The sequence below is a fragment of the Paenibacillus sp. FSL R5-0490 genome, from assembly GCF_001956215.1.
Lineage (GTDB): Bacteria > Bacillota > Bacilli > Bacillales > Cytobacillaceae > Cytobacillus.
The window spans coordinates 1-57,671 of record NZ_MRTQ01000024.1 but is presented as its reverse complement, the minus strand read 5'-3'; the positions used below and the strand labels follow the sequence as shown (position 1 = coordinate 57,671).

Annotated in this window: 60 protein-coding genes and 1 riboswitch (1 of these 61 running past the window's edge); of the genes, 17 read left to right on the top strand and 43 right to left on the bottom strand. The window is 41.8% G+C overall.

Translation table 11 applies throughout. The annotated features are described in order from the left end of the window. The 3 genes from BK139_RS24610 to BK139_RS18600 form a co-directional block, all read right to left on the bottom strand. Positions 1-66, bottom strand: partial view of an endonuclease gene (locus tag BK139_RS24610; protein WP_076261771.1) — the 5' end (the start) only. 1,098 nt of this gene lie to the left of the window's left edge; the window shows 66 of its 1,164 coding nt (coding positions 1-66); the start codon lies at positions 64-66; its stop codon lies beyond the left edge, outside the window. A 150-nt stretch (positions 67-216) separates the two neighbouring features. Further along, a complete protein-coding gene (locus tag BK139_RS18605) occupies positions 217-741 on the bottom strand; it encodes a DinB family protein (RefSeq protein WP_076261769.1) in 525 nt (174 codons plus the stop codon). Positions 742-772: 31 nt separating this feature from the next. After that, positions 773-1,222 (bottom strand): GNAT family N-acetyltransferase, encoded by a 450-nt coding sequence (locus tag BK139_RS18600; protein WP_076261767.1) that lies wholly within the window; start codon positions 1,220-1,222, stop codon positions 773-775. 119 nt (positions 1,223-1,341) lie between these two features. Between BK139_RS18600 and BK139_RS18595 the strand changes: the two genes are divergently transcribed. From BK139_RS18595 to BK139_RS18570, 6 genes are all read left to right on the top strand, one after another. Further along, complete coding sequence (locus BK139_RS18595) at positions 1,342-1,866, top strand: GNAT family N-acetyltransferase (RefSeq protein ID WP_076261764.1); 525 nt, start codon at positions 1,342-1,344, stop codon at positions 1,864-1,866. A gap of 106 nt (positions 1,867-1,972) precedes the next feature. Further along, the gene (locus BK139_RS18590) at positions 1,973-2,158 is read left to right on the top strand and encodes a hypothetical protein (protein ID WP_076261762.1); all 186 of its coding nucleotides are present in this window, start codon (positions 1,973-1,975) and stop codon (positions 2,156-2,158) included. Positions 2,159-2,261: 103 nt separating this feature from the next. Continuing rightward, positions 2,262-2,402: riboswitch (cyclic di-AMP (ydaO/yuaA leader) on the top strand. A 151-nt stretch (positions 2,403-2,553) separates the two neighbouring features. Next, positions 2,554-3,777 (top strand): dicarboxylate/amino acid:cation symporter, encoded by a 1,224-nt coding sequence (locus BK139_RS18585; protein WP_076261759.1) that lies wholly within the window; start codon positions 2,554-2,556, stop codon positions 3,775-3,777. Between the two features lie 168 nt (positions 3,778-3,945). Continuing rightward, a complete protein-coding gene (locus BK139_RS18580; protein ID WP_048010004.1) occupies positions 3,946-4,317 on the top strand; it encodes a MerR family transcriptional regulator in 372 nt (123 codons plus the stop codon). 123 nt (positions 4,318-4,440) lie between these two features. Then, on the top strand, positions 4,441-5,751 hold the full coding sequence (locus BK139_RS18575) for a hemolysin family protein (RefSeq protein ID WP_076261756.1): 1,311 nt from the start codon (positions 4,441-4,443) through the stop codon (positions 5,749-5,751). Positions 5,752-5,945: 194 nt separating this feature from the next. After that, positions 5,946-6,548, top strand: a complete 603-nt coding sequence (locus BK139_RS18570) for a DedA family protein (protein ID WP_076261753.1) — start codon at positions 5,946-5,948, stop codon at positions 6,546-6,548. Between the two features lie 321 nt (positions 6,549-6,869). Here BK139_RS18570 and BK139_RS18565 read toward each other — a convergent pair whose 3' ends face one another. From BK139_RS18565 to BK139_RS18545, 5 genes are all read right to left on the bottom strand, one after another. Beyond that, a complete protein-coding gene (locus tag BK139_RS18565; RefSeq protein WP_076261751.1) occupies positions 6,870-7,361 on the bottom strand; it encodes a cysteine hydrolase family protein in 492 nt (163 codons plus the stop codon). A gap of 351 nt (positions 7,362-7,712) precedes the next feature. Further along, a complete protein-coding gene (locus BK139_RS18560; RefSeq protein ID WP_076261748.1) occupies positions 7,713-8,528 on the bottom strand; it encodes a lipid II flippase Amj family protein in 816 nt (271 codons plus the stop codon). A 193-nt stretch (positions 8,529-8,721) separates the two neighbouring features. Further along, positions 8,722-9,267 (bottom strand): nucleotidyltransferase domain-containing protein, encoded by a 546-nt coding sequence (locus BK139_RS18555; protein ID WP_076261745.1) that lies wholly within the window; start codon positions 9,265-9,267, stop codon positions 8,722-8,724. A gap of 41 nt (positions 9,268-9,308) precedes the next feature. After that, positions 9,309-10,208: a GNAT family N-acetyltransferase gene (locus tag BK139_RS18550; RefSeq protein ID WP_076261742.1), complete on the bottom strand. Its 900-nt coding sequence runs from the start codon at positions 10,206-10,208 to the stop codon at positions 9,309-9,311. Positions 10,209-10,250: 42 nt separating this feature from the next. Further along, positions 10,251-10,808, bottom strand: coding sequence for a general stress protein (locus BK139_RS18545; RefSeq protein WP_076261740.1), 558 nt, complete (start codon positions 10,806-10,808; stop codon positions 10,251-10,253). Positions 10,809-10,961: 153 nt separating this feature from the next. Between BK139_RS18545 and BK139_RS18540 the strand changes: the two genes are divergently transcribed. Continuing rightward, positions 10,962-11,513, top strand: coding sequence for a DUF3231 family protein (locus BK139_RS18540; RefSeq protein ID WP_076261737.1), 552 nt, complete (start codon positions 10,962-10,964; stop codon positions 11,511-11,513). Positions 11,514-11,746: 233 nt separating this feature from the next. Here BK139_RS18540 and BK139_RS18535 read toward each other — a convergent pair whose 3' ends face one another. Continuing rightward, positions 11,747-12,184, bottom strand: a complete 438-nt coding sequence (locus BK139_RS18535) for a hypothetical protein (protein ID WP_076261735.1) — start codon at positions 12,182-12,184, stop codon at positions 11,747-11,749. A gap of 268 nt (positions 12,185-12,452) precedes the next feature. Between BK139_RS18535 and BK139_RS18530 the strand changes: the two genes are divergently transcribed. Continuing rightward, the gene (locus tag BK139_RS18530) at positions 12,453-13,946 is read left to right on the top strand and encodes a nitrate/nitrite transporter (protein WP_076261732.1); all 1,494 of its coding nucleotides are present in this window, start codon (positions 12,453-12,455) and stop codon (positions 13,944-13,946) included. 220 nt (positions 13,947-14,166) lie between these two features. On the opposite strand, the gene BK139_RS18525 is transcribed toward BK139_RS18530, so the two are convergent. The 12 genes from BK139_RS18525 to BK139_RS18470 all read right to left on the bottom strand — a co-directional run bounded on the left by BK139_RS18525 (position 14,167) and on the right by BK139_RS18470 (position 28,522). Then, positions 14,167-14,937 carry an SDR family oxidoreductase gene (locus tag BK139_RS18525; RefSeq protein ID WP_286149056.1) on the bottom strand — a complete coding sequence of 257 codons (771 nt, stop codon included), beginning with the start codon at positions 14,935-14,937 and terminating at the stop codon, positions 14,167-14,169. 239 nt (positions 14,938-15,176) lie between these two features. Next, complete coding sequence (locus tag BK139_RS18520) at positions 15,177-15,653, bottom strand: hemerythrin domain-containing protein (RefSeq protein ID WP_076261727.1); 477 nt, start codon at positions 15,651-15,653, stop codon at positions 15,177-15,179. A gap of 70 nt (positions 15,654-15,723) precedes the next feature. Beyond that, positions 15,724-16,434: a respiratory nitrate reductase subunit gamma gene (narI, locus tag BK139_RS18515; protein WP_076261724.1), complete on the bottom strand. Its 711-nt coding sequence runs from the start codon at positions 16,432-16,434 to the stop codon at positions 15,724-15,726. Then, positions 16,431-16,988 carry a nitrate reductase molybdenum cofactor assembly chaperone gene (gene narJ, locus BK139_RS18510; RefSeq protein ID WP_076261722.1) on the bottom strand — a complete coding sequence of 186 codons (558 nt, stop codon included), beginning with the start codon at positions 16,986-16,988 and terminating at the stop codon, positions 16,431-16,433. The genes narI and narJ overlap by 4 nt, the downstream gene beginning before the upstream one ends. Further along, positions 16,963-18,510, bottom strand: a complete 1,548-nt coding sequence (gene narH, locus BK139_RS18505) for a nitrate reductase subunit beta (protein ID WP_076261719.1) — start codon at positions 18,508-18,510, stop codon at positions 16,963-16,965. Before narH ends, narJ begins: the two co-directional genes overlap by 26 nt. Next, positions 18,500-22,183 carry a nitrate reductase subunit alpha gene (locus tag BK139_RS18500; protein ID WP_076261716.1) on the bottom strand — a complete coding sequence of 1,228 codons (3,684 nt, stop codon included), beginning with the start codon at positions 22,181-22,183 and terminating at the stop codon, positions 18,500-18,502. The genes narH and BK139_RS18500 overlap by 11 nt, the downstream gene beginning before the upstream one ends. A gap of 211 nt (positions 22,184-22,394) precedes the next feature. Beyond that, positions 22,395-22,895: an RNA polymerase sigma factor gene (locus BK139_RS18495; RefSeq protein ID WP_076261714.1), complete on the bottom strand. Its 501-nt coding sequence runs from the start codon at positions 22,893-22,895 to the stop codon at positions 22,395-22,397. A gap of 15 nt (positions 22,896-22,910) precedes the next feature. Beyond that, positions 22,911-25,130 carry a sensor histidine kinase gene (locus BK139_RS18490; RefSeq protein ID WP_076261711.1) on the bottom strand — a complete coding sequence of 740 codons (2,220 nt, stop codon included), beginning with the start codon at positions 25,128-25,130 and terminating at the stop codon, positions 22,911-22,913. Then, positions 25,108-25,800 (bottom strand): response regulator transcription factor, encoded by a 693-nt coding sequence (locus BK139_RS18485; RefSeq protein WP_076261709.1) that lies wholly within the window; start codon positions 25,798-25,800, stop codon positions 25,108-25,110. The genes BK139_RS18490 and BK139_RS18485 overlap by 23 nt, the downstream gene beginning before the upstream one ends. 242 nt (positions 25,801-26,042) lie before the next feature. Next, a complete protein-coding gene (dnaN, locus tag BK139_RS18480) occupies positions 26,043-27,170 on the bottom strand; it encodes a DNA polymerase III subunit beta (RefSeq protein ID WP_076261706.1) in 1,128 nt (375 codons plus the stop codon). Between the two features lie 69 nt (positions 27,171-27,239). Further along, a complete protein-coding gene (locus BK139_RS18475; protein ID WP_076261704.1) occupies positions 27,240-27,695 on the bottom strand; it encodes an NUDIX hydrolase in 456 nt (151 codons plus the stop codon). Between the two features lie 20 nt (positions 27,696-27,715). Then, on the bottom strand, positions 27,716-28,522 hold the full coding sequence (locus BK139_RS18470) for a pentapeptide repeat-containing protein (RefSeq protein WP_076261812.1): 807 nt from the start codon (positions 28,520-28,522) through the stop codon (positions 27,716-27,718). Positions 28,523-28,675: 153 nt separating this feature from the next. Here BK139_RS18470 and BK139_RS18465 point away from each other — a divergent pair, with 153 nt between their 5' ends. Next, entirely contained in the window at positions 28,676-29,017 is a 342-nt protein-coding gene (locus BK139_RS18465) for a hypothetical protein (protein ID WP_076261701.1), read from the top strand. Positions 29,018-29,054: 37 nt separating this feature from the next. Here the strand turns inward: BK139_RS18465 and BK139_RS18460 are convergent, their stop codons facing one another. After that, positions 29,055-29,843 (bottom strand): aminoglycoside adenylyltransferase domain-containing protein, encoded by a 789-nt coding sequence (locus BK139_RS18460; protein WP_076261698.1) that lies wholly within the window; start codon positions 29,841-29,843, stop codon positions 29,055-29,057. 161 nt (positions 29,844-30,004) lie between these two features. On the opposite strand from BK139_RS18460, the gene BK139_RS18455 reads away from it, so the two are divergent. Then, positions 30,005-30,934 carry an ABC transporter ATP-binding protein gene (locus BK139_RS18455; RefSeq protein WP_076261695.1) on the top strand — a complete coding sequence of 310 codons (930 nt, stop codon included), beginning with the start codon at positions 30,005-30,007 and terminating at the stop codon, positions 30,932-30,934. Beyond that, positions 30,894-32,057: an ABC transporter permease gene (locus BK139_RS18450; protein ID WP_286149052.1), complete on the top strand. Its 1,164-nt coding sequence runs from the start codon at positions 30,894-30,896 to the stop codon at positions 32,055-32,057. The genes BK139_RS18455 and BK139_RS18450 overlap by 41 nt, the downstream gene beginning before the upstream one ends. Positions 32,058-32,105: 48 nt before the next feature. Here the strand turns inward: BK139_RS18450 and BK139_RS18445 are convergent, their stop codons facing one another. After that, the gene (locus BK139_RS18445; RefSeq protein WP_076261691.1) at positions 32,106-33,119 is read right to left on the bottom strand and encodes a DUF3231 family protein; all 1,014 of its coding nucleotides are present in this window, start codon (positions 33,117-33,119) and stop codon (positions 32,106-32,108) included. Positions 33,120-33,258: 139 nt separating this feature from the next. Further along, the gene (locus BK139_RS18440; protein WP_076261689.1) at positions 33,259-34,425 is read right to left on the bottom strand and encodes a TraB/GumN family protein; all 1,167 of its coding nucleotides are present in this window, start codon (positions 34,423-34,425) and stop codon (positions 33,259-33,261) included. 171 nt (positions 34,426-34,596) lie between these two features. Here BK139_RS18440 and BK139_RS18435 point away from each other — a divergent pair, with 171 nt between their 5' ends. Further along, positions 34,597-35,223 (top strand): metal-dependent hydrolase, encoded by a 627-nt coding sequence (locus BK139_RS18435; RefSeq protein ID WP_076261687.1) that lies wholly within the window; start codon positions 34,597-34,599, stop codon positions 35,221-35,223. 29 nt (positions 35,224-35,252) lie between these two features. Here the strand turns inward: BK139_RS18435 and BK139_RS18430 are convergent, their stop codons facing one another. The 3 genes from BK139_RS18430 to BK139_RS18420 form a co-directional block, all read right to left on the bottom strand. Then, complete coding sequence (locus BK139_RS18430; protein ID WP_076261685.1) at positions 35,253-35,696, bottom strand: GyrI-like domain-containing protein; 444 nt, start codon at positions 35,694-35,696, stop codon at positions 35,253-35,255. Positions 35,697-36,331: 635 nt separating this feature from the next. Further along, positions 36,332-39,544 (bottom strand): DEAD/DEAH box helicase, encoded by a 3,213-nt coding sequence (locus BK139_RS18425; protein WP_076261684.1) that lies wholly within the window; start codon positions 39,542-39,544, stop codon positions 36,332-36,334. A gap of 113 nt (positions 39,545-39,657) precedes the next feature. Further along, the gene (locus tag BK139_RS18420) at positions 39,658-40,122 is read right to left on the bottom strand and encodes a hypothetical protein (protein ID WP_076261682.1); all 465 of its coding nucleotides are present in this window, start codon (positions 40,120-40,122) and stop codon (positions 39,658-39,660) included. Positions 40,123-40,221: 99 nt separating this feature from the next. Between BK139_RS18420 and BK139_RS24120 the strand changes: the two genes are divergently transcribed. Then, positions 40,222-40,395 (top strand): hypothetical protein, encoded by a 174-nt coding sequence (locus BK139_RS24120; protein WP_175609157.1) that lies wholly within the window; start codon positions 40,222-40,224, stop codon positions 40,393-40,395. Positions 40,396-40,400: 5 nt separating this feature from the next. Here the strand turns inward: BK139_RS24120 and trhO are convergent, their stop codons facing one another. The 3 genes from trhO to BK139_RS18405 form a co-directional block, all read right to left on the bottom strand. Next, positions 40,401-41,351, bottom strand: coding sequence for an oxygen-dependent tRNA uridine(34) hydroxylase TrhO (gene trhO, locus BK139_RS18415; protein ID WP_076261680.1), 951 nt, complete (start codon positions 41,349-41,351; stop codon positions 40,401-40,403). Positions 41,352-41,485: 134 nt separating this feature from the next. Further along, a complete protein-coding gene (locus BK139_RS18410; RefSeq protein ID WP_076261678.1) occupies positions 41,486-42,511 on the bottom strand; it encodes a DUF2332 domain-containing protein in 1,026 nt (341 codons plus the stop codon). Continuing rightward, positions 42,498-43,088 (bottom strand): histidine phosphatase family protein, encoded by a 591-nt coding sequence (locus BK139_RS18405; protein WP_076261676.1) that lies wholly within the window; start codon positions 43,086-43,088, stop codon positions 42,498-42,500. Before BK139_RS18405 ends, BK139_RS18410 begins: the two co-directional genes overlap by 14 nt. Positions 43,089-43,155: 67 nt before the next feature. On the opposite strand from BK139_RS18405, the gene BK139_RS24115 reads away from it, so the two are divergent. Further along, the gene (locus tag BK139_RS24115; protein WP_175609156.1) at positions 43,156-43,296 is read left to right on the top strand and encodes a hypothetical protein; all 141 of its coding nucleotides are present in this window, start codon (positions 43,156-43,158) and stop codon (positions 43,294-43,296) included. A gap of 51 nt (positions 43,297-43,347) precedes the next feature. Here the strand turns inward: BK139_RS24115 and BK139_RS18400 are convergent, their stop codons facing one another. From BK139_RS18400 to BK139_RS18365, 10 genes are all read right to left on the bottom strand, one after another. Further along, positions 43,348-43,905: a GNAT family N-acetyltransferase gene (locus BK139_RS18400; RefSeq protein ID WP_076261674.1), complete on the bottom strand. Its 558-nt coding sequence runs from the start codon at positions 43,903-43,905 to the stop codon at positions 43,348-43,350. A 17-nt stretch (positions 43,906-43,922) separates the two neighbouring features. Then, a complete protein-coding gene (locus tag BK139_RS18395; RefSeq protein ID WP_076261672.1) occupies positions 43,923-44,669 on the bottom strand; it encodes a class I SAM-dependent methyltransferase in 747 nt (248 codons plus the stop codon). Between the two features lie 11 nt (positions 44,670-44,680). Next, positions 44,681-45,139 (bottom strand): GNAT family N-acetyltransferase, encoded by a 459-nt coding sequence (locus BK139_RS18390; RefSeq protein WP_076261670.1) that lies wholly within the window; start codon positions 45,137-45,139, stop codon positions 44,681-44,683. A gap of 15 nt (positions 45,140-45,154) precedes the next feature. Continuing rightward, positions 45,155-45,814, bottom strand: a complete 660-nt coding sequence (locus BK139_RS18385) for a hypothetical protein (protein ID WP_076261667.1) — start codon at positions 45,812-45,814, stop codon at positions 45,155-45,157. A gap of 13 nt (positions 45,815-45,827) precedes the next feature. Continuing rightward, complete coding sequence (locus tag BK139_RS24110; protein WP_175609155.1) at positions 45,828-45,980, bottom strand: glycine zipper domain-containing protein; 153 nt, start codon at positions 45,978-45,980, stop codon at positions 45,828-45,830. Between the two features lie 90 nt (positions 45,981-46,070). Continuing rightward, entirely contained in the window at positions 46,071-46,592 is a 522-nt protein-coding gene (locus BK139_RS18380; protein WP_076261664.1) for a DinB family protein, read from the bottom strand. A gap of 79 nt (positions 46,593-46,671) precedes the next feature. Then, positions 46,672-47,832, bottom strand: a complete 1,161-nt coding sequence (locus tag BK139_RS18375) for a pyridoxal-phosphate-dependent aminotransferase family protein (protein ID WP_076261662.1) — start codon at positions 47,830-47,832, stop codon at positions 46,672-46,674. Positions 47,833-47,906: 74 nt separating this feature from the next. Beyond that, a complete protein-coding gene (locus BK139_RS24445; protein WP_286149051.1) occupies positions 47,907-48,029 on the bottom strand; it encodes a hypothetical protein in 123 nt (40 codons plus the stop codon). Positions 48,030-48,124: 95 nt separating this feature from the next. Next, complete coding sequence (cysI, locus tag BK139_RS18370; protein ID WP_076261660.1) at positions 48,125-49,846, bottom strand: assimilatory sulfite reductase (NADPH) hemoprotein subunit; 1,722 nt, start codon at positions 49,844-49,846, stop codon at positions 48,125-48,127. A gap of 25 nt (positions 49,847-49,871) precedes the next feature. Further along, positions 49,872-51,680 (bottom strand): assimilatory sulfite reductase (NADPH) flavoprotein subunit, encoded by a 1,809-nt coding sequence (locus BK139_RS18365; RefSeq protein WP_076261657.1) that lies wholly within the window; start codon positions 51,678-51,680, stop codon positions 49,872-49,874. Between the two features lie 196 nt (positions 51,681-51,876). Between BK139_RS18365 and BK139_RS18360 the strand changes: the two genes are divergently transcribed. Then, positions 51,877-52,767, top strand: a complete 891-nt coding sequence (locus tag BK139_RS18360) for a LysR family transcriptional regulator (RefSeq protein ID WP_076261655.1) — start codon at positions 51,877-51,879, stop codon at positions 52,765-52,767. Positions 52,768-53,082: 315 nt separating this feature from the next. Then, positions 53,083-53,292 carry a methionine aminopeptidase gene (locus tag BK139_RS18355; protein ID WP_076261652.1) on the top strand — a complete coding sequence of 70 codons (210 nt, stop codon included), beginning with the start codon at positions 53,083-53,085 and terminating at the stop codon, positions 53,290-53,292. A 45-nt stretch (positions 53,293-53,337) separates the two neighbouring features. Here the strand turns inward: BK139_RS18355 and BK139_RS18350 are convergent, their stop codons facing one another. Then, a complete protein-coding gene (locus BK139_RS18350; protein WP_076261649.1) occupies positions 53,338-54,516 on the bottom strand; it encodes a M20 family metallopeptidase in 1,179 nt (392 codons plus the stop codon). A gap of 85 nt (positions 54,517-54,601) precedes the next feature. Then, positions 54,602-55,117, bottom strand: coding sequence for a YbaK/EbsC family protein (locus BK139_RS18345; protein ID WP_076261646.1), 516 nt, complete (start codon positions 55,115-55,117; stop codon positions 54,602-54,604). Positions 55,118-55,311: 194 nt separating this feature from the next. Between BK139_RS18345 and BK139_RS18340 the strand changes: the two genes are divergently transcribed. Continuing rightward, entirely contained in the window at positions 55,312-56,421 is a 1,110-nt protein-coding gene (locus tag BK139_RS18340; protein ID WP_076261644.1) for an aromatic acid exporter family protein, read from the top strand. 37 nt (positions 56,422-56,458) lie between these two features. Here the strand turns inward: BK139_RS18340 and BK139_RS18335 are convergent, their stop codons facing one another. Beyond that, positions 56,459-57,520, bottom strand: a complete 1,062-nt coding sequence (locus tag BK139_RS18335) for an SDR family oxidoreductase (RefSeq protein ID WP_076261642.1) — start codon at positions 57,518-57,520, stop codon at positions 56,459-56,461. Between the last annotated feature and the right edge of the window lie 151 nt (positions 57,521-57,671).

The window sequence follows — 57,671 nt, the reverse complement described above, 5'->3', positions numbered from 1 at the left end:
TACAATGAGAATGGCAGCAAATAGAATCAGCGATAACAGCAGACCTTTTCTCTTACGATTCAGCATTCATTCGCCTCCATAATGTTTTGAAAGGACTTCGAATAATCAGAAAAGTCACAATCAACACCTAGTATAAATGAACACCTTCGGCCAGGGCATGATGTATTGGTCCCAAAATTATACTGTTTTACAATACTTAACAATTTTTTAAAGTGCTTACTTTTTTAATATGCCCAAATATTCAATCCAAGGACCAACATCTGTCCTGTACCTATTTGCCAATACTCTTGAAATCTGTGAAATATGCGTAAGATCATGCACAGCCCAAGTGGAAATCAATTCCCTGACTCTTACTGGACCAAATGCCGGATGAAGGCCTTTCTTTTCGAAATGAGTTTCCAGATCAGGCATACCTCTCAGCGAAGCCAAATTTTTCATTCTAAGGGTCTTAAAGATTTTAAGCTTTTCTTCAAATGGCAGATCCCCTGACAAACTTAAATGAGCAAAACGGTCAAATGGAGGAAATGGCTTGCTTTTCCCTTCCTGCAAAATAAATGTCAGTCGCGGAATCCAATTTTTCTCCTCGCCATCAATCAAATGATCAACCACTTCGGCTGCATTCCACGTCCCTTCCCCTTCATTGCCATTGAGCCATTCTGAAGATAAACCTCTTAGTAAGGCATCCAGCGTATCAGGTGTACGTTCAAGAATCTCAATAGCTTCTCTTAAGTTAAAATTCATATTGCCGCTCCTTTCCACCTTCACGGGTTTCTTATAATAATTTCTCAAAAGCAGTAATTGTGAGTAAATCGTTTATTTTGATCATTTCTACCTCTTTAAATCCATTTTTCAGATAAAATGCGACAGCTGGAGTATTCCTGGAACCGGTTGTGACAATCATTTTTTTTATGATCGGCCTCCGCCCAATGTAATTCAGCAGCTTTTGTGCAATCCCCTTCCTAAAATGTTCAGGATGCACAATCAGTCTGTGAATATCTAAAACATCATTCTTCTCTTTAAAGGAAATCGCACCGCATAATTTTTCTCCAGTAAAGTACCCAAAGAAGGTCTCTCCGGTTGTTCGCAAATCGTCCGCCGAATCCTTCAAAGGCGGTAAATCAGGATAACCAATGATTTCAGCCTCAATTTTGTACGCGGAAAGCTGTACGCTTAGAACCTGCTCAGCCGCTTTTCGGTCCTTAATATTTATTTCCTTAATCATGATCGTGCCTCTTTTTATATTAGTTTTAAAAACTAATTCTCTATCGAAAAAAAATCCCCTCTTTTTTGGACGAATGAGTCCCTTCCAATATAAAATGTTAGCTAAAGGGGTGAATTGGTATGAATCTAAACTATGAAGTGGTAAAAGAAGACGAAATCAGCCTATGCCGGGATTTATGCAATGAGCTGATGGCTTTTCAGAAATCAAAGGCACATATAACACCTGAGCGATTTGACAGCATGAACTTTGAAACAAGAATGGTTCCATCCGTAAAATCTGCTATACATAATTATATTGTAATTGTTAAGGACGATGAAGAAGTCGTGGGCTATGTCTATTCCAATGTTTCTCCTAAGGAAGCCTACTCGAATGATTTCGCCACTTTTTTTGATTTATCTTCAGTTGAGAAAGACAATGTTGGCTGCTTATCACAATTCTTTATTAAAGATGGCTACCGGCAATACGGAATCGGGTCAGTGCTTTTTAACATGTCGATGGAATGGTTAGGTCAATTTAAAGATGTGGAAGACTATTTTATTTATGTATCAAATGGTAATACAGAGGCCCTTGAATTTTATGTAAGTAAAGGATTTACTAAGAGTCACGATATTCTGGACGGTTTTATTACAGTTTTGCGAAAATAGGTTTGTTTTCCCATAATGCATATATCTATTTTCTTTAAAAATATAGTGGACATTGCCAGATATCTTGTTATAATTCAAAAAGAAATTACTTTGAAAAGGGTGCATTATGGGAAATACATGCAGATATGTTGTGAGTGCCACTGGAAAAAACGGCGAGACTTATTATACGCAATGCAAGGATAAAGTGGAGTTGAAAAAGTGGCTTGCCGAACATGAAGACAAGCTGAATAAGAAGGGACTGAAAGTCAAGGACAAAAATAGACATCCTATTTTCAACTGGCTTAATTTCTAATACCTTAATATTATTGTTTGAATAATATATTATTGGAAATAACAAATAATTAAAAGGATGTTTACAAATTTCATACTATTTTGTTATTATATTAAAAAAACATAAATTATTTTCGCTTAATCTTTATTGAGCGGGGGAACCAATTGTACTTTTTATAAAGTACCTGGGGTGAATCCTTTTATAGGTAGGGTACTCTCAAAACCCGAACCCGACAGCTAACCTCGTAAGCGTGTTGAGAGGCAAACACTGCATAAATGCACAGTGGTTATACCTCTGTGTTTTTTTGTTGCCTTTTTTAAGTTAGATTTATGTTTTTTGGGGGTAATATAGGGAAGGACATTATTTTTTGTGTCTGTATTTTACATTTTTTTACATCATTCATTGGAGGAACGCGTATGAAATTATCTACTAAAATTATTATTGCTTTGATTGCAGGGGGAATTACAGGCCTGCTGATTAATTTGTTTGCGCCTGGAATATTCCCTGAGCTTGACAAGTTTTTGTTTACACCGCTTGGAAAAATCTTTTTAAATCTGATTAACATGCTGGTTGTCCCGATCGTATTCTTTTCCATCACCCTCGGTACTGCAGGACTTGGTGATCCAAAGAAATTAGGAAGAATCGGTGTAAAAACGATATCCTACTTTTTAGTTACTACAAGTATAGCGATTATTATCGGACTCGCTTTGGCATATGTCTTCCAGCCGGGAAATGTTGGGGAATTTGACGTAACAAACGTGGAGTATGAATCTGAAGAAGCTCCGCCTGTCTCTGACACCCTATTAAATATTATTCCGACCAATCCTGTAAAAGCCTTCACAGAAGGAAACATGCTTCAGATTATTACTTTTTCCATTTTCGTCGGATTTGCCTTAACGATGCTTGGCAATAAAACAAAAGGCATTTTAAACCTGATTGAACAGGGCAATGACATAATGATGTATCTTGTTAATCTGGTTATGAAATTTGCGCCATATGGAACATTCGGACTTATCGTTTCAGCTGTCGGCAGCCAAGGTCTAAGTGCCATTAAAGCCATGGGACTTTATATGATTGTTGTCCTTCTCGCGTTATTTATACACGCGATCTTAACCTATGGAGGTTCCATTGCTTTACTTGCAAAGAAAAACCCGATTTGGTTCTTTAAAGGCTTTGCACCGGCAATGGGAGTTGCGTTCAGTACTTCAAGCAGTAATGCAACGTTGCCGATTTCCATGAATACTGCTCAAAAGAATCTGAAAGTTCCTGAATCAATCAGCAGCTTTGTTCAGCCGCTTGGTGCAACGATCAACATGGATGGGACAGCCATCATGCAGGGTGTTGCCACTATATTTATCGCACAGGTATTCAATGTGGATTTATCACTCACCCAGCTTATCACCGTTGTTCTTACCGCGGTGCTTGCCAGCGTAGGTACTGCAGGTGTGCCGGGTGTCGGCCTTATTATGCTTGCCATGGTTCTTAACTCCGTTAACCTGCCGGTTGAAGGTATCGCCTTAATTATCGGTATTGACCGTTTGCTTGATATGACGAGAACAGCTGTCAATATTACAGGCGATGCTGCTTGTGCAGTTATTGTCACGGAAACAGAAGCAAAAAAAGAGGCTGTTAAAGCCTGATCACAAAATAACACCGGTTATCCGGTGTTATTTTTTTTTCGGAGCTGTTCCTCCCCTTTCATTCAATTTCATTGCTTTTCTATGATAGTTTAGTATAATTAAATTCATAACCATCACGTAACAGTTTGGAGGAAACCTCATGGGGCTGAGAAGTTAAGAATAGGAGAATTGGCTGAAAAAGCAAAGGTTACGAAGAGAACGATTGATTACTATACTTCCCTGGGTCTTTTAGAAGCAGAACGTTCACCTTCAAATTATCGCTATTATGACCACTCCTCCATCGAACGTATTGCTTTTATCGAGAAATGTAAAGCGGATGGTTTGTCATTGGAGGAAATCAAGAAAAAAGTCATCAGCCAATTTTCTGAAGAGGTAGATGTTCTTGAGCTAAGGCTAAAAATTCAGGATCTGGAGGAAGATGTGACGAAAGCACTTTCACAGCTGAAGAAATCAGATCCGGAAAAATATGAGTATGTTAAAAAAAATATTTCACATGAAAGCTTATCATTAATTCAGTCACTGCTCTTATTGCTGAACTGATATCGTTTTTTTGATTTTTGGAGCATTATGGATATTTGTTTGGGCACAATTTAAGTAGTGAACTTATTAAGTATTATTACCATTTTAGGAGGTGTATGTCTTACTTTTTAGTAAGACTGCTTGTTGACAACCATAAATTTATTATTGATTGCATTATTAATAGCATTAACCGCATTCTTCGTAGCAACCGAGTTTGCGATTGTAAAGGTCCGTGTTTCCCGAATTGATCAGCTGATTGCTGAAGGGAATAAAAGGGCTATAGCGGCTAAGAGAGTCGTCACGCACCTGGATGAATATTTATCGGCCTGCCAATTGGGTATTACCATCACTGCATTAGGTCTCGGGTGGCTTGGTGAGCCAACGGTTGAAAAGTTATTGCATCCGTTATTTGAGAGGTTTGAAATAGCAGAGTCCCTTACCCATATTTTATCATTTGGTATTGCCTTTGCTTTAGTCACCTTCCTGCATGTCGTTGTAGGAGAGCTTGCACCAAAAACAGTTGCCATTCAAAAAGCGGAAGCAGTTACAATGGCATTCGCAGCACCGATTATCTGGTTCTACCGAGTGATGTTTCCATTCATTTGGTTCTTAAATGGATCTGCCAGGGTACTCGTTGGCCTGTTTGGTTTAAAGCCGGCTTCTGAGCATGAAATGGCCCATTCAGAAGAAGAACTGCGAATTCTTTTATCTGAGAGTTATAAGAGCGGTGAAATCAATAAAAATGAATTAAAGTACGTGAACAATATCTTTGAATTTGATGAAAGAATTGCAAAAGAAATCATGGTCCCGCGTACTGAGATGGTTACGATTGCCTTCGATAATACACTGGCAGAAATTATGCAAACCATCCAGACAGAAAATTACACGCGATACCCCGTTGAAGATGGGGATAAAGACAATATCCGCGGGTTTATTAATGTAAAAGAATTTCTGACTGCCAGTCTAACAGACAGGATTACACCTGAGAACCTTGATTTAGACTCCTTTATTAATCCGGTCATCCATGTCATTGAAAGCATTCCCATTCATGACCTGCTTGTCAAAATGCAGAAGGAACGCATCCATATTGCCATTTTAATGGATGAATATGGCGGAACTTCCGGATTGGTGACGGTTGAAGACATTCTTGAAGAAATAGTCGGTGAGATCCGTGATGAATTTGATGAAGATGAAGTTCCGGAGATACGAAAGCTGAATGATGATCATTATATCCTGGATTCCAAGCTTCTTATAGAAGATGTCAATAATCTGCTTGGCACGGATTTTGAGCATGAAGACGTAGATACTATTGGCGGCTGGTTCCTTACACAGCATATGGAAGCAGAAATAGGAACAGAGATTGAAGCGGATGGATTTACATTTAAAGTCCACGAAAAAGATGGACACCAGCTTCATTATCTGGAGGTTTTTAAAAGCAAGCCCCAGTTAGCCTAAGAAAAAACGGCGGCTCCGATTAAGGCAGCCGCCATTTTTGTGTCTATATAAATACTTGATTGTTTTCTTATTACCCGTTAGACTGACTTATGTACATTTTATATCTATAAACTTTGTGAATTGTCTAGCTCTAGCGCCTACCCCCTCGATGGGTCGGCTTGCGCTTTTCTTATTAATCAACAGGATGTGTGACTATGTCAGAAATTGTTATCAGCTTAATTGAATTTTTAAAACAGTTTTCTTACTTTGGAATATTGCTTGCACTTTGCTTTGAATTCGTCCCGGCAGAAGTGGTTCTCCCTTTGGCCGGCTTTTGGGTCTTCCAAGGTGATTTTAATTATTATCTGGTTGTATTAGCAGGCACTGTGGGAGGAACGATCGGACCGCTGACATTATATGCGCTGGGCCGATATGGCGGCCGTCCCATGGTTTTAAAATACGGAAAATACTTTTTAGTTTCACAAAAACAGATCGATGCTTCGGACAAGTTCTTTGAGAAGTACGGTTCAGGGGTCGCTTTCTTTGCCCGCTTTCTGCCGGTTGTCCGTACAGCAATATCGATTCCATGCGGAATGGCCAAAATGAATGTGTGGAAGTTCTCAATCTATACATACCTGGCAATGCTTCCGATTACCGCGTTCTATGTTTATCTGGGGTTTAAACTTGGCCCTCATTATAAAGAAGCAGAGGAAATTTTCAATAGCTATGCCCTTCCTCTAGTCCTGATTATCCTTGCGGGACTCATTATTTTCTTTACTTACAAATTCATCAGCAAGCGCAAGAGCGAAAGTATCTAAATCGAAAAAGGCACTGGATGAGCATAATGGATTCGGTTATGAAGTGCAAAATTCGAATTTGCAATGCTTTTCGCAGTGTAATTAGCTGAACACTTTAGCAGTAAAATTAGCATGAAAAAAGCTCGGAGCCATTATGCTCTGAGCTTTCTTTATAGCAGCACGTTATTGAAGATAAGCATCCTTATGTTTAAGTAAATTAGTTCAGAAACTTATTCCAAAAATTATTCTTTAATTATTGAGTAATGCGTATAGATACTTTAAGCGGAGCAAAGCAGTATGCTAAAACAGCCTCTGGACGATTAAATGGTCCTAAAAAAATTCTTAAATCAATAAGTTATTCAAACAAATTATCTCGCATCCTTTACTTTCATAATAGTCTATCATACCATCAATTTTCTTTTTATCATAACTGGTAATGCAATCTGATAGTACACTAACCCCATAGTTTGATTTACGTAAGTTATAGCAAGTTGACTTAACACAAGCAACAGCATCCGCTCCAGTAATGTAGAAGTCGTCTATTTCATTTATACTAATAAAGTCTGTGAATTCTTCACTTGTTAATGCGCTTCCTTTATATTTTGTAAAAACATTTTCTGATACTATTTTCAAATCTGGAGCTAATTCCGCACCTAGTGTACCTGTTTTAAAAGTTCTCGTACCAGGTGACAAATTCTCATGTCTTATGTAAACAACATGAATATTATTTTCGACCGCCCAATCAATTGATTTGTTGATATTTTCAATGATATCTTTGTAATTCTTTGTTATGTCATTTTGAATATCAATTATTACTAAAGATTTTTTTTGCATAAAACTTCCTCCTAATATCTTGCGTTTTGCTATTGCAACAAGTTCCTCTTTTTCTTCTTAAACAATCCTGCTTCATTAGTTGAATTAGCCTCTACATCATTTTAACATAAATATCCAGAAACCTAATTGCTGTTTTCAACATACCAATTCGCACGCTGACAATAACTTCTTTCACTCTGCTAAAAGGGGTGCGAATTCGAGTGCTAAGACACCATAAAATATACAAAATTGCCCGCTATATCAACAAAAAGAGGCAGTCCAATTCAGTTGCGAATTGGACTGCTAATTAGTGCGCGAATTAAGTTTTTGTCCTCGAAAACCGAACCCGTTAGGATGAGCAGTGCCGTTTTTTTATACAAAAAACTTCGAAGCCCAGGCAATATAATAAGCCCCGGGTATAAACAAGATCTGTGCAAGGACGGTTCCGATCAATCGGGAGGTAACCATCATTATGGAAATCCCCTTTAGATTCGTATACTTTGCTTTCCCGCGCACCACATTATCTGACATGACAGAAATTTTCGGATCGACAAAAATCGATAGCAGGATTGTTGCTACACCGTTTATGAGACCAGATGCCATAATTGCTGTTCTTGAGCTATCATGAGTAAGCAGCGAAGCATATAGAGCTGACAGCACTCCAATTGTATAGATAGCGGTTACAAACATATTGAATAGAAATAGCCGTTTTGGTATTTCACTGAGTTTAAGTCCATTTAAATAAGAAATTCTCGGAAACTTAAAATGGCTGATTACTGTCTTTGCCGATTTCCAGCTAAAACCGACTTTTAGCAGCGAAGGCACTGATCCTCCTGCATCGGCAAGACGGATAATGGCTCTTGAGAAAATCGCTATAAATGTCGGCAGCAGCAGAATTCCAATGATGGTCCCTATTGTGGAAGCCCCAATTAGCACCCTGAATTGATTTTCAACAAAACTGAGAAAGTTTTGTTCTGGAGCAGTATCAATAATACTCCCAAGCAGCGGCTGCTGACCCATGTTCGCCATTCGTGAAACAATGACAATGGTACTGAACAAAGAAAGCCCTGATGCGATCAGCTTGACCCGGGCACCCGATAACCGGACAGCGTAGGCCAGTGTTTCAATACTATGTATAAGAATGATGAATAAGGAAGCAAACAGGATTTTCCCCGTAATTAGATCCAAAAGGAACACTTCTTTCGTTTTTTCCTGATTATACCATTATGTTTAGAATGAATGAAGTATGATGATGGCTAATCCGTCTGAATACCGACCATTCCTTTAAAAGCTTATCAGTTTCCGGACTTCACCATCAATATAGTCTCTTAAATCATAGAGCTTAGTAAAATCTATGTGAGAATGATCATTTGCAGCTGAACTATATTAAGACACTATAAACAGGATCTTCTTTAAGATTTTCAAGGCAATCACGGTAATCCCCCAGGATAGAAGACAGGTAGTCCTCTCTCGGCACATTAGGAAAAGTTGCTTTTATGGATTCGCCAGCAGCACAGATACCTCGATGATTAACGATCGTAATATGAGCAGCCAAATCAGGATCAAATCCGGAAACGCTATGCGGATCCACTTCTTCTTCAAATTTCTCCCGCCAAAATTCACTATAGTGAAAATCAAATGGACATGGATGCTGCCAATTGCAGAGATCTTTTTCATTCAAAAAGCTGACTTCAATGGGGAATGGTGCATTGGAGGTCTTTAAGAGTAACTTTGCCGGCTTACTTTTTATATCAGATGACAAGGAATGATACGTTACAATTAAAATATCAACATCACTTTTATCCGGGTTAAATCCGCCCATCGCCAATGAGCCGTGCAAATAAAAACCTTTAAAATTATCTTTTAATATCACTGTTACTTCTTCTAACAAATGATTAACAATTTCCATTACATCAGGCTTACTCATGCCAAAAGCTCCCCGCTTCATAATACAAATACGTGCGTCCCTCATTTATTTTGTTCATAAACACGCAATAGTTCTTCAACCGGAATACCATTGATCTTCATTCCACTCATGCTGCTTTCGGAAATTTCAACATTTTTCAAACAGCAGTTAGTTATTTTACTCCCTTCCAGGTTACATCTATTAAATGAAATGGGATTCTCTCCATCCCGAAGATTCGTATCAGCAAATAGCACTCCGCTTAAGGTAACATGCATGAACCTGCTTTGAGATAGATTCAAGTCGGCAAAAAGAGTTTTTTGGAGATTAATATTTTGAAACTTGGAATGACTTAAATTACAATTGCTGAAATGTGCTTTACACAGGCTGCTGTTGCTGAACGAACTTTCCGCCATATTCACTTTGTAAACTTCAGTGTTTCCCATATCGCAGTTCTCAAATTGAGGATCTGTAATATCTTGTTTCGAAGGTCCGGTTCTTTTCTCATAACAATACTCTTCATTCGTTTTAAAAGATATTTGAAAGCCCATTTTCTCGTAGAAGTGATGATTATTGATTTGTCTGGCCGATGTTTCGAGTTCCCATGCCTTTATATATGGATAATGATTTTCTATAAACTTTATGGCAGCTGAACCAATTCCGCAGCCCTGTAAATCAGGCCGGATAAAAATCCGATCAATCCGTCCATATGATTTTCCGGAAATCGTAACGATAATCCCGCCTGCTATTTCATTTTTATAAATTACTTTATAATAATCCAGTTCCAGAATCATATATTTCGTCATTTGCAGGGAATCATATTCGGGAGGCTGAATATTAAAATCTGCTATATATTGTTCATCACCTGTAAGCCATTTTTGAGCTTCCTCATCAAATGCAGCTTTCATAATGTCTGTTAACTGAACTGCATCTTTCATCATTGCTTTTTCAATCAATATTTCCATTTTAATGTTCTCCTTTTCAGTGACAGAAACAAGGCAGGCACCTTAATCCTTCTCCATTATCGCTTTCCTGCCATCGGCTTCTAAATTCCCCAGCCTCTTAAATTCCTTGCTCAAGCAAGCCTGTTTAAATCGTTTTGTCTGTTTAAGGCTGTTAATGTCAGCGCGATTGTCATAGGATAGCTGAATATGAAAATAGTTGATATATTCGAGAATGGCAAAAACATAGATAAAGCCGGCAATCGCAAATCCAAGAGGAACTGCCGGGTGCCATATTACGTAGTCTGCCACGAATGCAACTGGAATCACTATGATCATGCCAAGATTCCATTTCTTTGTAATCCATAACGGCTGTTCAAGCGTGATCGGGGCAACTGACGTATTCTCCCTTTTTAACCGTTTCCATTTTACAAACCAATAAATGGTGCCCTGAAGCAAGATGAACTCCAGCAGCAGAAATGATGACCAGAAGGAAAACAGTGAATATAAATGGAGATCCGAATAGGTATAGTTCACCAGGTAACTGATGAAGACAAACATGATTAAACTCATTGATTCTCCGGTAAAAAGATAGGAAAGTCTCTTCAGGACTCTATTTCTCAATCTGAAATTCCCCTTTTCCGAGTAAGGTCTGCTCCTAATGTATTACGAATATTCTCAAAAATAGTTTCAAAAAAAATTAGTCATTTCCTTAATATTGAATGAAATTGAAAATATCGGCAAAACTAAAAAAAATACATATGATGGGGTGAAATAATGCAAAACCCATTCGAGGCCATTAAGGAAACCATTAAGAATTTTGCTGATAACGAACCAAAGCCGCCGCTGCATGTCGGGGAGGTTATGGATTTATGGACTCTGTATACAGCATTCCATGAAGCCCACTCCCTTTACTATATTGCCTTAAATATGACCACAGATCCTGAACTATTGCATACTATACGCTCCTCCATTAAAGGAAGCAGGGCCGACACAAAAATGATTGAGAATTTTCTGCTTAAAGAAGGAGTGCCACTGCCTTTAACTAATGCCGAAAAACCACTTTCCAACCCGGATTCTGTTCCTGAAGGTGTCAAGTTAACGGAAGATGAAATCGCTAATTTAATATCAGTAAAAATCGCAGCAAGCATAACCTTTTGTGCACAGGCTATGAGTAAAACAGTCAGAACAGATGTGGGGTTAATGTTCTTTACCTTACAGGTGCACTTAATGGAAATTGCCTCCCCTCTTAAGAATTTAATGAAGGAAAGAGGCTGGCTGAGAATCCCGCCAAGCTATATGCCGCCTGGCACTCCTGAAAGAAATTAAAAATCGCTGAAAGACTTCTGCCCCTGACCAACGGAGCAGGAGTCTTTTGTTATTTCTCCCGATACACGGACTGGCACAGAATATTTTCATCTGCGTATTCCTATAGTGGTGATGAACATGAAAATATTAAGAACGATCAGAAATATGATAAAACACGAGGCCAGGAAGTTCTTCGATAACAGAATGGAAAGGAATAAAGAAAGGCTGTGAGCTTCCGGCAATAGCAGGAAGCTCTAATTTGACCTGATATAATGCAAATGCCAGCGGACAAATAAAAAAGCAGCAAAATAGTAGAAGAAAGAATACCACCATTTCCAGAAGAAATAATTAATAAAATCCATCTTAACCGTAACCATTTCATAAAGAACAGAGAAAATGACCCAGGCTGCTGTATAAATGAAAAAAGAACGCCTGCTTTCCGGCATGAAATTCAAAAAAATAATCCCGAATGACGCACCAAGAGTTAATTCAATAATATGTACCCCCAGCTGTACTCCCCCGCCGTTTAACTCATACAGCCGAAAATATAAACTTAGCATTACGTCTGTACTTAAGTTAATCAAAGCAATGACAGCCCAGCTTACGTATATTTCTTTATTCGTTAAACGCTTTGGCATAAACCAGATTACAATGAGATTAATGGCCAATGAAAGATAAGGAAACCAATACATACAAATGAACCGCCTTTTTTTATTTCTATACCTGCTATGTAAAGAACTTATCTCCTCCAACAGAAGCATATATTTATAATCAAAGTTTTAATATATAGTTCCTTATTCATCAATTTGCTATGCAGAGATAATGTTCCCGAATTTGTCAACTCAGGTTATGATCCCGTAAAAAGTATGGTTGACCTGTAAGTATTTGGGTATTTTAAAACTAAGAATGCCCTAATACATCACGTTCACACATGCATTTCCTACATGAAAGGAGAGCGTTATGCAAAAAGGAAGCTTTCAATTAGTTCTGCAGACAGGAAGTTTGGTTGTCGGCTTCATGGTGTGGGTCATTCTTTCCTCACTGATGCCCTATATCCAGTCCGATATTGCCCTCAATCCGGGAGAGGTGGCGTTAGTCACGGCCATACCTGTCATATTGGGGTCTTTATTAAGAGTCCCAATTGGCTACTGGACCAACCGGTATGGTGCAAGGCCTATTTTCACCGTAAGCTTCATTGTCCTGATTCTGCCTGTGTTTGTGATCAGTTCAGCAGGTACGATGATGACCCTCATCCTCGGAGGGCTTTTACTGGGGATTGGCGGAGCAGTATTCTCTGTTGGTGTTACCTCCTTGCCGAAATACTATCCAAAAGAACGGCACGGTTTTGTAAATGGCATTTACGGAGCCGGCAACATCGGTACTGCAGTAACCGCCTTCTTGGCGCCGGTACTGGCAAACAGCTTTGGCTGGCGAATTACGGTGCAGTTCTTTATCATTCTTTTAGCACTCATTGCGGTATTAAATTTCTTGCTTGGTGACCGTAAGGAAAAGAAAGTCCAGGTGTCTCTCGGGGAGCAGATTAGAAGTGTTTACCGCAATCCTAAATTATGGCTGTTAAGTTTGTTTTATTTCATCACGTTTGGATCCTTCGTAGCCTTTACCATTTATTTGCCCAATTTCCTTGTAAATCACTTTGGACTGGATAAAGTGGATGCAGGACTTCGGACGGCCGGCTTTATTGCCATCGCTACCTTTTTGCGCCCTGCCGGCGGTTGGCTTGGGGATAAATTCAATTCCTTTGTCATTTTGATGCTTGTATTCTCAGGGCTGACATTCGGCGGATTTCTCTTATCCTTCACGCCATCACTTCCGATTTACACAGTTGGATGTCTCGGTGTAGCCATTTGTGCAGGAATTGGAAATGGAACCATATTTAAACTTGTACCTATGTATTTTTCCAAACAAGCCGGGATTGTCAATGGGATAGTCGCTGCTATGGGGGGACTTGGCGGATTTTTCCCGCCGATTATTTTAACCATTCTGTTCGATTGGACCGGTCATTATGCCATCGGTTTTATGGCATTATCCGAATTTGCCCTCGCAAGCTTAATTCTGGTCGTTTGGCTTTACTACCAGGATAAGCTCAGCTTATCGAAACAGGTGCTTGAAAGTACAGAGTCCGGCATGATGATTACCGATTTAAAAGGAATTATTAAACAAGTAAATCCAGCCTTCACAAAGGTTACTGGATTTACACCGGAAGAAGCGGTCGGCAAAACACCTGCAATCCTTCAGTCAGGAAAACATACAAAAGAGTTTTATAAGCAGATGTGGGTGGAAATTGAGACGAAAGGATATTGGCAGGGTGAAATCTGGAACAAAAAGAAGAACGGCGAGATCTTTCCAGAGTGGCTAACCATCAGTACCATCAAAAATGATGCAGACGAACCGAAGCTGCATGTGGCCATGTTCAGCGATATCTCCAAAAAGTAAAAAACACCTTCCCCCAGGTAACGGGTTCAGTTACCTGTCAAAAGTTCGGCTGCAAATTACGGTACATTTTAACCGGCAATTTTGCTAACAGAAAGATAATTTGGAGAATGAAAAAAAATCGCTTAACAGTTGCGTTAAGCGATTTTTATTTATGAACGAAATACAATTTCCACAATCCTTATTAGGAAATAAAGAAGGCCCCCTCAGCAGCCTGAATACCTCATTCGATCTTATTACTTAGATATTCCCCGAAGGTGATTTTCCCCATTTTTCGAAAAGAATTTGTATTTTTCCCCTCTGAGATAGATTTGTACAGTTTTCCTGGAAAAGAAATGCTTAAAACTTTATTTGACTCCTTATTTTTTTGGATTTTCAGTTCAGCCATTTCTTTTAATGTCATAATATCTGGTCCACAAAAATCATCCGCTCTTCCTTGTGGATCTTTCTCCACTAAACCTATTAGATGACTGGCAAATTCACTAACATCAACACTTTGAAATTTAAAGTTTCCAGGGACAATATATCTTTTAAAGAGTGGTTTTGATATAAATAAATTTTCGACAAAATTGTGGAACTGAGTGGCACGTACAATTGTGTGTGGGATAGAACAATTATTTAACAACTCTTCTGCTTCATATTTGTGTTTATAATATTTAAATGGTATTTCATCTATCCCAACAATTGACGGATAAATAAAATGTTTTATGTGTTTCATTTTACCTAAAAACTCCTTAAACGCTAAAACCTCGACCATTTTTGAATTTTTCATCGGACTTGTTGCTGCGTGTATTATTACATCTACATCTTTTACTGCGGCATCTAATCCTTCACCAGACGATAAGTCGCTATAAACCCACTCGAAATGTCCTAATCCTTCAGGTTTTCTTCTAGAAGTTATTTTAACTTTATAATCAGAACCTTTTAGTTGCTTAACTAAAGTTGACCCTAGTTGTCCTGTTGAACCTGTAACCAATATCCTCAAAGTAAACACTCCCACTCTAATGAATTTCTCTTTATTGTCATATTCAGAAACTTGGTTCATAATTCAACAAAACTGATCCGTTAGTTTAATTAGAAATTCAACCAAAAGGAGCATAAATCCTTCTCTGTAATAATGGTTTATAAATGCCCCACAAAACAAAAAACCAAATTGCCGGTATAGCAATTTGGTCTGCAAAAATTGTGATAGGTATCCGAACCCGTTATCCTCCATAGGTGCTGTTTTCTACTTTACAGGCCAGAAGCAATTTCTTCATCATCTTCACGCAACTTTTGTAAATGGCCTTTATTATTCATTCCGAATAACACTCTTTCCTCTGTCTGATTGTGGATATCCACCAGCAGGAGAATGGTTTTAAAGCGGTCAATCACTTCTTCTGTTACTCCATCGCGCGGAATCCTTTCCTTCAGGTCAGAAACAAGCATTCTTAAGAGATCATGATCTCTGATCAGCTTAATGACTTCCTCCTTCAGGTCCGGTTTATCCTTCATAACCTCCTGATAAAACCCTTCCTCTTCGGAATCTGCATGGGCAATGGTTCTGGTCTCCCAATGCTCCACCAGTGCCTCGGCAGCAATCCCGCACTCCTTCTCTCTGCCTTCACGAGACAGTTTAACGAGCACTTCAGTGAGATCACGGCCTTCCGTATAATAGCCATCATGAATGGATTGGTGTGAATAATGGTTTTTTAACGCTGGGCCAGCCAACAATCATTCCTCCTTGTAAAGGAAAAAGAAAGGCTGTATCACGATGAAGCCTTTCTGCTCCCTATTTCTTTTAGCGCTTAGTTACATTCTGATTTTTTGCAGGCGACATTTTCCGGTACACAAGATATCTCCTTTTCAGATAAGCCAAAGGCAGGCTCCACACATGAACCAGCCTTGTAAATGGCCAGATGGCAAATAGGACAAATGCCAGCAATACATGTGCCTGGAAGCCGATCGGCGCTCCGATCATATAAGCGGGATCTGGGTTAAAGGTTAAAAGCCCTCTAAACCATGGTCCAATGGTCACCCTGTAATCGAAATCCCCTCCAGATGCCGTGTATCCGACTGTGTTGGTAAAACCGACGATGACCACTATGCCAAGCATAACGAGTGATAGCCAGTCTTTGAATTGGCTGTTCATTTTAATTCGTTTTACGGATGCCCGTCTTGCAAATAGCAACGCCCCGCCGATCACGCAAATGACTCCTGCCGCTCCGCCAAACCAGACAGCGCCAAAATGATACATATGCTCCGTAATCCCCACAGTATCGTACAATACTTTAGGTATCAATACGCCTGCTACATGACCGAAAAACACGAAGATAATGCCCCAATGGAACAGAATGCTGCCCCATTTAAGCTTTTTCTTTTCCAGGAATTCACTTGATTTAGCCGACCAGCCAAACTGGTCGGTATTGTAACGGTAAATATGCCCGAGCACAAATATCGTCAGACAAATATAAGGGAAAATCACCCATAAAAACAGATCAAGACTGCTCATATGATTCTCCTTTCATCCGAGCTGCCAATTGCATCAGATGCGCGAAGCTGTTTGATGCAGTCGACACATGCCGCCAGCAGGAAGTGATAAGGACTGTTCAGGGCTTCAAGTTCCAAAGACAGGCGCTCAATTGACCGAAAGTGCAGCTTCAAAAGCTTAGCTGATTTCTCAGGTTCCGTTATAGCCGCAAATTCCAAAATAAGCGGCAGATAGTCCGGAAGCTCATCGCTCTCGAGCTCTGCCCCCGCTTCCTTGAATTCCTGCCTCAATTTAACCAGCGCCGGACCTCTTTCCCGATTATCTTTAAACACGGAATAAGTCAGGTACAAGGTGCTCCTTTCATTAAAATCAAAGGTCAGCACATAATTTTGGCACAGATCCTCATAAGCAGTACGGTCCAGATAGTCCAAAAATTTCTTCAGACTGACGGCGATTTGCTTATCATCCAGTGAGTCGGCTTCACTATGCAGGTCAGGCAAATAGTCTTTCCATTCACTGGATGGGTACTGAAGCAGGACAGATGCTAATTTATAGACCGCTTGGTTTTGATTCATCCAAATCACTCCAATATTCTTCGCCATAATAGTAAAGCGGATCTCTTTCGGAGCCGACACTGCAGGAGTTACAGTCTGTGGCCAAATCATCAAAGCCGACATTTCCTTGCATATTGTGCATATCACCGGTTCTTTCTTTATGGGAAGCAGGGATCACATATCTGTCGGAATACTTGGCAATGGCTGAAAGCTCATACATATCCCGCACAATCTCTTCTGTCATTCCTGCCGCCTGCAGTACGCTTGTATCCGGTTCTTTTCCCAGGTTCACCTGGCGCATATAGGTCCGCATCGCAACAAGCTTTTTAAGCACCGATTTAATCACTTCTGTATCACCCGCTGTGAACAAATTGGCTAAATACTCGATTGGGATTCTGAACTGATTAATCGTTGGGAAAATGATATTTGGATCCAGATCATCAATTTGCCCTCCGAATGCATTCACAAATGGGCTGAGCGGCGGAACATACCAGACCATCGGCAGCGTGCGATATTCAGGATGAAGCGGAAGAGCAATCCGCTGTTCCACTGCCATTTTATAAACCGGCGATCTTTGCGCGGCTTCAATCCAATCATCGGGAATGCCTTCTTTTTTCGCTTCCTTAATCACTTCCGGATCATGGGGATCCAGGAACATATCCAGCTGGGCTTCGTATAAATCTTTGTCATCAGGAACGGATGCCGCTTCCTTCACTTTATCGGCATCATATAGAACAATCCCGATATATCGAAGCCTGCCAACACAGGTTTCCGAACATACAGTTGGCAGTCCCGCTTCAATTCTCGGGTAGCAGAATGTGCATTTTTCTGCTTTATGGGTCTTCCAGTTAAAATAAACTTTTTTATACGGGCATCCCGTCATACAGAACCGCCAGCTGCGGCATGCTTCCTGGTCCACAAGCACAATCCCGTCTTCCTCCCGTTTGTACATGGCTCCTGAAGGGCAGGAAGACACACAGGAAGGATTCATGCAGTGCTCGCAAATCCTCGGCAGATACATCATAAATGCCTGTTCAAATTCAAATTTAATCTGGTCATCCAGCCCGGCCATGTTCGGATCCTTCTTTCCGGTTACATGAACACCTGCGAGGTCATCCTCCCAGTTCGGACCCCATTGGATGTCCATATACTCGCCTGTCAGCTGGGATTTTGGCCTTGCTACCGGCTGGTGTTTTTTCTCAGGGCTCTGGATCAGATTTTCATAGTCATATGTCCAGGGCTCATAATAATCATCAATATCGGCAAGGTCAGGGTTATAAAAGATATTAAGCAGTTTATTGACACGGCCGCCTGCCTTCAATTCCAGCTTTCCATTTTTCAGCGCCCATCCGCCTTTTCTCAGCTCCTGGTTTTCCCATTCCTTCGGATAGCCGATGCCAGGCTTGGTCTCCACATTGTTCCACCATTGGTATTCAACACCCGGGCGGTTCGTCCAGGTGTTTTTACAGGTGACACTGCAGGTATGGCAGCCGATGCACTTATCAAGATTCATGACCATTCCGAACTGCGCTTTAATCTTCAAGCCAATCCACCTCATCCCTGTTCATTTTCCGGATAACCACTTTTTCATCTCTCTGGTTCCCAGTTGGTCCATAGTAATTAAATCCGTAGCTAAACTGGGCATAGCCGCCAATCATTTGAGTCGGCTTTACATGGATTCTTGTCGGGCTGTTAAAGGTGCCTCCGCGCTGTTTGGTGATTGGGGAACCAGGCACATTAATATGGCGTTCCTGAACATGATACATGAACACGATTCCCTTTGGCATTCGGTGGCTGACCACAGCTCTGGCCACGACGACACCGTTTCGGTTATACATCTCAATCCAGTCATTATCCTCAATGCCGACAGACGCAGCATCTTCATTATTGAGCCAGACATGCGGCCCGCCGCGGAAAAGGGTCAGCATCGGGAGCGTATCTCCGTATGTGCTGTGGTAGGACCATTTAAAATGCGGCGTTAAATAGCTTAAGGTTATTTCATTTCCTTTGCCTGCCGGCTCATGGTCTCCATCGTAAAAAGCAAGCTTATGAAGCGGTGCTTTAAAGTTCGGGAGCTCTTCGCCAAACTCCAGCATTAAATCATGATCCATATAAATATGCTGTCTGCCTGTCAATGTCCTCCATGGCACAAGGCGCTCCACATTTGTGGTAAAAGGATTATACCGGCGGTTTCCGGTTTCCGTTCCGCTGAATACAGGTGATGAAATAACCTTCCTTGGCTGAGCAGTAATTTCTGCAAAGGACACATGCTCTTCTGCCCGTTCTTCCGCCAAATCCTTCAGCTGTAATCCTGTTTTCTTTTCTAATGCCCCCCAGGCTTTCATCGCAAGCGAACCATTGGTTGTGCTGGACAATGTCAGAATCGTCTCAGCTGCATTCCGGTCCGTATAGAGGCTTGGCAGGTCTTTGTAATCCCTTGTCTGTGAAGCTGTGCCAATCATGGCCTTCAGCTTTTCATATTCTTTGGCAGCATCCCACGCAATTCCTTTTGATCCGATTGATTCTTTTACATTCGAACCGAGTGCGATGAACTTGTCATACACCTTCGAAAGATCTCTTTCCACCAGATGAAGCCTAGGCATATTAACGCCCGGCTGTGGATCTGCATCCCCATTTTTCCAGTCCGGAATTTTCCCGTATGCTTGGGAGATTTCGTCCTTAGAATCATGTAAGAGCGGTGTTGCCACAAGATCGGTAATCGGCTCTTTAAAATATTTTCCTGCCATTTCAGAAAAACGCTTCGCCAGATTTTTAAATGCGTCCCAGTCCGATTTGGCTTCCCATGGAGGAGTAATCGCCGGATTGAAGGGATGGATAAAGGGGTGCATATCCGTGCTGGAAACATCATATTTTTCATACCAGGTCGCAGACGGCATGATAATATCAGAGTATAAGCCGGTGCCGCACATTCTAAAGTCATAGTCGATCATCAGATCAAGCTTGCCCTCAGGCACCTCCTGCACCCAGCTGATTTCATTGGTCAGGTCTTCCTCATTCTGCTCGCTCAAGTTTCCATGATGTGTACCCAGAAGATGCTTCAGGAAATATTCATGTCCCTTGGCAGAGCTTCCGATCAGGTTGGCCCGCCACACAAACAGGACCTTAGGAAAGTTTTTCGGATCCTCCGGATTTTCAATGGCAAACTTCAGCGTTCCTTCCTTCAGCTGTCTGACGACCGATTGAATGATTTCATCTTTGTCTGTCAGTCCAGTCTTTTCGGCAATTTTAATGGAATTTTCATTAAACTGCGGATAGGACGGAAGCCACCCGAGTCTTGCAGAAAGGACATTATAATCACCTGGATGCTTATAAGTCGGTTTGTTGACGAGCGGTGAAATTAATTCATCAGACATTTGATTGTCATAACGCCATTGCTCAGTTGCAAAATAGAAAAAGGACGTCCCGTTCTGGAGCCTTGGCGGGCCGCCCCAGTCCCTGGCCATGGCAACGGTCTGCCAGCCTTCAAGCGGCCGGACTTTTTCCTGGCCTACGTAATGCGCCCATCCTCCTCCATTTACACCCTGGCAGCCAGTGAGGAGAACCATATTTAAAATGGCGCGGTAAATCATATCCGAATGGTACCAATGGTTAATTCCCGATCCCATGATAATCATGGACCTTCCCTTTGAGTCGATGGCATTTTGAGCGAACTCTCTTGCAATCTGTGCACAATCCTTCCTGTTCACCCCTGTGATGCCTTCTTGCCATGAAGGTGTATAAGGCTTCGGATCATCGTAATCCTTCGGGTAATCTCCAGGCAAATCCCGATTCACGCCGCAATTGGCCAGAAGCATATCAAAAACGGTTGTCACCACAAAGGTTTCCCCGTCCTTTTTAAACTTTTTAACAGGAATCCCACGCTTTAACACTTCTTTTTTCTCTGTCCCGAAGAACGGAAAGCCGGCCATTACGACTTCATCTTCCATTCCCTTAAGGGTAAGAACCGGGTCTATGCCATCCAGTTCATTATCACTGTCTTTTAAATGAAGATTCCAGCTCTGGTTATTTTCCCAGCGATGTCCTATGCTGCCATTAGGAACGGCAAACTCTTTTGTGTTCTTATCGAGCACAACGGTTTTCCATTCCCCGTTCTCTGTTTTTCTGCCAATATCTGATGCTCTTAAAAACTTATCTCCCTGATAAAAGTCACCATTTTTCTTTAACACAAGAAGGTAAGGCAGATCTGTATATTGCTTAACATAGTTATTAAAATAGTCCACCTGCCGGTCAACATAGAACTCTTTCAAAATAACATGAGTCATCGCCATGGCGATGGCTCCGTCCATACCCGCCTGTACAGGCAGCCATTTATCGGCAAACTTAACGAATTCAGCATAGTCAGGGCTTACAGCCACCACTTTAGTTCCCCGATAGCGGGCTTCCACCATGAAGTGCGAATCCGGAGTCCGTGTCTGCGGCAGATTGGAGCCCCAAACCATTAAATAGCTGGAATTATACCAATCCGAGCTCTCTGGCACATCGGTCTGTTCCCCCCAGATCTGCGGAGAAGCAGGAGGCAAATCTGCATACCAATCATAAAAGCTTAAGAGAGAGGCCCCAATCAGATTCAAAAATCTCGCACCGCCCGCATAACTGACCATTGACATGGCCGGAATCGGCGAGAAGCCAAAAATCCGATCAGGTCCATACTCTTCGATTGTATGAATCAGTGAGGCCGAAATCAGTGTGTTCAACTCGTCCCAGCTTGAGCGGACAAAACCGCCTTTTCCCCTCGCTGTTTTATATCTGGCAGACTTATCAGGATCATTTACAATGCTTTTCCAGGCTTCAACCGGATCTTTATGCTCTTTATAAGCCTCTCTCCACAGCTCAATCAATGCGCTGCGCACATATGGATAACGAATCCGAATGGGACTGTATGTATACCATGAAAACGTTGCACCTCTTGGACATCCCCTCGGTTCATACTCCGGCATATCAGGCCCTGTGGTAGGATAGTCAGTCTGCTGGGTCTCCCATGTGATAATTCCGTCCTTGACATGAACCTTCCAGCTGCAGGACCCCGTGCAGTTTACACCATGGGTTGTTCTCACTACCTTATCGTGCTGCCAGCGCCTCCTGTAAATTTTCTCAGTTTCCCGGTCATAAGGTGAGACAGTGGCATGATCTGTTATGTCCTCCGATTTTCCAAAGTAACGCAATTTCCTCAAAAACGGCGGTATCTTTTTAGTCAAATTGAATCATCCCTTCCTTTCAGAACGTTACTATTGTTTACAAAATTAGGTGAAGTTATCCTATTTGGTGTAATTATGGAAAATAGTAGACTCTGGTTGGCGAATACCCTGTTATACATAGTTTAAACATTATTTTCTCAATTATTCGAATAGTTTAAAAATAAAAAAGAGAGCAGACCCGTAAGAAAACTTGGTCAACTCTCTCTTTCAATTAAGCTCCTAATCCCGTCAAAGCTCTCATCTGTTTTCTTGCCCTGAAAATTCTGGTTTTAACAGTTGAAGGCTTTAAATTTAGAACATTGGCAATTTCCTGCTCTTTTAATCCTCCATCAACCTTGAGCAAAAGCACTTCCTGGTAGTTCGATGCAAGCTGTCTGATGGCTGACTTGATTTCCTTAAGCGCAAAACATGATTCCACTTCCTGTTCGACATCTTGCTTTGTAATGAGGCAGAAGCTTTCAAGAGTGTCCTGCTCCATCGGCACTGCAGCCTTCCGCTTTTCCCGCCGAATCATATCCAGTGCGGTTCTTCTGGCAATGACAGACAGCCATGCCCCTGCTTTTTCTTCATCTATAATTGTTTCCGCCTTCTTCATGGCTTTAATAAACGTTTCCTGAACGATATCTTCTGCAAGATATGCGTCTCTTGTCATCGAAAAGCATATATGATATAGCCGTTTATAATGGCAGGAATACAGTACTGCAATATCCATAATTCCCCTCTTCCCTTACTCCTCTAATTTCAGCGAAATGCTCACCTTGAACAAATCACCATCTGTATCTATTTCAAGATTCCCTTCATGAAGGTCAATGATCGACTTGGCAATGGCGAGCCCCAGCCCAGAACCATCTGTATGCCTTGATTTATCTCCCCGCTTAAATCGCTCATACAATTCTTCACTCTGGTCATCGAGCTCGTATTTGGAAACATTTTTAAACGTAATGACTGCCTGGCCTTTGACTTTTGCAATGGCAATATAGACCCGTGAATGTTCCAATGAATATTTAAGGATATTGCCTATTAAATTATCAAACACGCGCCAGAGCTTTTGGCCATCCACATTGGCGATTGCCGGATGATCAGGCTTGATGACGCGGAACTGCAGATTCGATTCCCTAATGGCATTATCATGCTCTGCAAGCGCCTGCTGCAGCAGCTGGACCAGGTCTACTCTTTCTTTTCGAAGCTCAATATTGCCGGTTGCCATCTTTGAGACCTCGAATAAATCATCAATCAAAACTTTTAACCGTTTAGATTTCCGGTCAATGATTTCAAGGTAGGCAGAGCGATCATCTTCTGATACCTCGCCTGACTTCAGCAGCTCCGTGTACGTAATAATGGATGTCAAAGGTGTCCTTAAATCATGGCTGACGTTTGTTATCAGTTCCGTTTTAAGCCTTTCGCTTTTTGCCTGTTCGCTAAGGGACGTTTTTACGCCCTGCTTCAATACATTCATGTTTCCTGCGAGTGAAGCCAGAACGCCTTTTCCTTTAACCGGCAAGTCCTGTCCCATTTGGCCTGAAGCCAATTCATCTGCAGTCTCAACAATACGGTTGAAATAGCCAACACGTTTGACCAGGCCCATAACAAGAGGAATACCTGCAAAAGCTAAAACCAGTACATAAAACAGGACAAACAGCGGGTGGAAGAACATGATAATGGAACCTATTCCCATTCCAAAGATGATTAATAGAACAACAAACAGCTGCGTTCCTGTGCTCCGGTTTAAAAAAGCTTCCTGGAGGCTGGTTTTTAAACCGCTGGCCGCCCTATACATCAGACTTTTTTTCAAGACTGATTTTGCGTTTTCCAAGTCCTTAAATTCACTTGCAATATATTTGAACTGAACAATTGTCAGTCCGCAAAGAACCGATGCTCCAAGGAGAACAATAATCAATTCAATTACACGCGAGAGGATGTTGTAGCTGTCTATAAGAAAATCGTTTACCAGAAAAAGTGCTAAAATGCCACCCATTGCTGATAAACCTAAGAAGGTGATCCGTAAATCAATAGGCATCTTATTGTATAAAGGCTCCCACCTTTTGATTTCAGCTGACAGGGCCTTTGACTTTCTGCCGGCAATCAATGCAGCGATAACAGCTAAAACCGCTGAACCGCCATAAATTAATAAAACAACTTGTTTTTGTTTGAAATGATTATTCTGGTCAATGAACATATTTGATTCAGGAAGGTTTTTAGCAAGGCCTATTTGTCCCTTAAAGTAGCCAGATTGCGATTCAACCAGTGTCTGATCGAACTCCTCATACCCCCCCATAATAAAATGAAGGAAATAATTTTTATCCATCGTATAATCGGTATGATAGAGCATTTCTTTTTCCATGACTTCATCCGGAGATTCATTCTTGGATAAAGTTAAATTTGTGTATACTTCACCTGTCGAAGTGTCCTTAAAATAATAGGAAAATGAATCCTTATAAACATCGTACTGCTCCCGCAACTCCTCTTTGTCCTTAAAAAATTGTTCAAGTTTTTCTTCTTTTTCTTTGACTACTTTAGGACGGACGTGATCATCACTTTCAAAATTCCTGGTGATGTCATCGATTCTTTTGTTCATCTGATCGGTCAAAGCCTTGGCAAATTCATTATTTTCTATATCCTTTGCCTCTTGAATCCTGGGCTCATATTGGCTTCTGATATTATCAATTTGTTCAGGAAGTGTTCCATAACGATAACGATGTTCATTAATTTCCTCTTCCGTCACGTCTATCGCTTCTTTGGCTTTTTCTATGGTTACGTTATTCAGTTCAAACAATTCCAGATAGCCGGCATATTGATCAATTTCCCCTCTGAACACTCCAGTGTGAAAATAATCAGGGTTTGCATATTCCCTTGCATTAATCAGAACTGCCAAAACGCCGCTTGCTCCGAAAGCGAATAAAACCATTATCATCGCAATGATGAATCTATTTTTCCATCTTGTATCCAATTCCCCATACCACCTTTAAATATCTCGGATTTTTCGGATCAATTTCAATCTTTTCACGGATTTTCCGAATATGTACCGCCACTGTATTTTCTGCGTTATAGCAAGGTTCGTTCCATACCCGTTCATAAATTTCATCTATGGAGAAAACGCGGCCGGCATTTGTCATTAAAAGCTCCACAATTTTATACTCGATTGGAGTCAATTTCACCGGCTCTCCATTAACAGTCACTGCTTTTGCTTCCTTATCGAGCATAAGGCCGTTCAGATCAATGACCTTTTTAACTCCTTCAAATGTTCCGAATGTCACATATCTTCTCAGCTGCGATTTCACGCGGGCAACCAATTCCATCGGATTGAAGGGCTTGGTCACATAATCATCAGCCCCAACCTGTAGCCCGAGGATTTTATCGGTATCTTCTGTTTTGGCACTCAGGATGATAATCGGGATGTTTTTCTTCTCGCGAATTTTATATGTAGCCGAAATGCCATCCAGCCTTGGCATCATGACATCCAAAATGATGAGATGCACCTGGTGCTCATTCAAAATCTCCAGAGCTTCGATTCCATCCTTTGCTTTTAAAACGGTGATGCCTTCATTTTTGAGATAAATTTCTATGGCGTCCCTGATCTCTTTTTCGTCATCTACGACAAGTACATTATAGTTATCCATAATCCCCCTGCTTTCACGGTGCTCGTTTTCATATTTTTATACTAAACGTAAAATCTTAACATTAATGTAATAGAAATCTTAAGAATTTCTTAAGATTGGTTGTGTGTTTCTTAAGTTTTCACCCTTACTATTTTATAGTGGGTGGAAATGGAAATATAGACTTGTAATTGCAAGACACAAAAAAGCACCCTCCGCCAGCTGTTATTGCTGATGGAAGGTGCATCGAGTATAAAATTCAACTTTTAAAAGGAGCGGACAGGCGATACCAGCTGAATATAAGACTCTCCGCTGACAGGCTTGATTATGATTGGTCTCATTGAACCGCTGAAGCTTAAAAGAACATGTTCTTCCTGTATAGCTTTTAAGGCATCCATTAAAAAGTTCCCATCTACTGAAATTGATAGTTCTTGTACGCCAGTGATTTCTAATAGTTGCTGTGTTTCTTCGATTTTTCCGATGGCAGAGGAAACAGAGGATATTTTCAATGGTCCTTCTTTTATCTCCAAAAGGACATTATTGTTTTTCCAGTCATGGGCAAACAGGCAGGCGCGGTCAATACCCTTTAATAGTTTCTTTGCATCAAGTTTTATGACTGTTTTCGCTTCCTTCGGGATAAGTACAGTCACATCCGGATACTTGCCTTCAATAAGCCGCGAACAGAGCATAGTTGATTTTGTTTTGAAAACTAAATAGCTCTCTGAAGGAAAGATTTGTACATCACATTCTTCCTGATGAGCTAATAACTTTAAAAGTTCCTTAAGGCTTGAGCCCGGAATAATGAATGAGCCGTTTGATGGAGAAACGATGCTTGTCTCCAGATATGCCAATCTATGTGAGTCAGTTGCTGCACACGAAAAGCTATTTTCGTTAAAATTCATATGCACACCTGTGAGAGCCGGCCTCGTATCATTCCTTGAAACAGCAAACACGGTCTTCTTTATCATTTCTATTAATTTTATAGAAGAAAATTCAATTCCTGGTGAATCTTCAATTTCGGGAAGTGCTGGATACTCTTCAGCAGGAAACCCGTTTAAAGAAGTGAAGATTTCGTCTGACTGTACCATCATGCAATTCTTTTCATCCACTTTGATATGTATGTCACCAGGCAGTTTGTTAATGAGCTCAGTCAGGTATTTAGACGTTACTACAACACTTCCAGTATCTTCAATGACAAGTCCGGCTCCTTCATCAGAGGCTGGGATGACCTTTTCAATCACAATATCCGAGTTGCTTCCGGTGAGTGTTAAATGATCCTCACAGGCAGTCAGCTTTATTCCTGTCAAAATAGGAAAAGGAGTCTTAGCTGAAACTGCACTGCTTACTTCTCCAATTGCTTTATGAAAATATTCGTTCTTAATTGTAAATTCCATTCATTCCCCGCCTATTTTTTTCGATAGGATATTCTTTCGACAAAATTCCTGAAAATCCCTTTCAGCTTGTCAGCTTAACTTTGTGTGAAACAGTCCGAGAGGATAAAGCCGTTCAGCTTTTACGGCATCAAGAATTTGCCTGATGACTTTGGCATCACGAAGTTCCTCGTCCTTAAAGCTTTTAAAGTTTGATAGATTCACCCACTTGCTGTCGACTATTTCTTCTTCCTGAAGGCTCAAAAAGCCCCCTGTTATTTGACCAATAAAATGAAATAAGATGACCTGATGGTCCGTACTGCTGATAAAATTATAGATTCCAGTTGTATGAGTCAGCTTTACATCCAGGCCTGTTTCTTCTTTAACTTCCCTGCAGGCAGCCTCAAGGATATCTTCTCCTTTTTCAACATGGCCGGACGGGAAATTCCATTTATTCTTTACTGTGGCTTTATTCTCTTTGATCATCAGCACTTTGCCATCTTGTATAATTGATGTACTGGCAACAAGCACGATTTCGTTCTGTGTCATTCAGCAGCTCTCCTTTCCTATTAATTCACCCAATGCTCTGGTCTCTGTAATCCCTTAGGCAGCTTCGTATGCATATCCCCTTTTGCTGAATTAACCTGAGCCTGTGTGAGAAAAATACTTCCCATTAGATTGGCTCCGCTTAAATCTGCGTCCCTGAAGTCCGCGCCAATAAGATCCGTATATCTCAAATCAGCTTTGCGCAGGTCAGCTGCAATAAATAAGGATCCTCTTAAATTCGTCCCGCAGAAAACCTCACCTCTTAATTTGGCCCCGATATAATCTCGCCGGCCGCTATTTTTCTTCGAATGATTCAACCCTGAATTCCCCCTGACCATCTCACTGGCTTTCAGAAGCAGCTTATTGACTTCTTCCCTATGTGCCTGAACATTGATAGCCATAATTAAATCCGGTTCCATATTAGTTAAATCCTCTGTTTTATCCAAAATCCCCCTGACTTCATCATGAATAGGCCCGGCGGCTTCCAAGTGCAAAATTTCAGTTAAGTAGAAAAGCATTTCATGAAGCTGGTGCATAACAGGAAACACATTAAACATGTCTTTCTCAAGTTCGGGATGGCTGCGCCAGTCTCTATTCTTAAAGGTGTTTTGAGATACTTGCTGACCTGCACCAAAGCACTCAAATGTGGTGCAGCCCCTGAAGCCTTTTTTTCTGAGGTCGGCATGAATTTGGCAGCGAAAATCAGCCTGCAGATTGGGGCATGGTTTACCTGCTTCCTTGTCCATAGCAAAGTCCGCAGATTTTGCATAGGGAAGGGCCACACAGCAAAGTCCAAAACAATTTTCGCAATCGGGAATTAAATGATTCATTCGATTATGCAAAGCAATGCACTTCCTTTTGATTCATATACATTCTTATCAATATTTTGCATATGTTACTATTCTTGACTTTCCTAACGGGAATGTTTATTCTTTCTGCAAATGGAAATTATTCTTACTAACACATTATGAAGGAGTGACTTCATGTCCAGAAATAAATATAAAGAAAAGGCAATGAGTGCCGTAAACAAGCTGAAATCAAACCTTAAAGGGAAGCTTTATGAAATGGCAGACATTCCTTCCGTGTCTGTTAAGCAGCTTTCAGAATTCATCCAGCAGCATCCCGATACACAAATAACAAAGAGAGAGCTCCTTGGAAACACCTACACTTTCTACCGTCTAAATGCGAATGATGACTTTCTGTATATGGAGACAATTAATCAACGAATTCTTCAATTGGATGGATCCTCCCATGGAAAAAGATTTGTTTCTTATCGATCCTACCGGGATTCCCATAATTTGAATACTCCAATGAGGTTAACATAACGGCCTTCAGTCAAGTGAGCTTCACATCATGGGAAGCTCACCTATTTTTGATTGCTGCTGATTGGTTTATAAGATATTTTGACAGTTTAATAGTCTCTTCCATTCGTTCAAGCTTTTCTGCATAATGTCTATCTTCTTTACCACTGCGAATATTGATGGCATCCAGTATGATGGGGTGCCATTCTTCCGGCAAATGCTTTAGGGAGTACTCCCCGGCCCCTTGCTTAGAGATAATATCCTTCTCCCTCAATGTATAAAACTGCCGCAATAAACCGAGCACCGTCCATTCAATTTCTTTATCAGCCTCAGATTCAGCTACTCGTGCAATTTCATCAATCGATTTCTCGATTTTCCGGATTCGATTTGCCCAATATGTATTCATGTTTTCATATGTGTATGAAACCAAATCACTATCATTTGTCTCTATTACCGGAAGAGCTCCATAAATGGTAATTCCCTTCTTATTTAAAAGCCACCAGGTGACTGGATTCAGGAAATGCCCATAATTCATTTTGCCGTTATTAAAAAAGTAACATTCACCAAGTTTTCCGAGATCATTCTGAGTTATATAAACCCCATCCATCTCAGGAAACTGATATTTGTCAGCTATTATTTTATGAATCTCCTCAGCCCTTTCCAATTCTGATTGGGTTAACCCTCTATGTGTAACCGCAATAAAATCAATATCGCTCCTTCCTTCTACATAAGCATCCAGTGCAAGCGATCCATGCAAATAAAGACCTGCAAGCTGATTAGGCATATATTCATTAAATAGTTTCATGTACTTATTCAGCAGATCATTAACTGCTATTGGAAGTTCTCTCATCTGCACAACTCCCCTGACTTTTTAATCCATTTTTGATTGTCCCATATTTGTTAAGTTTACTAAAAAAGTGAATTTTTTCAATATTAACAACGTATTAAATAGAAGGTTAGGAATTTTGCAGGATACCAGCATCCAACTTGTCATGAAAGCGGGGAAAATGAATGACTGTTTTAGAGGTAAGGAATCTACAAAAATCCTTTGGTTCCATCAAGGCTGTCCAGGATATCAGTTTCTCGGTTCAAGCCGGTGAAGTTTTCACCATAATAGGGCCTAATGGAGCAGGCAAGACGACGACACTGGAAATGATTGAAGGCCTGGTTCCACCTGACAATGGCGCGATTCATTTTGGTGACCTTGATTGGAATAAACATGCCGTCTCGATAAAAAAGAAGATTGGTGTACAGCCCCAGTCAAGTGCCATGTTTGATTTGCTGACACCAGAAGAAAACCTTAACCTTTTTGCTTCCTTTTACGACCATGCCCGGCCAACGGAAGAGATTCTTGAAATTGTCAACCTGACGGAGCACCGCAAAAATCACGTTAAAAAGCTTTCAGGCGGCCAGAGGCAAAGGCTCGCCATTGGACTGGCACTGATTAGTGACCCGGAAATCATTTTTCTGGATGAACCGACTACCGGCCTCGATCCGCAGGCCCGAAGAAATATATGGGATATTATTCTCCATCTTAAGGAATTAGGCAAAACGACCATTTTAACGACACATTACATGGAAGAAGCGGAAAAGCTGAGTGACCGGGTATGCATTGTGGATCAGGGGAATGTGATTACACTCGACACCCCTTCCGCACTCATTGAGAAGCTGACGGATGAACGGGAAATAAGACTGAGCTTTCTTGATGGAGAAAAGGCAGCTAAGGACGCTGACAGGTTTTCAATAGAGCTGGATTCCGTTTCCAAAACAGAACGGGAAGGGGCGGCTCTGAAAATATGGGCATCAAAACCGGAAGAAACCCTTTTGGATTTATTTAAATTTACTAAAGAAAACTCATACGGAGTGGAACAGGTCTCCATACGGGAAATGAGCCTGGAAGATGTGTTTATCGCATTTACCGGCAAAGAATGGAGGGATTAACATTAAAAAATTTAACCAATTTAAAATGATGTTTATGGCACAGCTGAAATTAACTCTTCGTGAAAAACAGGCATGGTTCTGGGGCATCTTTTTCCCTGTTATTTTAATGGTCATCTTTATGGTCATTTTCAGCGGAAATTCAGATGAAGAGTTTAAAACAGAGGTTGCGATAGTGAATCCAAGCCCGAATCCGGCTTCCGAGATGTTGCTGTCTCAGATCAGTGAGCTTCCTGTTTTTGAGGTGAAGTCAGGAAAGCCGGTTACGAGGGATAAAGCGGAGGAATGGGTAAAGGAGCAGGAAGTCGATGCCGCCATTATCCTGCCGGAGTCAGCGGAAACATCCTCTGTGTTTCTTGTTGTCAATAAAGAAAATGAACAGGGTGCAGCAGCCCAGGCCGTTTCCGGCATTCTGGATAAGTTTGTCCAGCAGGCCAATTTACTGGCTGCAGGTGCTTCGCCAAAATATGATCTTCAATATGAATCGATTACATCAGGCACGAATGAATTGGATTATACAGACTTCCTTTTAACCGGCATGATCGCTTTATCCATTGCCCAGGGCGGCATGTTTGGCATGGTGGACCTGGTGGAAATGCGCAGAAAGGGATTAATCAAAAGACTGCGCATGACACCGGCCAATATGGGGATATTCGGGTTAAGCGATATGGTTATGAGACTTTTGTTCAGCATTGTGCAAATTATCCTGCTGTCTTTAATAGGAGTCCTCGTATTCGGTGCAAATCTTTATATAAACCCTTTTACCCTGATTATCGTATTTTTGATCGGCGCATTATCCTTTAATGCTCTTGGCTACTTCTTCTCCTCCTTCAGCAAAACAACCGAGGCTTATATGGGCGTAGCCAATATTTGCAGCTTTCTCATGATGTTTTTAAGCGGCGTGTTTTTCCCTATTGAAACGATGCCTGAATGGATTCAGCCGATTTCGGCTGTTCTGCCACTCACCTATTTCGCTGATGGTTTAAGAGAAAGTATGGTGTATGAAACCGGCATTGCTACGGGATCTCTTTGGGCAGGAATTGCCGTGATGGTGATTCGGGGTGCGGTTACCTTCCTTCTGGGGTCGGTGCTATATAAAAGAAAGGCGATTGCTGCAGATAGATAAAAATGAAAGGCCCGGCTGCCTATACGGCGGCTGGACCTCATGGCCTTTTCAAAACTTTTTCTTTGACAGATCTTCATGGTCAGTAGCCATAGGCGGCTTTTCAAACCATCCTTGTTCGATTAAGATATTCATTCCGTCTTCTGCCAGCAGTCCAATCTCAACAATCATTCGCGCATAGTTTGCTGAAATGTCCCTTCGCTGTGCCATGGCCAATGCTTCCCCGTAATAGCCTATAGAAGCTGAAAGAAGAGTTGCGATATGATACAACATAAGTTTATCAGAAAAGGGAGGAATCGTTGAATCCGTTACCTCTGCCTCATATGTCCTGGGGATACTCAAATTCGACTGCTTTAGTATTCCAGATAAAATTTCAAAATGCTTGCGGCAAACCTGTGTGCTTCTTTCCATGTATTTTTGAACTTCTTTTAGTTGGGCCACTTGTCCAAATCCAAGATCTAAAATAATTTTTATCATCGTTTTCAGCATATTCACGTAAATTCCGCTTATTTCGATTGCGTTTACAGGTCTCCGCTTTCCGAACCATCCTGTTAAGTAACTCTGTTTCCCTACAAAGTCAATTTCTTGCTGGTTATTTAATATCGGCGGCTTGATAATTACTCCCTTCTGAATTAAAACATTTGAAGAACGATCATGTAATTCCAGCGTTTCATCTATAACCTGCTTCATATACTTCCTAATGTCTGCCCGCGTAGCATTGCCTACAGCACCTGCATACCTGGTCCCCCCATGAATAGCCATTACATGTATGTATATCCCCATATAAATATCAGTAAATAATAACGGCGCATCCACATTAACGTCTTTGTCAGTGAAACCAATTGGAATCGGCTGATTCTCTTTTGATAAAAACCCTTTAATTTTTTTTATGTGGCTTTCTGATAACTTAAGAGCAAATTCAAGTACGTTTCGGATCTCTTTATCCTTTACATGGTTTAAAAAATAACTCAGGATACAAACAGCAAGACTATCATTCACATATTGCGACCAAAGGGTTGCATGTTCGGCTGCAGTAAGCTTATCTTCATTATTTCCGCCAGGCATATCTTTCCCTCCTGCATTTTGTCTGGTATATGTTTCCCCGCCATTCGCAAATTTATTAAAAAATTTCCAGCATTATATTAAGTACGGTAAAAATATCAAAAAAGGTGAAACCACGTGGGTTTCACCTCAAACTCGTCCATTATAAATTTTGAAAAAATAATCTGATTACATCGGCTCCCCCAATAAAAGTGCCGATTGAGCTTCCAATATTAGAAAGGACAACAATAAGTAAAATTCGGGTTACCTTATTGCGCCAAAAACCTTTCACAGTAAATACATCCTCTGTTAGTGTTTCAAAATCATGGACACTCGGACGGCGGACATAAGCCTGCGCCAGCCCGGCAAACCAGCCGGATGCCAATAGCGGATTTAAGGAAGTGATTGGCGCTGCTACAAATGCTGTCAGAATCGCAAGCGGATGTCCAAATGCAACTGCAGCCCCCAGCGCTGATAAAGAACCATGCCACAGAATCCAGCTTAATGTCTGGGAAAACCCTGCAGATGGATTTGCTATAAACGTATAGGCAATAATGGCTATAATCATAAAAGGAATGCTCCAGCCAACAATCTTCGGAATCTTGGATTTTGGCGGGCGCTCATTCAATTTGGCCATATCCTGCTCTTTTTTGATTTCCTCTTTGATGCCCGGTACATGGGCCGCCCCCAGCACCGCAACAATTTTTTCTCCTGGTGCATCTTTAATTTTCTGCGCGAGGTATTGATCCCGCTCGTCAATGAGTGGTTTTTTCAATCGCGGAAAACTTTCTGTAAATTCATTTAGAATTGCATTTATTGTATCCTGATTCTTCATTTTTTCAAGTTCTTCTTCAGTTATTGTATCTTTGCTGAAAATACTTGCTATTACCTGACTGAGAAGCAGTGATTTTCCTTTTAATCCGAGGTTGCCCCATATCCTTGCAAAGGTAATCTGGATGTTGCGGTCCGCCAGAACGAGCTTTGCCCCTGTTTCCTTGGCTGACTCAATCCCCTGGATCATTTCCTGGCCTGCCTTTATGCCAAATTGGTCTGCCATACGATTTTGAAAGGATGAAATCGCCAGATTCATTAAAAGCAATGATGCTTTCTTTTCCTTAATCACCTGGATAATATCCATCTGCTTCCATTTGCTGCCATCAATAATGGATTGATATCTTTGTTCATCCAATTCCACACAAACAGAGTCAGGCTGTTCAGCCTCAATGACTTCCTTCACCTGTTCTGCACTGTGCTTTGATACGTGTGCTGTTCCGATCAGTATGTATTCCTTGCCGTCTAAATGAATCCTAGTTATGTTTTCCTCTGACATAAATACCTTCCTTAGATACAAATTCGATTATGTATGCTTTAGCTTTCTCCACATTATACCATGAACTGCAGGGAGATTTTAATTTATTAACCGCCAAACAGAACAGATGTTTTGATATAATATAAGAATGCATGAAAAAAATGCAAATATCACATAAAGGTGGAAATAATTTTGAATGGTACCGCCCATGCAGCAATTGGAGCAGCAGCAGGATACGTGGTAGCGAACACTGTTCACGCCAGCCCTTCTGCAACACTTTTATTAGTCGGCCTCGGGAGTGTTTCAGGACTAATCCCTGACCTCGACATTGATGGAAAACTCCGCGACCGGCTGACACTGTCACATGAAGTCGTACAGACAGTTGCCCAGATCATTGGAATTTTAATGATTATTTATAGTCTTTATGAAGGCTCCGCGAAAGAGAAATGGCTTGGTATGGCTATCGGAATTGGAATGACAGCCATTTCTTCGAAAATCAGGCAAAAGCATATGCTGACCATAACGGGTATTGGCGTCCTGGCGGGAGGATTTTCCCTGCAGGAACTTTGGCTCATATTATTTGGGATTTATATTTTAATAGCTTCCTTTGTTTCCCACCGCAGTTATACCCATTCCCTGCTGGGGGTTATTTTTTTCGCATTCATCGCTTCAAGATTTGAAATGTCCCTTGGCATAGAGGGAGTCTATTATACGTGCCTTGCCGGTTACATAAGCCATTTGATTGCCGATTTAAAAATCCTGCCCTTTAATAAAAAAGGGGTAAAGCTCTTTCTTCCCCTTTCATCGAAAGAGATTTAAGACAGCAGCCGCTCAAAATCTTGAGCGGTTTAATCATTGATTGGAATAAAAACTTCTGCCTCTTCCTCCTCATTTGCAGCCGGATAATAAACTTCAATAATATATTGGTTAATAGACTGCTGGCGATCGTTTTCACTTAGCCAATGGTTAAGACGCGTATACAAATCGCCCATCTCACCAGTTTTTCCTCTGATCGATGCATAAGTGTGCGCGGCCTCTATATACTCCATCCCATCTGGCAGCGTTTCTGCTTGTTCATGAACTAAATACCCGGTAAAAAAGGTTCCTTCCAAATGGTCTTCCCCTCTCTTAGGTTCATAAAAGGCCACTTCTAAACCGCTGCTGTTTTGAACAAGATGGCCCTGCATTAAAAAAGCCTGAGCTGCTTCAGGCACCAGACGGGCATAATCCTTAAATAGACCATTGTTCCTTATCACAACTGCTTTAAATTCTTTTGATGCTACTTTGCACATTAGAAATCCCCCCAAACTTTTATTCATATGAAATTCTCTAAGAGATGGAAAAATCCTCCTTTATCAGAAAGGCTCTTTTTGTATAAATTGTTGTTTTTCGCTTTTAAATATTGTCCGTTGATTTCCGCTCCAGGATGCTCAGCGAACCACGGGGCGGGCGGTGAGCCTCCTCGACGCTACGCGTCTGTGGGGTCTCACCTGTCCCGCTACTCCCGTAGGACTTTGAATATGCTACCTTGAGTAAACACCGCACGAAGAAAATGCGAATGCATTTTCGAGGATCTCGCACCTTCCACTACAATCAACTCAGTAAATATAATATGAATAGCAACAAACTTTGAGAAAACAGCCATTAGAAAAGACGCGCCCTGCGGGACACGTCTCTTTAACTCCTTATTTCATTATATTAGTCTGAGGCAAGGGGTATCTTCGGACTCTACTGCCCAAGTTTTCTGGTTTTGAGTCTGGACCTGGAGCAACTTCGGACACAGCGACCAGGCTTTTCCAATGTTGAGTCCGAACCTAAGCAAACTTCCGACACCAGAACCATGATTTCCCTTTTTTGAGTCCGAACCCAAGCCACCTCCGACTCAGCAGCCACCCATAACCCTTTTCAAGTCCGTTGCAGCACCATGTTAAATCATCAAGATTTCCCGTATATCCTCTTCCGTCAGACTTCCAGATGCACTTTCATTAGAATCGATGATTTCTTCAATCAGGTTTTTCTTTTTATCCTGGAGTTCATTCATCTTTTCTTCAATGGTGCCTTTTGATAACAATTTTATTACTTGAACGGTATTTTTCTGTCCTATACGGTGGGCCCGGTCGGCTGCCTGTTCCTCAACGGCAGGGTTCCACCATAAATCGTATAAGATGACGGTATCAGCACCAGTCAGATTTAGGCCAGTACCTCCTGCTTTCAGTGAAATCAGGAAAAAATCGCGTTCTCCCTCATTAAATCGGCGGCAGATTTCCACCCGGTCCCCTGAAGGTGTCTGCCCATCCAGGTAAAAACACGGCAAATCCATAAGGGCCAGTTCTCTGCCAATAAGGTCCAGCATTTTAGTGAACTGTGAAAAGATCAGCACTCTCCTGCCAGATAACCTGGATTCTTCTATAATACTCTTGAGCTGTTCAAACTTTGCTGAACTCCCTTTATACCCATCCACAAACAAAGCAGGGTGGCAGCAAATCTGGCGAAGCCTCGTCAAACCGGCAAGGATTCTTATGCGGTTTTTTCTAATTGTGTCTTTATTTAAATGCTTTAAGGTATCTTCTCTCAGTTTTGCCAGGTATGCAGCATAGAGCTTCTTCTGTTCGGCCAGCAGCTCAGCGGAATCTATCAGCTCCATCTTTTCAGGCAGTTCTGATAGAACATCTTCTTTCAGCCTTCTGAGCATGAAGGGGCGAACTCTTCTCGAAATCACCTTTCTTGTTAAATTACCGTAATCCTTTAACCCGCCAAACAATTCAGGGAAGACAACATGAAAAATAGACCACAGCTCTTCTGCAGAATTTTCAACGGGTGTGCCTGTTAACGCAAAGCGATATTTCGCTTTGATTTTCTTCACTGCTCTCGCAGTTTGTGTGACCGGATTTTTAAACACCTGTGCTTCGTCGAAAAATACTGTGTGAAATTCCTGCATTTCATACCACTTTATATCTTTCAGCACCAGTGGATAGGATGTAATCACCACATCAACACAGGTTAAATCCTTCTGAAGCTCAGTCCGTTCTTTTTGATTTCCATCGATGACAATTGCCTCGATGTCCGGTGTGAACTTTGTCAGTTCGCTTAACCAGTTGTAAGTTAAAGATGATGGGCACACAATCAGGGCAGGACGGGTACTTTCCCGAATGTCCTTAAGCTCAGACTGAATAAAAGCAATGCCTTGCAGTGTCTTCCCAAGTCCCATATCATCAGCCAAAATGCCGCCAAATCCATAATGCGCCATTGTCTTTAACCATTTAAATCCACTTTTCTGGTATCCCCTTAAAATAGAATCCAGGTTTTCCGGCACAGGAATCAGCAGGCATGATGGATCCTCTAGCTCCGCCAAAAACGTCCTAAAGGATTCCTCATGACAGAACACTTCCTGAACACCAGCAGCGTCCAGCATTCTAAGACCAGATACAACCGGCATGTTTAAACCGCTCTCCAGATCCTCCGCCTGCTCGGGCACAGCTTTCAGAAAACGCTGGATTTCCTCAAATTCTCTTGTTTCCAATGACAGAAGCGCGCCATTTTTCAGGCGGAAGAATTTCCGTTTTTCTTCAAGTGCAACTAATACATCCCGTATCTCCTGGTCAGCTATGCCGGTCAATTCGAACTTGAATTCCAGCCAATTGGTCCGCTCTTTTTTCATTTTTATCCGTATCTGCGGTTTGGCATTCTCCCTGGAAATCCGGTTTCTGACAGCGGTAGTCGCATATATCTGCACCAGTTTCTGCAGTTTAGGGACAACATGATAAAGGAATTCATATTCCAGCTCTTCATTCTGCAGAAAATAGCCGCCATCCGTCTTGGCAAATGAGCTTTCCTCCATAAGCTGAAGGATCTCATCCTCTAATGCCACATCTCTAATTATCCGCGTGCCGCCCTTCGGCTCTCTGCTCTCCAGCGGAATAATCACGATATTTCCATAATGAAATTCAATTCCTGCCAGCAGCCGGTTCCGAAGACGGTCCAGGTAGAGCTTGGCAGTCAAAGGAGTTTTCATGAACCTGTGTGACATGTCTTCAGAAATATGGAAATCCCCCAGTTTTCTCAATCCAGGGACCACTTTTACCAAAAACATCTCCATTTGTTCAGCAGCAATCGGAATCGTGTTTTTTCCGGCAGCCTCAAGCATCTGTGTTAAATCATACAGACGCTTACAGTCATCTTTCTTGAGCGTGATGAATTTACCGCCGGATAGAACCGCACTATACGAATCCAGTATCAGCAGCCGATCCAGTCCTTTAACATGTAAATAACAATGTTCTTTTGTTTCGGCCAATTCAAATCTCAATGGGAGCCGGTCCTCTGAAAATGTCATCCGATCAAATGTTTTTCCTGTTATTTCAAGCTTTACTTTTTCGGCAAACGCCAAAACAGGCTTCAGCCGTTCCCATGATGATGGAGGGATTAAAAGCATATGCTTCGATGCTGTATAATCAAAATCATCCATTAAAGCATTGATATAGATAGATTCATCGTGTATTACCTGTATCAGCTGCTGAAGGATAGCATCCGCTTCCGGCGGGAAACAATGCAGGACGGGATCATAGGAAAAAGATAGTGATAATAGGCCTGGTTTCCCATCTTTAACTGAATGGAGAAATTGACGGATATCCAGGACAGCCAATGAGCCGATGGAAATTTTAATGGCAAACAAATAATGCCCTTTCCCCAAATGAACAGGAACACAGGTAAACTCAGGCTGGAGCACTTGCCTGTTTTCAAAATGAAGCTGGTGCCCGCTTGTCCTTCCCGGCTTTTCACTAAAAAGTGTCATGAGGCTATCTGTTAAGGCGTGTTCCGGAGAAGCTTCAAGACTTCCAGCTGATAGAGCTGGCGATCTATATTGCTGCATATCATGAATTGCCAGCAGTACAGCCGCTGCATGCTGGCACTCTTTATCAAATGATGCAAGCTTGGGACAGCTGCATGTAATTTTGAACCCATTACCTGAAGTTTTCTCTACTTCAACATAAAAATCTTCACCAGCAGAAACGGTTGCTTCACAAATATCACCATTGTATTTATTTATCGTTACTTTATGATTCCTGAAAAAGGCGTCCCCTCTTTTGAAGGAGACAGTACCGCACATTTCTTTTATCATTTTGTGAGTCAATTTAATATCCACAAATGTTCTCCTTCCGGGAAAATCTATACCAAAATTGTATCATAGTCATCTGCCTAAATTCATTTTTATGCAACACAAAAAGGGGGTAGCATATCCCCCTTTCGAATCATCAATTATTTAAGTTCCCCTTCCAGCCGGATAATCCATTTATAAAATACCACCACTAATAGAAGGAGAATGGGGTCAAGTATTGCCGCATGCCATAATCTCCACCAGCCATAGCGAAAATACCCCCAGGGTTCCGGCAATAAGGTGAGAACTTCATACAGCAAAATAGCCACTACACAGAAAAAGATATAAGAAAAACGTTTAATAAGATCTCCTTTAAAAGGATACCAGTTCAGAAACATCATATTCACCGGGGGCAACAGCGCAATGTGCGCCAAGAGCCCTCCCCAATTGGGTTCCTTGTTAAAATACCAATATCCCCAATATTTAAACTCGACCATAACATCAAAGGTCATCTGAAGTGATATGGTAAATGTCCATATATGTAAAATTTGGTTTTTCGTCAAACGTTTATTTGTTTTAAAGGCAACGAAATTAAAAAGAATGATGGCAACCAGCAGTCCAATCATAGCAAAATCCTTTTTATTTGTTAATGTCTCTTAAATGGCTTTGTTTATTCTTGATTTGGTAACATTAATCATAATAACTGTGATTAAAACGAGAATTTAATGGAGCCCTCATTACTTTCAATGTTTCTTCCGGCCATTCAGAAGCTTCCTTATGACCGGCCGCTGACAAGGGATCAATTGATTACCCGGGATTTTTTAATCAGTAAGAATGGAGATTTGGTTGAATTTTCCTATAAAAAAAGAGCAGTTTCCATAAAGGAAAATCTGCTCTAATCATCTTATGCTTTTATTTTTTCTAATCTTTCTTCCACATCTGCCTCTGAAAGGCCGTGCTCAGCAATATAACGGTTCCGTTGATCCGTGCGGCATTCATCAGAACAGCTGCGCATGTATTTATGCTCGTTTTCTTCAGAGCAAAGGATTTTTTTATTGCAGGCAGGATTTGCACAGTTGACGTAGCGTTCACAAGGCTCGCCTGTGAAGTAGTCCTTACCAACGACTACATGCTCCTTTTGGTTAACGGGAATACCAATGCGATCATCGAAAACATAAAGCTGGCCATCCCAGAGCTGCCCCTGTACCTCAGGGTCTTTTCCATATGTGACAATTCCTCCGTGAAGCTGGGCTACATCTTCAAAGCCTTCTTTTACAAGCCAGCCGGAGAACTTTTCACAGCGGATGCCGCCTGTGCAATACGTAATGATCTTTTTATCGCCAAGCAATTCTTTATTTTCACGGACCCAGTTTGGCAGATCGCGGAAGTTTTCAATATCCGGCCTGATCGCTCCTCTGAAGTGTCCAAGATCATATTCATAATCATTTCGTGCATCCAGCACAATCGTGTCTTCATCCTGAAGTCTTTCGTAGAACTCTTTTGGCTCAAGGTATTTGCCTGTAATCTCGTTCGGGTTCACATCGTCTTCAAGGCGAAGGGTTACAAGCTCGGGGCGTGCACGAACCTTCATCTTAGGAAATGCATGTCCATCTGCTTCATCTATTTTGAAAACCATCTCCGCAAAGCGCGGATCCTGCTTCATCGCTTCCATATAGCGGTCGGTCTGTTCCACTGGTCCGGATACAGTCCCATTAATTCCTTCATTCGCAACAAGAATACGCCCTTTAAGGCCCAGCTCATTGCAGAATGCTTTATGCTCCCTTGCGAACTCTTCAGGGTCCTCAATTGGAACATACATGTAGTAAAGTAATACTCTGTACGGTTTTTGACTCATTTGTATTTCCACCTATCACTTAATATTTGCAAGATATATCTGTTAATAGGTTAAAACAATATATACTTACCTAGATAAGTATAACAGATGATGTCAAGTTTCAAAATTTTCGGAGAGCGAAAGATTAATGGAATCTAATTCAATTCCCATGTAAACCACTTTCCATGCCCTTCTGTTTGGCTGGCCAGTTTCTTGTATTCTGCAGCATGCAAATAATAATCTAGATGCAGATTCCGGTCCTGGATATTGTTATAAATATGAAAGATATCCCTCATGCGTCCGCTTGCTTTTATTTTTGCAAGCAGATTCTCTTTTACTTCTGGCTGCATTTGATTGGCCACATGTGTGTGGAATACACAGACTGAATGTTCTTCAGGTATAGCTTCAATCAAACTTGGCAGAAGCTCAACACCATCTCCTTCTATAAGGGAGATTGGATTTCCCCTTACACATTGGGCAGCTTTTTCGAATAGAGTTCTTCTCTCCTCATGTTCAGGCCAGATAAGTGATTTCAGCCACAAAAAATCTTCCCCGATATTCAAGTCATTTATATGAAGATCAACCCCAACTCTTGAAGCAACCGGCGGCATTTCTTCAGAAAAAATCGGGATATGGCCCCCCTTGATTTCAGAGGATAAATGAACGTTTGCGTTTGGATGCCCGTATGTTTCTCCTGTTCCATAAGAGTAGCTGTATTTATCCCAAAGAAGCTGGAGTCCGGCGCTGGTTCCGATTTCAATCAGGGCCAGCGGCTTTTTGGTTTGCTGGTAAATGTAATCGAATACTGGGTATAAGTAAGCACAGCGCCTTACTTCATTCGTCTGAACTATTCTTGTTTGTACTATCTCTTTAATTTCTTGTGAATACAGCCTGCAGAAATCTTTAAAGCTTTGGAAGGAATCCTGGGGGGTTCTTGGATCCTCCACTATACTAGGATAGAATTCCTTAAGTACATGCTCTTTCCCTTGTAACAGCAGATAATGAATGGCTCCAAAAAACAAATTTGGCACAGGCTGGCCGTCTCTCGCTTCTGATGCCAAAACCAGCAATTCCTCATCCTCCGCAATCTTGTAAGACAAGAACTCATATAGATCGCTTGATCCGTGGCACTCATATTGTCCAAAATTCTTAAATTTCGATGGTAGGTTAGGTATTAACATTTTCATCCCCTCCGAAATGAACGTAAGTATCTGTGTTCCAATGCTTTAAACCTGTTTTCCTCTTACCGGTCCATCCGGCTTTTTGAAGTTCCCCCGCAATTAACAGGTTAAAAAAACCGTGTCCCGCGAGAACAGCAGAATGATGTTCTTTTGCAATTGAGGTTAATAATAATGATGCTTGCTTTGCCCGAAGCTTTGCATCCCTATATGATTCACACCCCTGCGAATAGCCGCATATCCAAAGTAACCTTAATACCAGTGCCCAGGTTTTGGGCCTTAATTTCAGTCCCGGCAAATTACTTGCAGGAATGGGCAATTCAGCTTCACTGAATATTGGATCTGCATGAATCTTTGCGAAGGGATTTATGCATTTAGCGGACTCGATAGACCTCTTCAGATTACTTGTAAGTATTAAAGATGCTGAAACCCCTTTTTCCAGAGCATCTGAAGGACAAACTTCATCTTCAAGAATCCCTAAACGGTTATACGTTTCAACCCATTTCTTAAATTCACGGCTATTCAGGCGGTGGTCTTCTATATGCGCTGACCTGCCATGTCTGATTAGTGTAATTTCCATTTAATAACCCCAAAAATATATATTTATTTCCTTTATGGATAATTTAATTAACATGGAGGTGAAGACCATGCGGGAACAAGAATATCCAAACGTAAAACTCGGCGGCAAAAAGGTGCACGAAAAGGGAAATGGCGGAGACCAGGTTCGCGGACATGAAAAGGAAAATAAAAACGGCACATTTAATACAAATCCTAAATCTGATCTATAACCTTAACGCGGGACACCCCCATATTGAATGGCGGGTGTCTTTGAAAATTATCTAAGCCCAATCCCTTTTTCTAATGGTGTAATGGAGAAACAGTTCTCCATCAATCTCTATTTCGCCAGCAAGCTTGAAGCCGCATTTTTGCAGAACTCTATTGGAACTGGCATTGCTGGTTAATGCAACAGCATTTATTGTTTCAAGAGCCGTTTTTTCAAAAAGAAAATCTATTAGCCCTTTTGCTGCAAGGGTGGAATAACCTTTATTCCGGCAGTGCTTCGAGATGGCATAGCCAATTTCCCTGTTCGGTTCTGGCAGTTCGTCCTTTATTCCTGTATTGCAAAAGCCAATAAACTCTCCAGTTTCCTTAAGAACAATTCCCAAATTCAAAAAGCCGGCATCTTTCAGATCTGGCATTGAGGACTTGAATTTTTCATTCGCCGGTATTTCATAATTCTCCATCCAGTCCACCCGCTGCCCTAGCGTAGCCTGTGCACCTGGAATAAACTCATAAACTTCCGGCTGGGAAGTAATTTCATAGAGTGCCTGGACGTCCTCCATCCGGTATTCCCTAAGGATTACTTCACCACAATCAATTATGATTTCTTTCAGCATTTTTTCATCTCCACATGCTATAACTTTCTGCATTTAATAATAAAAACAGCGGGTAAAGCTTTGGTTTTTTCATAGGAATACCATCGATTGGCATGCCGCTGAACATCTTCCTCAGTAAGACTTACATCTTCAATTACCCTTTCAATCGCAAACCCGTTTTCTATTAGTAGATTGATATATGTACTTAATTTATATTGCTGCATAATGGCAGGCTGGTTCCATGCAATGTGCTGATAGGGGCCTTCTTCATGATAGGATTTATCCATAATTAATACTCCATTTTCAGCCTTAATCCGGTTATACAAGGGATGCTCCCAGCTGAAAATAAACATCCCGCCTGATTTAAGATAGGAATGAACGTTTTTCAGCGTCTCTTCTAAATTCGTGGTCCAGCCAATCGCATAAATGGAAAAAACGGCATCGAAATAATCAGCAGGGATTCCGGGATTTTGTTCCATCGGGGATTCAAACAGCTTTACTTTTGAGGAAGAATTTTTCAAGAGTTCCTTGGCAGCATCGATTTGACGGGACGATAAATCCAATCCCCATAATTCACCTGCTCCCCGCTGGTCCAAATACTTTAGGGAATGCCCGCTGCCGCAGCCAATCTCCAGCATCTTTAAGCTTCGCACATCTCCAAACAAGTGAAGGTCATCTTCAGTTGGTGCCAATGGTCCATATTCAGGAAGCGGATTTCGACCATAAAACCTTTTAGCCGCTTCATCCCAGCTTTTCTTATTTATTTCCAGTGTTTCATTAATCATAAATAACTCCTTTATACTGAAAAATAGTAAACCTCTTCCTCTCCCCATATCTCCCCGGTGGGGGAAAATCCGAAGTTTTTATAAAGTATCCTTGCGTGTTGATTATCTTTATGAACCGTTAAGCGGATTTCCTCGCATTTTGGAATTTTAGTTTTTATCCAGCTGATCATCTCCTCTAATGCAGCCCGGCCATAGCCCCTGCCCTGATACTTCTGATCAATAAAAAAACCGTTTATCCAATACATATTAACTGTATCCGGCTCATAGGCATGCATGATGAAACCAACCATTTTATCATTGTCATAGATTGAGAATGGAATATACTCTACTGCGTCCCCATCTGGTTTAATATAAACCTTGGCAAGTGATACAGCCGCTGAGGGAACGAAATCACGCTGCCATTCTTTTACCTTCATCTGTATGGCTTCTTCCCAGTTATCTCTTGTGACGGGTTTTAATTTAATGGTCATTAGCCTCAGCCCCTCTTACAATTTCCTGCTTTTCTCACCAGCATGAATAATGATGCTTACATAAGCGGCCTCTCCATTTTCAACGTGGTTTTTGATTTTTGACACATCGATCTCTTTCTCAATCCGGACAACCTTAGCTTCGTTAGGGAGCAATTTAACGTTACTAGGTTCACCGCTGTTCATCAGTGAAAGCATCTTTACATCCTCTTCAAATAAATATCTGTCATAAAAGCCGATAGTAAAAGACACTTCTTCATTGCTGTAATTTTCAAATGGCAGCTCACAAGTTCCCTGCAAAGTATCTTCACCAATCATTACAAACTTACATTGACTTTCATCTTTTATATAGGAAACGGCATTGATGCCATTTGCCAGCGTTTTTTGATAAGCCTCTGCCAGAGAAGGAGGCAGAAGGGAAACGATGATGATAACGGTAAAAAATGATCGCAAATGATATTTTTCGAGTGAACGATGAAGCAGGACCATACCCAGCACAAGTAAAAGGAGAATAAATATCCCTGTATAATGAATTCCATCCGCTGAATTAATTGGAATATTTAATATCATAACCCCTGCTTCACCTAGTCGATTTTGATGCGGAAAAGGGAAGTTTAAAGCCATGGAAATAACGATTAAGACAATTGATGTCAAAAAGAGCTTTTTGTTTTTGATCAAGGCAGCTCCTCCTTTACTTCTTTTCTGAGGATCCAAACGATGCCCCAAAAGCAACTCCCATGGCAATGCCCAAAGCCCAATTTTCAAAGAGCATTCCAAAAACTAATCCTAGAGACAGACCAAATGCCATTCCGCTTCCTGAAAGACCCCAGTTCATTTTTTTCATCCATTAAACCGCCTTTAAATGTTTTACCTTATATACGATCTAATGAAAGTTTAGTTTCATATTTTTGGAAAAAAGGAGGCGGTTATCTTATCATCTCTGAGCTGCCAGCTGTCTTTTTAACACCCGGATTTGCCCCCGATGGCTGATTTCATCCTCCATAACGTGATACCAGAACCAATAGTTGTTGAAAGGGACTCCATTGCTCCACTTTCCTTCTTCATATAGCCAGCTATCCCGTTTGGATGCTAAAAGTTTTAACGTTTTCTCTCTAATTGCCGATAGTTCCTCCAAGTAAAATTCCAGAGGATGATGATTAAATTCATTCCTTGCTTTCTCACCCAATTCATACGCCGCAGCCCATTTAGAATATTCTTCATCGTTAAGATCTCTATTCTCAAAAGTAATGATTTGGTGAACATATTCAACAAAAGCAATATGCTTCAAAAGTGATCCTATTGAATTACTGTTTTCATCGGGAAGAAAATCCAGCTCATTTTGTGTCAAGCCAGCAACATCTTTAAGCGTCACAGACCTGGTATGTTCAAGCATTGAAACAAGTTCTCCTATTTTTTCATCATAGCCCTTCACATGTTTAATTCGATAATCGATCACTTTTAAATTCTCCATTCTTCTTTTTTCAGGGAAAAGACTGCCGGGTAGGCAGTCTAGTTAATGGGTTCTTCATTGATTATTACGCAACAGGCATTGCAAGCTCTCTAAACGTAGTAACCGCTTTTTGGATATCTGCTTCAAAGCCCAGTTCTTTCGTGGTTTCACCGATTCGTATAACTGCTTGTTCAAGCATGTCTTCAGTCGTATTTCCCATATGGCCGATTCGGAATGCTTTTCCTGCCAGATGAGCCAGGGCTCCGGCAACAATGACTCCTTTTTTCGCAAGAGAGGCCCGGAATTCAGCATCATCCATACCTTTAGGGTAAAGAATGCAGCTGAGAGTTGCTGCAGCGGCATTTTCATCAGCAATTGCCTTCATTCCATATTCAGCAAGCGCAGCCCGGACAGCTTTGCCGTATGCTTCATGACGCTTATAGCGATGCTCCATTCCCTCTGCTAACACCAGCCTCATTCCCTCATCATAGGCATAAATCAAATTCACTGGAGGTGTAGCAAAGTATTTTTGCGGGTCCTGCATAATAGGAATCCAATTATAAATATCGCAATAATAGGCAGGAACCCGTTCCATTTGTTGGCGGGCAGCCAATGCTGTCTCATTGAATGCGACAACAGCGAGTCCTGGCGGCACACCAATCGCCTTCTGCGAGCCAGTTAAAACGACATCAATTTTTCCGCCGTCATATGACTTGCTCATATCCTCTTCTATCGCTGCGGTCGCACAGACTCCATCCAGAATCACAAGTGCCCCATGCTTTTTAATGATTGGCACCAGGGAATTCAGGTCAGCCGCAACACCTGTTGATGTATCAGCATGGGTTAACGTCACCGCTTTATAGGAATGAGATGCAAGTTTTTCCTCGACTGCTGCGGGGTCCACCTGTTTACCCCATTCGGATTGAATGATATCTGCCTGGATTCCGAACGCCCTGGCTAAATGCAGGAAACGATCACCGAAAAAGCCCTGGCTAATAATCAATAGCCGTTCTCCTGCTGCTACCGTGTTCACCAGAGCAATTTCCATCGCAATCGTCCCGGAGCCAGAAATGACAAACACTTCTCCATCCGTTTTCAGCATCTCCCTCGTTTTCTCTATCGCACTCTTATAAACAGCGGCAAACCTCGGATCCGTATGCCCCCTTGTCTCCTGTGACATCGCCTCATAAATCGAATCCACAACAGGTGTAGGTCCTGGAATCAAAAGCATTTCCTCATTTGGCATGATAATCCTCCTTTGGTTGTTTGCAGATATCTAAATGTTTCGACATTTTATTTTAAAAACCTTTATTCTTATCATCAATTGATATAATTCATATTTTCTGTTCTTGTATCCTCCGGTGTTGGGTAGTTCCATAGATTTGAGTAGTCGTGCAGCTGCTTGTGAATCTTAAGAGGAATATCACGCCGTTTTACAATCATTTTTTCACTCACATTCTATATTAATCCTGTTTGGATTGTTTATCGAACTTGAGCAAAAAAAAAGACAGGGCACCAGCCCCATCTTTCCTCAAGCCTCAATTATGAAAATTAGTTCCGTCTGTTGTCGCTTCAATAATTCCTGCACGGATCACGAAGTCGCCAAAATGCTCGCCGTCCTGACGTTCGCGCGCATAGCGTGGCAGAATGACGCGCAGCTCGTTCAGGATTTCTTCTTCTCCGATGTTTTCGCGGTACATTTTGCTGAGCCGGCTTCCGTCAAAGGCTGCGCCAAGATACATATTGTACTTGCCGACCGCCTTGCCAATAAAGCCGATTTCGCCGAGTGCGTGACGCGCACAGCCGTTCGGGCAGCCGGTCATGCGGATCGTGATTTCTTCATTCCGCAAGCCTGCTTCATCAGCGATTTCATCAATTTTATCGATCAATCCAGGCAGATAGCGTTCAGCCTCAGCCATCGCCAATCCACATGTCGGCAGAGCGACACAGGCCATGGATCCGCGGCGAAGTGCACTGTAGCGGCTTCCGTCTGTAAGACCGTATTTTTCAATAAGCGCCTCAATTGCAGACTTATCTTCATCAGCCACACTGCCAATAATCAGGTTCTGATTGGCCGTCAGCCTGAAATCGCCTTTATGAACCCTGGCAATCTCCCGCAATGCTGTTTTCAGCTGATAATCTTCAAAGTCTGCCACACGGCCGCCTTCTATGAACATCGTAAAATGCCATTTTCCCCGGACACCCTTTACCCATCCATAACGGTCCCCGTTGGAATCAAACTTGAAGCCGCGTGCTTCCTCGAGTTTCCAGCCTAAGCGGTTTTCGAGCTCTTCCATAACAGTCTCCAGCCCAAGACGGTCAACTGTATATTTAAAACGGGCATTTTTCCGGACGGAGCGATTTCCGTAATCTCGCTGAATTGTAATCGTCTTTTCAGCCACTTCATAGATTTTATCAGGCGTCACAAAGCCGATGACCTTCGAAAGCTGCGGATAGGTGGCTTTATCTCCATGAGAGAAGCCCATTCCACCGCCAATTGCCACGTTAAAGCCAATCAGCTTGCCATCTTCGACTATCGCAATAAAGCCGAGATCCTGTGAAAAAATATCAATATCATTGGAAGGCGGCACAGCGATCCCAATCTTAAATTTCCGCGGTAAATAAAGCGGGCCATACATCGGTTCAGTCTCTTCATCCACCTCTGGAGAGCCGGCTACTTTTTCTTCATCCAGCCAAATTTCATGATATGCACGTGTACGGGGCAGGAGATCGTTACTTAGCATCTTCGCCAGCTCATACACTTCCTCATGAATTTCAGATTGATCGGGATTGGAGATGCACATGACATTCCGGTTCACATCTCCGCATGCCGCAATCGTATCAAGCATCGTCGAATGGATGGCCTGGATCGTCTTTTTCATATTCCATTTCAGGATTCCATGCATCTGGAAGGTCTGGCGTGTTGTTAATTTGAGAGTGCCGTTGCCATACTTCTCAGCCAGGTCATCCACGACTAGCCATTGCTCCGGTGTTGCGACCCCTCCGGGAAGACGCAGGCGGAGCATAAATTGATAAGCCGGCTCAAGTTTCTGCTTCTGGCGTTCATTCCTGAGATCCCGATCATCCTGCAGATAGCTGCCGTGGTGCTTCATTAGTCTGTTATCATCATCCGGGATCCCGGCGCTGATCCGATCCTGCATAACTTCCGCCAGCGTTCCGCGCAAAAAGTTGCTTCGATCCTTAATTCCCTCAACATCACTTGGAGGTCCGTCCGGTGCTTTTAATTTTGGGTTTACCATGCTGAAAAACTCCTTTCCTTCCAAATCAATATACATCGCGCTGGTAGCGTTTATTTTTCTGCATATCGGCCAGATATTCTGCAGCCTGTTCGCGGCTCATTCCGCCTTCTTTTTCAATAATATCTATGAGTGTGTTATGGACATCATGCGCCATGTTTTTCTCATCGCCGCAGATGTAGACGGTCGCACCTTGCTCGAGCCACTGGAATAGTTCCCTGCTTTTTTCCTGCATTCTATGCTGAACATAAACCTTCTCATCATCATCACGGGAAAAAGCGACATCCAGCTTCGATAAGATTCCATCCTTGAGCCACTTTTGCCATTCAGTCTGATATAGAAAATCGGTTACAAAATGCTGGTCGCCGAAGAATAGCCAGGACTTCCCTTCTGCGCCGCTTTCTTCACGCTCCTGCATAAAGGATCGGAACGGTGCAATTCCTGTTCCAGGACCCACCATAATAATTGGTGTTTCCGGATTTTCAGGCAGCTTAAAGTTTTCATTGTGCTGAATAAATACCGGCAGTGTATCGCCTGGCTGAAGACGCTCCGAACATAAAATGGAGCAGACTCCTTTGCGTTCACGGCCATGGGCATCATAGCGGACTGCACCGATAGTTAAATGTACTTCATCAGGATTCGCCTCAAAGCTGCTGGAAATAGAATATAGACGCGCAGGCATCTTACGCAGTATAGAGACAAACTCCTGTGCCGAACTGCTCCATGGCTTAAAGTCACGGACTAAATCGATTAAATCACGGCCACCGATATAGGATTTCAGCTGATTGCTGTCAGAGGCAAGCTGGTGCAGCTCTTCATTACTGGAAAGCTTTGCAGCCTTTTCCACAAGCGGCTTGGTCAGGACAGTAATCTCAAAGTGGGCCGTAAGCGCTTGTTTTAATGTAACAGTTTCCTCTTTCACTCTGACTGTTTCTTCAGGATCCCAGTTCATTTCAGTTAGAAGCAAGTCAACCAGTTCAGGATCATTTTCCGGATAGACCCCAAGACTGTCACCAGGCTGATACGTCAGTCCTGAACCCTCTAATGAAATCTCAAGATGGCGTGTTTCTTTATTGGAGCCGCGGCCATTGAGATTAATATTCTCCAGCACTTCTGCACGAAACGGATTCGATCGGGAATAAACAGACTCGGCAGGTGCTGCAGCTGAAACTGAAGCTGCTGCAGGAGAAGGACTGCTGCTATCCCCTTCGCTCAATCCGGCTAAAACTGCTTCCGCCCACTCTGCTGCAGGCTCTTCGAAATCAAGATCACAATCTACCCTTGGTGTAATTCTCGTTCCGCCAAGCTCCTCGAGACGTTTATCAAAATCCTTCCCAGTCTGGCAGAAGAATTCATATGAGCTGTCGCCAAGAGCTAAAACTGAATAACGGAAGTCTTCAAGTTTTGGAGCTCTTTTTCCGTGAATGAATTCATGGAATGTTAATGCGTTATCCGGAGGGTCTCCCTCACCATGAGTACTGACGACAATTAACAGGTTTTTGACCTTTTTAAGATTATTAGGCTTAAAATCACTCATGGCTGAAACGTTTACTTGAAAACCTCTCTCCTCAAGCGTTTTCCCGGCTTTTTTTGCCAGATTCTGCGCATTCCCGGTCTGTGATCCAAATAAAATGGTCACTTCCTTTGGAATGGCCGGTGCTGCTGCCGGTGCTGGACGCTCTTCCACTGCAGGGGCAGCCTGCAATGATGAGGACTGTATCGCGGCAAGATACCCGCTCAGCCAGAGGGATTGAGTCTCTGTCAGAGTCGGAAGAAGACGATTCAGGAGCTCTGTCTGCTCCTGGTTAAACGGACTGTTCATTACCTGAAGTTGCAACATGATCCACCTCGCAAACCAGCAGAATAGAGCTGGTTTATTCTTATTTCTTTGAATTTCTTCTTTTCCTATAAAAAAAGTCGGGTTTGTTATTAAAAAAATATATATCTAATACTTTACCGAATGATTTAACATTAGTAAAATAAATATTAATTATCATAACTATTAATATTATTAATTATAAAAGGGTGATATTTTGCATTATGATGCGTTAAAAACTTTCGTCACCTTGGCTGAGGTGAAAAATTTTACAAAGACGGCTGAGCTCCTTCTCATGTCCCAGCCCAGTGTCAGCCTGCACATTAAAAATCTGGAAAAGGAATTTCAGACAAAACTTTTTCAGCGTTCACCAAAATACTTGAAGATTACGCCCAGCGGTGAAATATTATATGACCGGGCCAAGCAGATGATTACCATTTACGAGCAAACCAGGCAGGAAATTTTAGATCAGCAGCATACCATTAAAGGGGATCTGAAAATTGCGGCCAGTTTCACAATAGGGGAATACATCCTTCCTCCTCTTTTGCTTGATTTGCAGAATGAATATCCTGAACTGAATCTCCAGATTACGATTGCCAACACGGAGGAAGTTGTCAAGTCCACACGCTCCCATCATGTCGATATCGGCTTAATTGAAGGCCAGACAAATGAAAAAGAGCTTATTGTGACTCCCTTTCTAGAGGATGAATTATTTATTGTGACCTCCAACCATCATCCCCTGGCACAAAAAGAAGAAGCAACCATTGCTGATCTCCAGGATCAGGCCTGGATCATGAGGGAAAACGGCTCAGGAACCCGGGAATATTTTAACCATGTGGTCAGATCAAATGGCCTTAAGGTGAAATCACTCCTGACGATCTCAAGCAACCAGGGAATAAAAGAAACACTCATCAATGGGCTGGGAATGAGCATTCTATCCGGAAGCGTAGTCGCAAGAGACGTAAAACAAAACAACCTGTCTATCATCAAGATAGAAAATCACGAATTCAAACGCACTTTGTCCTATGTACTTTCTCCCATTATGCAGGAAAAAAGAAATGTCAGCATTTTTATCGAAGCTCTCAGCGAAAAATGGCATTATAATTAATGGCACTGAGTCGGAAGCTGCCCTCGTGTTGGGACTCAAAAATGGAAAAAGTCTGATCGATGTGTCCGAAGTTACTTCAGGTTCAGACTCAACATTGGAAAAACCCGGTCGCTGTGTCCGAAGTTGCCCCAGGTTCAGACTCAAAACCAGAAAAAACTGATCGCTGTGTCCAAAGTTGCTTCAGGTTCATATTTTAAAAAATATGACAAGCTTTTTTCACACTAGTCCCACTTTATGCATATATTATAGTGTCGACGTGTATAATTTCTGTCCATTTTATTCAAAATAAGGAAAAAATGGCTGAGGTGAAAAAAGATGGGATTATTGAATACCTTTAATGAATGGCGCGAAATGAGATATCAGAATCATGTCAATCGCATGAAGGAAGAAAACAAGTGTCCGGACTGTTACGGCAGGGGTTTTTCACTTTATCCGGGGAATGAATTCGCTTATCATGCTAACCAATTTGACTGCCAGGGCTGCAATGGAACCGGACTGTATTCAGAATGGAATAGTTTATCATAATCGAAAGGCCATGATCCATTTGCGGATCATGGCCTTATTTTGAACTTAGGCTAATGCCTTATTCGACTCAAATTCTTCTTTGACCCTTTTTAAAAGCTCCTTATTTGTTAACACTTCATACCCGGTAAGTGCCATTGCCTTTGCTCCAAGGATCATGGCTTCTCTCGCCTGCTCACTCATCGCAGCTTCCCGGAATTCATGTGTATGGCAGGCATATGCCTTATTTGTGATTTTAATATAAGGATGAATGGATGGTGCTGACTGGCTGACATTCCCCATATCAAGTGAACCTGAGCCGTCCTTCTGCTCCATTATTTCCTCTTCATTCACACCCAGAGAAATCAGTTCTTTATTAAATGCTTCTGATAAAGGGCTGTTCGTAACCATATCATCATAAGAAAATTCATAAAAGGACCATTTCATTTGAGCACCCGTCTGCAGGGCTGCCCCTTCAGCACATTTCTTAACCTTTTCGACTAATTCATTTACATATTCACGTTTTGCAGCACGCACATAAAATTGGGCAACTGCATAATCCGGAACAACGTTTGCCGCTTTGCCCCCTTCTGTAATGATGCCATGAATCCTGGCATCAGGCTTGATATGCTGGCGCAAGGCATTTATGCTGTTGAACGTTTGAAGAACAGCATCCAGCGCATTGATTCCCAAATGAGGGCTGGCAGCTGCGTGTGCTGATTTTCCGAAAAACTCAAACTGAATCGCATCCATCGCCAGTGATGAACCGCTCTTCACATAGTTGTCGAGGGGATGAACCATAATCGCTGCATCCAAAGCGTCAAAAATACCCGCTTCAGCCATGGTCACCTTGCCGCCCTTCGTCTCCTCTGCAGGCGTGCCAAAGACAATGACTTTTCCTCCTGTTTCATGAATCACTTTGCTCAGTCCTATGCCTGCAGCGATCCCCATTGTCCCAATAAGATTATGGCCGCATGCATGCCCTACTTCAGGCAATGCATCGTATTCAGACATATATCCTATTGCAGGCCCTTCTTTCCCGCTGTCATAAGTAGCCGTGAAAGCAGTCGGCAAACCGCAAGTGCCAATTTCCACGGTAAAACCATGGTTCTTAAGCTCCTCTGTCAATACTTTGCATGCCTTGTACTCTTCATGCCCCAGTTCGGGATTCTCGCCTATGTAAGTGCTTATTCTATTAAAATCATCTTGAAGTTCATCGATTTGCTTAATAATAAGATTTTTTCCCATATATCTGCTCTCCTAATCCGCCAATCTATATATTTATACATATATAATTATAATAATACATTTCTTTATTATTTTACAGCACGAATTATTTTGTTATTTTCTCCAAAGGCCGTTCAACGATCAGTGCATCTTCCCATTCCTTGCAGACATCCACCCAGGCTTTGGCATCTGAATATGTATTAATTTCATCAGGAGTCAGTTCAATGGCGGAATTACTGTTTCCGCATGCAGGAAAAAGGGTTTCGAATCTGTTCATAGATTCATCCAGATAGACTTCCAGGTCATTCTTCAATCCAAATGGACACACTCCGCCGACAGCATGGCCGGTCTGTTCGAGAACTTCCTCTGATGAAAGCATACGGGCTTTGAATCCGAACGTTTTCCGGAACTTTTTGTTGTCAATTTTCGCGTCACCTGCGGCCACCACAAGAATTGCTTCATTCCCTTCACCCCTGAAGGAAAGCGTTTTGGCAATTTGTGCAGGGCAGACACCGATTGTTTCAGCAGCCTGTTCCACAGTTGCGCTTGAAGAATCAAACTCCATTACATCCTGTTCCCGGTCCCATTTCTTAAAATGGGCTTTCACACTTTCAATTGACACTCGAACTCACCCTTCCCCTTTGTTAAAATCTTATATATATTCATTCTATACTTTATAGTTGTTTATTTTAACATACTATCTGATTATGTCACCGGGGTAATTTCTTTTTGTCAGAAGATTTGCATTTGCTCTTATTAGTTCCTTGCACTAATATAAATTTATATTAAAAACACAGATTTAAATAAGGATTTTTTATGAAACAGACTATTCCATATACATTTATTGGAGGAAGAATTGCCAAAACCGGGCTGGCTGTTTTTATAACAGCTTTTATTTGCCATATCCTGAATTGGCCAGCCATGTTTGCTGTCATAACGGCCATCGTTACGATTGAGCCCACTGTTGCGGATTCCATTCGGAAAGCATATGTCAGGTTTCCGGCTGCAGCTATTGGTGCGGGCTTTGCCGTTTTATTTACGTTCATTTTCGGGGACAGCCCTTACAGTTATGCTTCCGTATCGCTTGCCACAATCATCGTCTGCCATAAACTGAAGCTTCATGACGGGATGCTGGTGGCTACGTTGACTGGTGTTGCTATGATTTCTACCGTTCATGATCATTATTTATCGTCTTTTTTCATTCGATTGGGGACTACCACAACCGGTATTGTCGTTTCCACGGCAGTTAACTTTTTTATCATGCCTCCCAATTACTCAAAATCAATCATAAAAAACATATATGCCTTATACAGACGCTCCGGTGACATTTTACTTAAAAGAGGCATTGAGATTTTTAATTCACAGGAATCTGATGAAAATGTCCGCTCTGATTTCCAAAGACTTATTAAAGATATCGATAAGACTGAAACATTATGCCACTATCAAAAAGCGGAATACAGATATCACCGATTCAGCCGTGAGGATATGCGGGACTTTCATTATGAATATAAAAAACTGACCATCTTAAGGCAAATCACCTATCACACGGGAAACTTGATCTTTCTGGCGCCTGGCCGGCTGGATATTGAGAAGAGCAGGAAAGAGTTCGCCTTGTCAGTCCTTGAGGATTTAAAAGACAGTCTGTATGATCCCTGCTTTCTTATTTCAGAAACCCAGCGTGAAAAAATCAGCCAGATAACACAATGGTTTATTGAGCAAAAACAGCTGGACCCTGCAGGCGGTTTGAGACCCCGCACACACCACCATGTCCAGCCTGAGACAGCTATTCTCTATGAGATTCTCTCGATCCATGACTTAATTGAGGAATTAAATCAAATTCAGATTATGGAAGTTAAACACCGGAAGCTTTTAAAAGCCCCATTAAAGCAGGTGGCCAAAAGGCGGGAAACAGGCATGAATGAATAAAGGAAGACCGGGAATTCAAATCCCCGGTCTTTTTCCATTAAGATGGTATACTCTCTTTCCCCATCAAATATCCTGCTATTATTCTAGTTAAAGCATCACGATCCATTTGCAGCTTGGGAACCCCTGCAGCTGCAAGCAGCTTTTCCGTATTATCTGACGGGAAATCAATGGTCCGCTGGAAATAACTGTGGAAAATGCTCATTGAATCATGAAAAGCCTTTTCTTCATTTGTCATTTCTGCAGATTCTCCAGGGACACACATCTCCAATTCAGAAAAATCCAGTACCTCTTTTACTATTTCATATATATCTGATTGCAAAGGCGGGTTAGGGTTTGTAATATTGTAAATCCCGCCATTCTCTGCATGAATCAAGGCAGCATCCAGTGTGTCAATCACATAATTCACCGGCACAAAATTCTGGGCCACTTCTGGATCCAGATAGATTCTGCAGGTATGGCGGTCCTGTTTTCTTATAGCCCGTTTTTTTAAGATCTTGATGCCTTTTAGAAATCCATATAAGCCAAAGTTTGTATCAGCCTCACCTGTTCTGGAATCACCAATGATAATCCCCGGACGAAGAATAACAATATCCAGTCTTTCCCGGAATGAATATACGAGATGCTCTGCCTCGCATTTGGAAGCTTCATAGGGATTTACAAAATGCCTGTCCGCTGAGTAAAGAGCCTCCGCCCCAGCAGTCTCTGTCCCAACCGTATAGGCGGTGCTGATATATAAAACCTTAGGACAATTTATCTCCAAAGAAAGCTTCAGGACATTTTCTGTTCCGCCCACATTCACTTCAAAAGTCTTATCCCGATCTTTTTCATCGAATGATAGAAGTGCTGCACTATGGTATATTGCATCTATCTTTCCTTTTAATGCAACAGTAAGTTCTCTATTTAATCCAAGATACTCTTCTGTCACATCGCCTTCCAATATATGAATCTGCTTGGAAAAGCCGCTTCCTTCACCCTGCATGAAGGCGTCGAGCCGCTTTCTGCTTCTGACTAGCAAATAAAGTTCATGACCCTGTTCCAAAAGCTTCAATGAAAGCTTTTTCCCCAAAAATCCGTTTGCACCTGTAATAAGTATATTCAAAAAAGAATCACAGCCTTTCTATCTGACATCCCTTTTAAAAACTTTAGCGGGAAATCCAATTAAAAGCAATGGAATGTAAACGCTAGAATAAAGTTGACAGTTTTCGCTTGATTAGATTTTACACTTTTGCTCTATCAGCCTAAAACTTTAG

Coding starts and splice junctions, on each gene's coding strand:
- BK139_RS18595 (WP_076261764.1), top strand. CDS start 1,342: ATGAATCTAAACTATGAAGTGGTAAAAGAAGACGAAATCAGCCTATGC.
- BK139_RS24120 (WP_175609157.1), top strand. CDS start 40,222: ATGGAGCCCTCATTACTTTCAATGTTTCTTCCGGCCATTCAGAAGCTT.
- BK139_RS18495 (WP_076261714.1), bottom strand. CDS start 22,895: ATGGATATTGCAGTACTGTATTCCTGCCATTATAAACGGCTATATCAT.
- BK139_RS18410 (WP_076261678.1), bottom strand. CDS start 42,511: ATGTTAATACCTAACCTACCATCGAAATTTAAGAATTTTGGACAATAT.
- BK139_RS18485 (WP_076261709.1), bottom strand. CDS start 25,800: ATGGATAACTATAATGTACTTGTCGTAGATGACGAAAAAGAGATCAGG.
- BK139_RS18600 (WP_076261767.1), bottom strand. CDS start 1,222: ATGATTAAGGAAATAAATATTAAGGACCGAAAAGCGGCTGAGCAGGTT.
- BK139_RS18395 (WP_076261672.1), bottom strand. CDS start 44,669: ATGATTAATGAAACACTGGAAATAAATAAGAAAAGCTGGGATGAAGCG.
- BK139_RS18540 (WP_076261737.1), top strand. CDS start 10,962: ATGCAAAACCCATTCGAGGCCATTAAGGAAACCATTAAGAATTTTGCT.
- BK139_RS18390 (WP_076261670.1), bottom strand. CDS start 45,139: ATGACCATTAAATTAAAACCCGTCACAAGAGATAACTGGGAAGAAGCC.
- BK139_RS18475 (WP_076261704.1), bottom strand. CDS start 27,695: ATGACACAGAACGAAATCGTGCTTGTTGCCAGTACATCAATTATACAA.
- BK139_RS18430 (WP_076261685.1), bottom strand. CDS start 35,696: ATGTGCAAAGTAGCATCAAAAGAATTTAAAGCAGTTGTGATAAGGAAC.
- BK139_RS18455 (WP_076261695.1), top strand. CDS start 30,005: ATGACTGTTTTAGAGGTAAGGAATCTACAAAAATCCTTTGGTTCCATC.
- cysI (WP_076261660.1), bottom strand. CDS start 49,846: ATGGTAAACCCAAAATTAAAAGCACCGGACGGACCTCCAAGTGATGTT.
- BK139_RS18555 (WP_076261745.1), bottom strand. CDS start 9,267: ATGAGTAAGCCTGATGTAATGGAAATTGTTAATCATTTGTTAGAAGAA.
- BK139_RS18355 (WP_076261652.1), top strand. CDS start 53,083: ATGGGATTATTGAATACCTTTAATGAATGGCGCGAAATGAGATATCAG.
- BK139_RS18445 (WP_076261691.1), bottom strand. CDS start 33,119: ATGCCTGGCGGAAATAATGAAGATAAGCTTACTGCAGCCGAACATGCA.
- narI (WP_076261724.1), bottom strand. CDS start 16,434: ATGAGCAGTCTTGATCTGTTTTTATGGGTGATTTTCCCTTATATTTGT.
- BK139_RS18535 (WP_076261735.1), bottom strand. CDS start 12,184: ATGTATTGGTTTCCTTATCTTTCATTGGCCATTAATCTCATTGTAATC.
- BK139_RS18405 (WP_076261676.1), bottom strand. CDS start 43,088: ATGGAAATTACACTAATCAGACATGGCAGGTCAGCGCATATAGAAGAC.
- BK139_RS18605 (WP_076261769.1), bottom strand. CDS start 741: ATGAATTTTAACTTAAGAGAAGCTATTGAGATTCTTGAACGTACACCT.
- BK139_RS18590 (WP_076261762.1), top strand. CDS start 1,973: ATGGGAAATACATGCAGATATGTTGTGAGTGCCACTGGAAAAAACGGC.
- BK139_RS18465 (WP_076261701.1), top strand. CDS start 28,676: ATGTCCAGAAATAAATATAAAGAAAAGGCAATGAGTGCCGTAAACAAG.
- BK139_RS18570 (WP_076261753.1), top strand. CDS start 5,946: ATGTCAGAAATTGTTATCAGCTTAATTGAATTTTTAAAACAGTTTTCT.
- BK139_RS18565 (WP_076261751.1), bottom strand. CDS start 7,361: ATGCAAAAAAAATCTTTAGTAATAATTGATATTCAAAATGACATAACA.
- BK139_RS24115 (WP_175609156.1), top strand. CDS start 43,156: ATGCGGGAACAAGAATATCCAAACGTAAAACTCGGCGGCAAAAAGGTG.
- BK139_RS18375 (WP_076261662.1), bottom strand. CDS start 47,832: ATGCCAAATGAGGAAATGCTTTTGATTCCAGGACCTACACCTGTTGTG.
- BK139_RS18420 (WP_076261682.1), bottom strand. CDS start 40,122: ATGATTGGACTGCTGGTTGCCATCATTCTTTTTAATTTCGTTGCCTTT.
- BK139_RS18350 (WP_076261649.1), bottom strand. CDS start 54,516: ATGGGAAAAAATCTTATTATTAAGCAAATCGATGAACTTCAAGATGAT.
- trhO (WP_076261680.1), bottom strand. CDS start 41,351: ATGAGTCAAAAACCGTACAGAGTATTACTTTACTACATGTATGTTCCA.
- BK139_RS18550 (WP_076261742.1), bottom strand. CDS start 10,208: ATGGAAATATTGATTGAAAAAGCAATGATGAAAGATGCAGTTCAGTTA.
- BK139_RS18585 (WP_076261759.1), top strand. CDS start 2,554: ATGAAATTATCTACTAAAATTATTATTGCTTTGATTGCAGGGGGAATT.
- BK139_RS24445 (WP_286149051.1), bottom strand. CDS start 48,029: ATGATTGTAAAACGGCGTGATATTCCTCTTAAGATTCACAAGCAGCTG.
- BK139_RS24110 (WP_175609155.1), bottom strand. CDS start 45,980: ATGAAAAAAATGAACTGGGGTCTTTCAGGAAGCGGAATGGCATTTGGT.
- BK139_RS18470 (WP_076261812.1), bottom strand. CDS start 28,522: ATGAATCATTTAATTCCCGATTGCGAAAATTGTTTTGGACTTTGCTGT.
- BK139_RS18460 (WP_076261698.1), bottom strand. CDS start 29,843: ATGAGAGAACTTCCAATAGCAGTTAATGATCTGCTGAATAAGTACATG.
- dnaN (WP_076261706.1), bottom strand. CDS start 27,170: ATGGAATTTACAATTAAGAACGAATATTTTCATAAAGCAATTGGAGAA.
- BK139_RS18440 (WP_076261689.1), bottom strand. CDS start 34,425: ATGTCAGAGGAAAACATAACTAGGATTCATTTAGACGGCAAGGAATAC.
- BK139_RS18450 (WP_286149052.1), top strand. CDS start 30,894: ATGTGTTTATCGCATTTACCGGCAAAGAATGGAGGGATTAACATTAAA.
- BK139_RS18400 (WP_076261674.1), bottom strand. CDS start 43,905: ATGCTGAAAGAAATCATAATTGATTGTGGTGAAGTAATCCTTAGGGAA.
- BK139_RS18530 (WP_076261732.1), top strand. CDS start 12,453: ATGCAAAAAGGAAGCTTTCAATTAGTTCTGCAGACAGGAAGTTTGGTT.
- narJ (WP_076261722.1), bottom strand. CDS start 16,988: ATGAATCAAAACCAAGCGGTCTATAAATTAGCATCTGTCCTGCTTCAG.
- BK139_RS18340 (WP_076261644.1), top strand. CDS start 55,312: ATGAAACAGACTATTCCATATACATTTATTGGAGGAAGAATTGCCAAA.